Here is a 56919-nt window from a genome sequence, read left to right as displayed (position 1 = left end):
CACCCGGGCGCCGAGCCGCGCGAGTGACAGCGTGTCGGTGCCGATGTGGCACTGGAGGTGCACGGCGCGCTTCCCCGTGAGGTCGCCGAGCAGCGGCTGGTCGAACCGCACGACATCGCTGAGCGCGTCGCGGTCCTCCACGTAGCGCAGCACGCCGTAGCCGGATCCGTCGCGAGCGGCGTGCAGGGTGGCGCGCTCGTTCCAGTTGGCGCGGTTCGCATCGAGGTACTCGGTGGTCATGGCATCCCTTCCGGCGGCACAGCCTTGCGACGATACACACGTGGATGCCAGGGCACCAGGCTGCGCCTTCGGATCGAAAGGCCGCCGTGACCGTGCGTGACGCGGGCCTGTGCCGGTGTCGGAGGGCCGGGTTAGCCTGGCGGCATGTCGGGCAGCGTGTACGTGATCCATGAGAACCCCCAGTGGCTTCCGCCATTCCAGGCGGCCTTCGAGGCGGAAGGGGTGCCGCTGGAGGAATGGCTGCTGACCGACGGGTCCATCGACCTCTCCGTCGAGCCTCCGGAGGGCGTGTTCTGGTCGCGGCTGAGCGCCTCCGCGCACACGCGCGACCACGCCGCGAGCAAGGAGTACGGCCGTGCGGTGCTGCGGTGGCTCGCCTCGTGGGGTCGCACGGTCGTGAACGGCGCCGACGTCCTCGAGCTCGAGGTCAGCAAGGTGGCGCAGCACGCCGCGCTCCGGCACGCGGGCGTCGAGGTCCCGCGCACGACGGCCGTGTTCGGTACCGCGCAGCTCGCGGCGAAGGCCGAGGAGTTCGAGGCGCCCTTCATCAGCAAGCACAACCAGGGCGGCAAGGGCCTGGGCGTACGCCGGTGGGAGTCGCACGCCGAGTTCGCGGCGTGGGTCGACAGCGCCGACTTCGAGCCGTCGCCCGACGGCATCACGCTGCTGCAGGAGTTGCTGGTCGCTCGCGCGCCGTTCATCACGCGCGCCGAATTCGTGGGCGGCCAGTTCGTCTACGCCGTGCGGGTCGACACGAGCGCGGGCAGCTTCGAGCTGTGCCCGGCCGAGGCGTGCGCGATCCCCGGTGCCGACGGCGTGGAGCCTGAGCCGCTGTTCCGCCTCCGCGACGACGTCGACCCGGCCATCATCGACCGGTACCTCGCCTTCCTCGCGGCGGAGGGGATCGGCGTCGCCGGCATCGAGTTCATCGAGACGCGCGACGGCCGGGTCGTCACCTATGACGTGAACACGAACACGAACTACAACCCCGACGTCGAGGCATCCGCTCCCCGTTCCGGTCCGCGCGAGATCGCCCGCTGGCTCGGGGCGCTGCTTCCGCACGAGGCGGTGGGTGCGCGTGGCTGAGCCCGCTGAACCCCACCGCGACTGGGACGGCTTCGGGTTCTCGACCCGCCAGGTGCACGCCGGCGAGGTGGAAGACCTCACCCACGGCTCGCGCGTGACGCCCGTGCATCTATCGGCTGCGTACCGCTTCGCGTCGTTCCAGGAGGCGACAGATCGCTTCGCCGGCGCCGACCTGGGGCACCTGTACTCGCGCAACCTCAACCCCACGAACCAGGTCGCCGAGGCCCGGCTCGCGTCACTCGAGGGCGGAACGGGCGCGCTCGTCGTCGGGTCGGGGCAGGCCGCCATCACCGCGACGTTGCTCGGACTCGCGGGCGCGGGAGAGCACATCGTGTCGACGGCCAGCATCTACAGCGGTACGCGTGTGCTCTTCGACCGCACCTTCGCGCGCCTGGGAGTGACGGTCGAGTACGTCTGGGATCCCGACGACGACGCCGAATGGGATGCCCTGATCCGGCCCGAAACGAAGGCCATCTTCACCGAGACGCTGCCGAACCCCAAGAACGACGTCGTCGACATCGCTCGCGTGGCACGGATCGCCGAGCGCCACGGTCTGCCGGTCGTCGTGGACAACACGATCGCGACGCCGTTCCTCCTGCGACCGATCGAGCACGGCGCTCACATCGTCGTGCACTCCGCGACGAAGTTCCTCTCCGGCCACGGGGCCAACCTCGCGGGAGCGGTCGTCGACGGTGGGACGTTCGACTGGGCCGGCGCCTCCCGTCCGTATCCCGGGATCACCGACACCGCGATCGCCGGACACCCCTCGTACGTCGACGCCTTCGGCCCCCGCGCGTTCGAGCTGTACCTGCGCTTCGGGATCGCCAACGACACCGGCCCCGCGCTGTCGCCGCTGAACGGCTTCCTTCTGCAACAGGGCATGGAGACGCTCTCGGTGCGGATGCGTCAGCACTTGGCATCCGCTCGCGAGATCGCCGAGTGGCTCGACGGCCACGAGCTGGTCGAGAGCGTCGACTTCGCGGGACTCCCCTCCCACCCGCAGCACGCGCTCGCCGTGCGCGACTACGGCGGACTCACCGGCTCGGTGTTCTCGTTCACCGTGCGCGGCGGACGCGACGGAGCGGAGCGCTTCTTCGACGCGCTGCGCCTGTTCAGCCGCATGACCAACATCGGCGACACGCGCTCCATGGCGCTCCACCCCGCGACCACGACCCACCTCGGCTTCACGCAAGAGGTCCGCGACCGCCTCGGCATCCACGACGGGCTCATCCGCCTGTCGATCGGGCTCGAGGATGCCGCCGACCTCATCGCCGACCTCGACCAGGCGCTCCGCGCGGCGGCGTAGGGCGCGGGGTTCTCGCGCGTCGGCGTCGGCCGGCGGTGCGGGCGCGCGGCGTTTCGGCGTTGAGTGTCCAAGACACGCGGATGCCGCGGCGGTGCGTCCGTGTGTTCTGGACACTCAACCAACAGGCGCGGCGTCGAGAGCGGCGCCGGCGGTCGCTGTCTTCGCGGTGAGTGTCCAAGACACGCGGATGCCGCGGCGGCTTGTCCGCGTGTCTTGGACACTGAACTCGCGGCGCGCAGGCGTCGGACCGAACCCGCCGCGCGGGCGTCAGGCGTCGCGCAGCGCATCGAGCCGACGCACGCGCGGGATGACCTCGGCGGCGAAGCGCTGCAGCTCGGACAGGTGCGGCGAGAACTGCAGCAGCAGCGTCGAGACGCCGACGTTCGCGAACTCCACGATGCGCTCGGCCACCTGGTCGGGCGTGCCGACGAGGTTCGGGCGCAGGCCGCGGTTCGAGACCGAGTACTCCTTGAGGTCGACCTGGGTGTCGAGCTTCGACTTGCTCACGAAGTCCTGGTACGAGCCGTACGCCGCTCCCCCGCGCACGTCGGTGATGCGGTCGATCTCGGCCTGAGCCTCTTCCTCGGTGTCACGGACGATGCCGTACGCCGCCATCCCGAACGCCTCGAACGGGGTCGCGCCGGCCTCGGCGCGGCGACGCCGCATGTCGGCGACCTTCGCCTCGAGCTCGTCGAGCGTGCCGCCGTGCGTCAGGTACGCGTCGGCGAAACGCGTGATCGCGGTGCGTCCGGCCTCGCTCTCACCGCCGGCGTACAGACGCGGAATCACGCGGGGCTTCGGCTCGAGGAACGTGCCCTCGGTGCGGTAGTACTCCCCCTCGTACGCGAACGGCGTCTGCGTCCACAAGCCGCGGAGCACCTCGACCCACTCGATCGTGCGCGCGTAGCGGTCGTCGTGGGCGCTGAACAGCCCGTCGTACTGCTTCGCCTCCTCGGCCCACCACGCCGACACGACGTTCAGCGTGAAGCGTCCCCCGCTGATCTCGTCGATCGTCGCCGCCTGCTTCGCGGTGTGGAACGGGTTGTGGAACCCCGGCCGGACGGCCGCGAGCAGTTCGAGCTTCGACGTCACGGCCGCGAGTCCCGCGGTCACCGCCCACGCGTCGAGCGACGGCGCCTCGACGCCCTTGATGTCGTTGAGGTTCAGCTCCGGGATGAGCGTGAGGTCGAACCCGCCCTCCTCCGCCGCCCGCGCGATCTCCGCGATGTGGGCGAACGACACGGGCGTCTGCTCGTCGTCGACGTTGCGGAGCCAGCCGCCGAAGATCGGGGTCCAGTAGCCGAAACGCACGCGCTGGGGGGAGGTCATGGCATCCATCCTCACCCGGTCGAACGGCATGTGTCGTCATGCGAGGACACGGTCCGTCACATGTCGTTGACCGTCGGCGGGGGCAGTGCGACGGTAGCCGGGTTCCGATCCCCGAGGAGAACCCCATGACCGACAACGCCCCCACGCACGAGCCCCTGAAGTTCGCCTACTGGGTTCCCAACGTCAGCGGCGGGCTCGTGATCAGCTCCATCGAGCAGCGCACCGACTGGGGTCTCGACTACAACGTCGAGCTCGCGCGGACGGCGGAGCGCGTCGGGTTCGAGTACGCGCTGAGCCAGGTGCGGTACGCCTCGAGCTACGGCGCCGCTCAGCAGCACGAATCCACGTCCATCAGCCTCGCGTTGCTTCTGGCCACCGAGAAGCTGAAGGTCATCTCGGCCATCCACCCCGGGATCTGGCATCCGGCGGTCTTGGCGAAGTTCATCAACACCGCCGACCAGTTCTCGCACGGCCGTGCCGCCGTGAACGTCGTCAGCGGCTGGTTCAAGGACGAGTACACCGACCTCGGGCTCGAGTGGCTCGAACACGACGAGCGGTACGAGCGCGCGGCGGAGTTCATCCAGATCCTGCGCGGTCTGTGGACGCAGGAGAAGTTCTCGTTCCACGGGAAGTACTACGACATCACCGACTTCACGCTGCGCCCCTTCCCCTACGAGGTGCCGGGGCGCGCGCATCCCGACATCTTCCAGGGCGGCAACTCCACGGCGGCGCGGCTCAACGGCGGCGCCTACGCCGATTGGTACTTCTCCAATGGCAAGGACTTCGACGGCTTCACCGAGCAGTACGACGACGTGACCCGTATCGCGGCCGAACATGGCCGCCGCACGCGCTTCGGCCTCAACGGCTTCGTCATCCAGCGCGATAGCCGAGCCGAGGCGGAGGAGCAGCTGCGCGAGATCATCGCGCATGCCGACGGTGGCGCCGTCGAGGGCTTCCGCAAGAGCGTGCAACAGGCGGGCAACGCCACCGCCGACAAGAAGGGCATGTGGGCCGACTCGACGTTCGACGACCTCGTGCAGTACAACGACGGCTTCCGTACACAACTCTTCGGGGATGCCGAGCAGATCGCGGAGCGGATCATCGAGTACAAGAAGCGCGGCGTCGATCTCTTCCTCCTCGGGTTCCTGCACTTCCAGGAGGAGCTCGAGCGGTTCGGCGAGACGGTGATCCCGATCGTGCGCGAGCTCGAGACGGACCTCGCCCGTACCGGCGACCCGATCGGCGTCGCACGGGGCTGACGCCCACGTTGAGTGTCCAAGACACGCGGATGCCGCCGGCCTCGGTCCGCGTGTCTTGGACACCGAACGCCCGTAGTGCCGCCCCAGCCCGCTGAACGGCGCCGCGAATCCACCGAGTGTCCAAGACACGCCGTATCGGGCCCGCGTCATGCGGCGTGTCTTGGACACTCGACCGGGCGCGCGAGGCCGCCGCGAGCGTCTATGCCCCGTCGAGCATGTGTTGCGCGGCCGCGGTCTGCGCGCGGAGCGCCTCCGCCAGCGCCGCAACGGCGGGGATCCGCAGCGAATCGGGGCGCACGATCATCCAGTAGGGCAGGCGTTCCGCGACGACCGTCGGCAGCAGACGGACCAGATCCGGATGCCGATCGGCGGCGAAGCACGGAAGCATGCCGATTCCGGCACCTACGCGTGTCGCCTCCACGTGGACGAAGACGTTGGTCGACGTCACCCCGTCGCGCATGCGCGGCACCAGCCGCCGCGGGAGGTCGAGCGCCTCCACCTGCAGCATCGAGTCGACGAAGTACACCAGGCGATGGTGTTCGAGCTCGGCGAGGTCGCGGGGCGTCCCCTCGCGCTCGAGGTACTCCCGCGAGGCGTACATGCCGAGCGTGTAGGTGCCCAGGCGCGTCGCGGTCCCGCGGGAGGTCTGCGGCTCCCCCACCACGACCTCGAGGTCGAGGCCGGGCCGGTGCAGCGCCGCACGACGTTGCGTCGCCACAATCTCGACGGACAGCTCCGGATGCCGCTGCCGCAACGCCGCGATCGTGGGAGCCGCGACGTAGGCGCTGAAGCCGTCCGTCGCCGACATGCGGACGACGCCCGAGACGGGATCCGGCTCCTCCTCCCCACCGGACAGCCGCGACATCGCGGCCTCGATGCGCCCCGCCGTCTCGACGGCGTGCTTGCCGAGCGTCGTCAGTTCCCAGCCGCGGCCCGATGCGGCGACGACCCGTCCGCCGAGCGCATCCTCCAGGGCGGCGATGCGCCGCGCGACGGTGGTGTGGTCGACGCCCCGCACCTGCGCGGCCGCGGTGTAGCGGCCGGTGCGCGCCACCGCGAGCAGCATCAAGAGGTCGTCGGCGCGGACGTTCGTGGCATCCATGTGTGCAATTCTGCACACCCGACCCGCACGTCTGGGCATTGCCGCAAAATCAGCCGCACCGCAGACTCGTCTCCGGATGTCACCGTCGACACCAAAGGAGCAGCATGGAATCCCCCGCCGCCGCGCAACGCAGCGCCTCCCCTGAAATCTCGACCAGCAAGATCCGCCGCGTCGTCGCCGCCTCGATGGCCGGCACCGTCGTCGAGTGGTACGAGTTCTTCCTCTACGCCACGGCCGCAAGCCTGGTGTTCGGCACGTTCTTTTTCCCGTCGTCGGGCTCGCCGCTCGACGGGATCATCGCCGCCTTCGTCACGTACGCCGTCGGCTTCGTCGCCCGCCCCCTGGGCGGCATCGTCTTCGGGCAGATCGGCGACCGGTTCGGCCGCAAGCCGACGCTGCAGGCGACGATCATCATCGTCGGTGCCGCGACGTTCCTGATGGGATGCCTCCCCGGCTTCGCCTCCGTCGGGTACTGGGCGCCCGCGATGCTCGTGGCCCTGCGCTTCATCCAGGGCTTCGCGGTCGGCGGTGAGTGGGGCGGTGCCGTCCTGCTCGTCGCGGAGCAGAGCCCGAACCGCTCGCGCGCGTTCTGGGCGAGCTGGCCGCAGGCTGCGGTCCCGGTCGGCAACCTGCTGGCCACGACCGTGCTGCTGGTGATGTCGTTCATCCTCGCCCCCGCCGCGTTCCTCGACTGGGGCTGGCGCGTCGCCTTCTGGCTGTCGGCCGTGATCGTGCTGGTCGGGTTCTACATCCGCACCCACGTCGAGGAGGCGCCGATCTTCCTCGAGGCCAAGAAGCAGGTCGAGCAGGAGAAGGCGACCTCGTTCGGTGTCGTCGAGGTGCTGCGCCGGTACCCGAAGGGTGTCGTGCAGGCCATGGGCATCCGCTTCGCGGAGAACATCGTCTACTACATCGTCGTGAGCTTCTCGATCGTGTACCTGAAGTTCGTGCACTCGTACGACACGAGCCAGCTCCTCCTCGCGCTGCTGATCGCGCACGTCATCCATTTCGCCGTGATCCCCCCACTCGGCCGCCTCGCCGACCGCATCGGCCGCAAGCCCGTGTACCTCGCCGGCGCGATCCTCAGCGCGACCTGGGCGTTCTTCGCCTTCCCGATGTTCGACACGCTCAACCCAGTCGTCATCGTCGCCGCCGTGGCCCTCGGCCTGGTGTTCCACGCCGGCATGTACGCGCCGCAGCCGGCGGTCATGGCCGAGCTGTTCCCGACGCGCATGCGCTACTCGGGCGTTTCCCTCGGTGCGCAGGTGACCGCGATCCTCGCCGGGTCGCTCGCCCCGATCCTCGCGACGCAGTGGCTGCGCGACTTCGGGTCGTGGCTGCCGGTGGCGATCTACATCGTGGTGGCCTGCGTGGTCACGTCGGTCGCCGTACTGTCGCTGAAGGAGACGCGCGGAATCTCGCTCCGCGACATCGACGCCGCCGACGCCGCGCGGGGGAAGTAGGAATCATGACCATCGACCTCAGCGGACGCCGCGCCCTCGTCACCGGCGGTGCCAGCGGCATCGGTGCCGCGATCGCGCGGGCGTTCGCCGAGGCCGGAGCCACCGTGACGGTCGCCGATCTCAACGCCGAGGGCGCTCAGGCTCTCGCCGACGAGATCGGCGGCCGCGCCTGGGCGGTCGACCTCTCGGACACGGCGGCACTGGCCGACCTCAGCCTCGACGTCGACATCCTCGTCAACAACGCCGGCATCCAGCACGTGAGTCCGATCGAGGAGTTCGCTCCCGAGCGGTTCTCGTTCATGCTCCGGCTGATGCTCGAGGCGCCGTTCCTCCTCATCCGCGCGGCTCTCCCCGGGATGTACGAGCGGTCGTTCGGACGGGTGCTCAACGTCTCGAGCGTGCACGGTATACGCGCATCGGCATACAAGTCGGCGTATGTCACCGCGAAGCATGGACTCGAGGGCCTCTCCAAGACCACGGCGCTCGAGGGCGGTCCGCGCGGGGTCACGAGCGTCTGCATCGACCCCGGGTACGTGCGGTCGCCGCTCGTCGAGAAGCAGATCGCGGATCAGGCGCGGGCGCACGGCATCCCGGAGTCCGAGGTGCTCGAGACGGTGCTGCTAAAGGATGCCGCGATCAAGCGGCTCGTGGAGCCGTCCGAGGTGGCGTCGCTCGCGCTGTGGCTCGCGGGCCCGGATGCCGCGATGGTCACCGGCACGAGCTACGTGATGGACGGCGGCTGGTCGGCGCACTGACCGGCGGCCCGCGGCCCCCACCGCAGCAGCCCCCGCCCCCGGACCCCACACCCCCGCCGGGAGCGCTCCCGCCCGGAACATCTCCGCCGCCGAATGACGCAAACCGGAAGATATCCGAGGTTTCGTTATCGTAAAAAGACGGTCCAATAGTTGGTGTGTGGCCTGCTGGCGACCAAGATGTCCGAAGGACTGCGGCATCTGTCGCGATCGACACTTCACAGCAGAGGTAACTCAATGGCACTGCACACCAGTGGTCGAGCCCGTCTCGGTCTCGCACTCGGCGCCTTCGGCGTCTCGGCTCTCGTCCTGGCGGGCTGCTCCGCCGGCGGCGGAGACAACGGCTCCGACAGCGGCTCCACCGACCCGCTCGTGGTCGGCACCACCGACAAGATCAGCTCGATCGACCCGGCCGGCTCGTACGACAACGGCTCGTTCGCCGTGATGAACCAGGTCTACCCGTTCCTCCTCAACAGCCAGTACGGCACGTCGGACGTCACCCCCGACATCGCCGAGTCGGCCGAGTTCACCTCGCCGACCGAGTACACGGTCAAGCTGAAGTCGGGCCTGAAGTTCGCCAACGGCCACGACCTCACATCGTCCGACGTGAAGTTCTCGTTCGACCGCCAGGTCGCCATCGCCGACCCCAACGGCCCGTCGTCGTTGCTCGGCAACCTCGACAGCGTCGCGACGCCGGACGACACCACCGTCGTCTTCACGCTCAAGAACGGCAACGACCAGGTCTGGCCGCAGATCCTGTCGAGCCCCGCCGCGCCGATCGTCGACGAAGAGGTCTTCTCGGCCGATGCCGTGACGCCCGACGACACCATCGTCGAGGGCAAGGCCTTCGCGGGTCAGTACACGATCGAGTCGTACAAGCTGAACGAGCTCATCTCCTACGCGCCGTACGCCGACTACCAGGGCTCGCTGCCCAAGCCCGAGAACGGCGGCATCTCGGCGAAGTACTACGCCGACGCCTCGAACCTCAAGCTCGACGTGCAGTCGGGTGCGATCGACGTCGCGTTCCGCAGCCTCAGCGCGACCGACATCGCCGACCTGTCGTCCAACGACGCGGTGAAGGTCGTCGACGGCCCCGGCGGCGAGATCCGCTACATCGTCTTCAACTTCGACACGATGCCGTTCGGCGCCACGACGCCCGAGGCCGACGCGGCCAAGTCGCTCGCGGTGCGTCAGGCCGCGGCCGACCTGATCGATCGTCAGGCCATCGCGACCGACGTGTACAAGGACACCTACTCGCCGCTCTACTCGTACGTTCCGCAGGGTCTCGCCGGCGCCAACGAGGCGTTGAAGGGTCTCTACGGCGACGGCAGCGGCAACCCGGACGCGGCGAAGGCCAAGGCGACCCTCGAGGCCGCCGGCGTCCAGACGCCCGTCACGCTGAACCTGCAGTACAACGGCGACCACTACGGCCCCTCGTCGGGTGACGAGTACGCCGCCGTCAAGGCGCAGCTCGAGAAGGACGGCCTGTTCACCGTCAACCTCGCGCAGACGGAGTGGGTGCAGTACACCAAGGACCGCGTCGCCGACGTGTACCCCGCCTACCAGCTCGGCTGGTTCCCGGACTACTCGGATGCCGACAACTACCTGACCCCGTTCTTCTCGGCGGACAACTTCGTGGGCAACCACTACGACAACGCCGAGGTCCAGCAGCTGCTCACCGACCAGGCGACGCAGACCGACAAGACGACGCGCGAGCAGGAGATCGGCGACATCCAGGACAAGGTGGCGGCCGACCTGTCGACGCTGCCGCTGCTCCAGGGCAAGCAGGTCGCGATCGTCGGCGCGAGCGTGGAGGGTGCCGTCCTCGACGGATCCTTCAAGTTCCGCTACGCCCCGCTGCACAAGTAATCGACGGGCGGGTGCCCGGTCCCTCTCGGGGCCGGGCACCCGCCGCGTTCCTCCCCGTTAGGTACTCATGGCCACCGCCGTCGACGCCCCCGTCATCGCCGCGCCCGTCGCCCCCAAGGGCGGCGGTCTCTGGCGCTACATCCTCGTCCGCCTCCTTCTGATCATCCCGACGGTCTTCATCCTCGTGACCGTCGTCTTCCTGCTGATGCGAGTCACCGGCGACCCGATCACCGCCGCCCTCGGCGGACGCCTCCCCCCGGAGCAGTTGGCCGAGCGCATCGCCGCGGCCGGATACGACCGCCCCCTCTACATCCAGTACTTCGAGTACATCGGCGGCATCCTGCGCGGCGACTTCGGCACCACGCTGACCGACAACCGTCCGGTCCTCGGCATCCTGCTGCAGTACGGCTCGGCCACCCTCGAGCTGGCGATCTACGCGCTGATCGTGGCCCTGCTGATCGGCATCCCGTTCGGTCTCCTCGCCGCCTACCGCCGCGACCGCTGGCCCGACGCGGTGCTGCGCATCGGCGCGATCCTCGGCTACGCCACCCCGATCTTCTTCGTGGGCCTCCTGCTCAAGCTCGTGTTCTCGGTGTGGCTGAGCGTGCTGCCGGTCGCCGGCCGCGCGAGCACCCGCACCGAGTTGAAGCTCCAGGCCCTCGACAACCCCAGTGGCATCTACCTCCTGGATGCCATCCGCCTCGGCGATGCTGCCGCGGTGGGCGACGTGCTGACCCACGCGATCCTGCCGGGCCTGGCGCTCGGCATCCTGACCGCGGGCATCTTCCTGCGGCTCGTCCGGACCAACGTCATCGGCACGCTCGGCGCGCAGTACGTCACCTCGGCGCGGTCGCGCGGCGTGGGGGAGTACCGCCTCGTCACGAAGCACGCGTACCGTCCCGCGCTGATCCCGATCATCACGGTCATCGGCCTGCAGATCGCGCTGCTGCTCTCGGGCGCGGTGCTCACCGAGACCACGTTCGAGTGGAAGGGCCTCGGCTTCATGCTGAGCGAGTACCTGAAGGCGCGCGACTTCGTCGCCGTCCAGGGCATCGTCGTCATGATCGCCGTGCTCGTGGCCTTCACGAACTTCCTCGTCGACGTCATCGCGGCGATCATCGACCCGCGAGTGAGGTACTGACATGACGGATGCCACGACCCCCGCGGTTCTGACCGCACGCAAGGTCCCGCTGCGCGACCGCCTGCCGGTCGTCTCGCACCTGCGCCGCAGCGTCGGCCTCCAGCGCACCATGCTCGTGATCGGCCTGATCATCACCACCGTGTTCGTGCTGACGGCGGCGCTCGCGCCGATCCTCGCGCCCTACGGCTTCTCGCAGCAGGAGGCGGGCGGGACGAAGTTCGGCACGCAGCAGGCGCCGAGCGCGACGAACCTGCTCGGCACCACGGTAGGCGGGTACGACGTGCTGTCCCGCGTGATCTGGGGCGCGCAGACGGCGCTGCTGGTTATCCTGTGCGCGATCGCGTTCTCGATCTTCCTCGGCATCTTCCTGGGCCTGGTCAGCGGGTACTTCGGCGGCTGGATCGACCGCGTCCTGGTCGTGCTGTGCGACGCGATCTACGCGTTCCCGTCGTTGCTGCTGGCCATCGTCATGTCGATCGCGATCACGAAGGGGCAGTCGACCCTGTGGGGCGGCATCCTCGCCACCGCGATCTCGATCACCGTGGTGTTCGTGCCGCAGTACTTCCGCGTGATCCGCGCCGAGGTCGTGCGCGTGAAGGCGGAGCCGTTCGTCGAGTCGGCGCGCGTGATCGGCGTGCCGACGGCGCGCATCCTGCTGCGTCACGTGCTGCGCAACTCCACGCGCTCGCTGCCGGTCGTCGTGACGCTCAACGCCTCGGAGGCGCTCCTCACCCTCGCGGGCCTCGGCTTCCTCGGCTTCGGCATCGAGGCCACGGCCGCCGCGGAGTGGGGCTACGACCTCAACCGTTCGGTCAGCGACGTCACCAGCGGCATCTGGTGGACGGCGATCCCGCCGGGCGTGGCCATCGTGCTCGCGGTGCTCGGCATCACGCTGGTCGGCGAGAGCCTCAACGACCTCAGCGACCCGCGGCTGCGCACGCGCCGCCGGGCCGGACGCGCCCCCGCGCCCGTCACCGCGGTCGACCCCGCCCCGGCTCCGACCTCGGCGACCGCCGCTCCGGCCGGGCCCCCGGCATCCACTTCTCCCGGGGGGAGCCCCTCATGACCGCCACCACCGCGCCCGTCGCCCGCATCGACGACCTGCGGGTCACCTTCGCCACCGACGGCGAGCCCGTCGCGGCCATCAACGGCATCTCGCTCGAGGCGCACGCCGGTGAGGTGCTCGCGATCGTCGGCGAGTCCGGGTCGGGCAAGACCGTCACGGCGAACACGCTGCTGGGGCTCCTGCCCGAGACGGCGACGCTGTCGGGGGCCGTGATCGTCCGCGGGCGCGACGGCGACGAGACCGACATCGTCCACGCGACCCACGCGCAGCTGCGCGCGATGCGCGGACACGACGCGGCCATGGTGTTCCAGGAGCCGTCGACCGCGCTGAACCCCGTCTACACGGTGGGCTGGCAGATCGCCGAGGGCCTCCGCGCCCACGGCAAGCTGTCGAAGTCCGAGGCGAAGACGCAGGCCGTCGACATCCTGCGCCGCGTCGGCATCCCCGATCCCGAGAACCGAGTCGACGACTACCCGCACCAGTTCTCGGGCGGGCAGAAGCAGCGCGTCGTGATCGCCATGGCGCTCGTGCTCAACGCGGGCCTCATCATCGCCGACGAGCCGACCACGGCCCTCGACGTCACCGTGCAGGCCGAGATCCTCGATCTGCTCCGCACCTGCCGCGACGAGTTCGGCGCGACCATCGTGCTCATCACCCACAACATGGGCGTGGTCGCCGACCTCGCGGACCGCGTCGTCGTGATGTTCCGCGGCGACATCGTCGAGCAGGCCCCCGTGCGCGCGCTGTTCGCCGCTCCGCAGCAGCAGTACACCCGTGAGCTGCTCGCCGCCGTCCCGCACGTGGGTCGGGGCAAGAGCGCGCAGCAGAAGCTCGATGCCCCCGCCCCGACCGCGCCGCCCGCGGGCAGCCTCGTCGTCGCCGAGAAGGTCGAGATCGGGTACCCGGGACGCTTCGGCACGACGGGCGTGATCGCCGTGAAGGGCGTCGACTTCTGGATCGGCCCCGGTGAGGTGCTCGGTCTCGTGGGGGAGTCGGGCTCGGGCAAGACCACGATCGGCCGCGCGATGGTGGGCCTCACCTCCGTCGTCGGAGGGTCGCTGAAGGTGCTCGGCACCGAGATGCGCGGCGCGAAGCCCCGCACGCTCGCCAAGACGCGCCCCGACATCGGCTTCGTCTTCCAGGACCCGGCGACGAGCTTCAACCCGCTCCTCACGATCGCGGAGTGCATCGCCGAGCCGCTCCTCGTTCACGGGCGGGCGTCCGGCGCCCGCGCGGCGCGTGCGCGCGTCGACGAGCTCCTGGATGCCGTGCAGCTCCCGACCGCGTTCGGCGACCGGTATCCGCACGAGCTGTCGGGCGGCCAGCGTCAGCGCGCATCGCTGGCCCGGGCGCTCGCGCTCGACCCGAAGCTGCTCATCGCGGACGAGCCCACCTCCGCGCTCGACGTGTCGGTGCAGGCCCGCGTGCTGCAGCTCTTCGCGCAGCTGCAGAAGGAGTTCGGGTTCGCGTGCCTCTTCATCAGCCACGACCTCGCGGTCGTCGACGAGGTGGCCGACCGCGTCGTGGTGCTCCGCCAGGGCGTGATCCGCGAGCAGGGCACGACGGTGCAGGTGCTCACGGAACCTCGCGACGACTACACGAAGCGGCTCCTGGCATCCCTCCCGGTGCCCGACCCTGTCGCCCAGGAGCAGCGCCGCGCCCTCTGGCGCGCAACGCGCGGCTGACGCGCCCCGCGCGCGCCCCGCGCCGCGCGCGCATTCGCGTGAGTCGCCAACATTTGTCGCCTGCCGGGCCGCCGAGGCGACAAATTCTGGCGACTCACGCGGGGGGAGGGCTAGCGCAGGAACGTGTCGGAGATCACGGTGAACAGCCACCAGCCGATCGCCAGCACCGCGAGCACGCCGCCGACCCACGAGAAGCCGCGGCGCAGCCGGCGTCCCTCGCGCGCGACGCCGACGGGCGGGGGAGTGAGCAGCGGAACACCGGATGCCACGGGCGCAGCAGCCGCGGGCAGCCGTTCGTCGCGCCACCGCGCCCACTGGCCGAGCTTCTCGTCGATGGCATCCACTGTGCCGAAAATCCACTGCCACACCGCCGGGTCGAGGGTCGACAGCTCGCGACGCGCGTAGAGGAAGAGGCGGTCGTCGATGATCTCGACGTCGAGGGCCGCGGCGTTGTCGATGAACCGCGCCATGACGTCGGGGGTGAAGAGGTACAGCGCGTCGCGCTCGTACCCGGTCGGGCAGTACAGCGCGAAGTGCTGGTCGAAGTCGCCCTCGAGGCTCAGGCGCTGATCGCGCGAGAACGTCGTCGGCAGGTTCGACACCCCGAACAGGCCGTTGTTGCCCACGGCATCCAGGACGATGTGGGGGAGCGGGGTGTCCAGCCGCAGCATGACGTACGCCCAGCGGTGCGTCTGCTCGTTCTTGCCCGACCCGGTCTTGTACGTGTAGTTGCCGACCTCGACCCAGCGCGGACGCGGGCCGTGGATGACGTCGGTGGCCTCGCGGGAGTGGCCCTCGCTGAAGATCATGCCGGGCAGGTCGGGCTTCGGCACGGTCGGGAACCACGTCAGCCCGTTGGCTTCGGCGAAGTGCGCGAGCCGGTAACGGCGGGTCGCGCGGCCGCGGAAGAGCACGACCAGCGCGTACGCGATCAGCACGATCACCGCGACGAAGAACAGCAGGAAGGCGATGCCGATCGGATTCGGTCGCCCCTCGTCCGCGAACAGTCCGAAGCTGACGACCGTGGCCATGAGGGAGGCGGCGACGAGCAGGATGCCACCCACGACGACGAACCCGACCGTGGTGACCACCACGCTCGTGAGCTTCCCCTCGCGGCGGAGCTGCGCGGTGAACGCCCGCACCTCCGCGCGGGAGACCGGTTGCGTCAGGGCAGAGGTGTTCAGCGTCGAGCCGCTCATGGCCCCACGCTACCGAGAGCGGCGCGGAAGCTCGATTCCCGCTGCGGGGTGGCATCCGTTAGACTACGAAGGTTGTCTGGCGACGCCCATGCGCGTGTAAGCCCGAGACGACGTGCACCACACCCTCCTGCTGCCGGGAAATGCCCGTCAGCCGTTCTAGTCCGAAGGAGGTGGGTTAGTGACGCACCAGTACGAACTCATGGTCATCTTCGACCCCGAGATCGACGAGCGCCAGGTCGCTCCGAAGCTCGACGGGTTCCTCAAGGTCATCACCAACGATGGGGGAACCATCGAGAAGGTGGATGTCTGGGGACGCCGCCGTCTGGCCTACGAGATCAAGAAGAAGAACGAGGGCATCTATGCCGTCGTCGACTTCACCGCCACGAGCGAGGCCACGCAGGAGCTCGACCGCCAGCTGAAGCTGAGCGAGCAGATCATGCGTACCAAGGTCCTCCGTGCGGAAGAGGCCATCGCGCAGGTCGCCGCCGAGGCGAAGCGCTCCGAGGAGAAGGCTGCCCGCAAGGCCGCCGCTCCCCGCAAGGTCGAGTCCGCCGAGAAGGCTGCGAAGTAACGACGATGGCCGGCGAAACCGTCATCACCGTCGTGGGGAACCTCACGGCCGACCCTGAGCTGCGGTACACGCAGAACGGGCTGCCCGTGGCGAACTTCACCATCGCGTCGACCCCCCGCACGTTCGACCGTCAGGCGAACGAGTGGAAGGACGGCGAGGCGCTCTTCCTGCGCGCCTCGGTGTGGCGCGAATTCGCCGAGCACGTCGCCGGATCGCTGACGAAGGGGTCTCGCGTCATCGCGACCGGTCGCCTGAAGCAGCGCTCGTACCAGGACCGCGAGGGCAACAACCGAACCTCGATCGAGCTGGAGGTCGACGAGATCGGCCCCTCGCTCCGCTACGCGACCGCGCAGGTCACCCGTGCCGCCTCTTCGGGCGGCGGCGGTGGCGGCGGTCAGCGGGCACAGGTGCAGCAGGGCTCCGACGAGCCGTGGTCGACCCCCGGGTCGAACCAGGGCGGCGGCGCCGATGCGTGGAGCACTCCCGGTTCCTACGGAGACGACACCCCGTTCTGATCTCGCTACGCCTCAGGGCGTGACGACCCCCGAAATTCCGGATGCCGAGCCCGGACGCCGCAAGCGCCCCCGGCATCCGAATCCACACGAAAGAAGGAAGCATGGCTGGAAAGGCCACTGGCGACCGCCGCAAGCCGCGGAAGGGCGCGAAGAACGCAGCCCCCGCGAAGGCGATCCGCGTCGGCGTCATCGACTACAAGGACGTCCCCACCCTCCGCAAGTTCATCTCGGAGCGCGGCAAGATCCGCGCCCGTCGTATCACCGGTGTCTCCGTGCAGGAGCAGCGTCTGATCGCCCGCGCCATCAAGAACGCGCGCGAGATGGCTCTCCTGCCCTACGCCGGCGCCGGCCGCTAAGGAGCACCCGATGGCAAAGCTGATTCTCACGAATGAGGTCACCGGGCTCGGTAGCGCCGGTGATGTTGTCGAGGTCAAGAACGGGTACGCCCGTAACTACCTCATCCCGCAGGGCTTCGCCGTGTCCTGGAGCCGCGGTGGCGAGAAGCAGGTCGCGTCGATCCGCGCCGCTCGCGAGTCCCGCGCGATCCACGACCACGACGAGGCCGTGGCCCTGAAGAACACGCTCGAGTCGAACACCGTCAAGCTGGCCGTCAAGGCCGGTGCCGAGGGCCGCCTGTTCGGTTCCGTCAAGACGGGCGACGTCGCCGACGCGGTCAAGGCCGCCGGTCTCGGTGAGCTCGACAAGCGCAAGATCCAGATCACCTCGGCGATCAAGTCGGTGGGCGAGCACGAGGCGACCGTTCGCCTCCGCGACGACCTCACCGCTGTGATCACCCTCCAGGTGGTCGCCGCGAAGTAATTCGCGTCTGAGAACGGCCCCGGTCCCGCTTCGGCGGACCGGGGCCGTTCTGCGTTGGCGCGGTGCGGGTCGGCGGCTGCGGCTGCGTTGGCTGCGGTGGTCGCGGTGCTTCGGCGGGCGCTGCGGTTGCTGCGGTTTCGGGTTTGGGGCGTGATTCGTCGTTTGGGGCGTGAATTGCGCGCCCCAATGCGCGGAATCCGCCCCAAACGGGCTGTGCTTCGGCGTTGGGTGACGCGGCAGCGCGGGATCCTCGCGACACGCGGCCGTCACACCGCGTCCCTAGGCTGGGCAGCATGACCGTCGATCGCGCACCCGAGCGCCCGCGGGTCGTGCTGTATTCGGCATCCCTCGTCGTCCCGATCACCGCCCCGCCGATCGTCGAGGGGGCGATCGCCGTCGCGGGCGGGCGCATCCGGCACGTCGGCGACCGCGAGTGGGTGCGGCACGAGCTGCGCCAGCGCGGCGTCGACTTCGACGAGGTGCACTGGCCCGGCATCCTGACGCCCGGCCTCGTCAACGCGCACTCGCACCTCCAGTACACCGGCATGGCCGAGGTCGGGCGCGGCTCCTACACCGGGTTCGAGGACTGGGCCGCGGCCTTCCAGCCGGTCTACGAGTCGGGCCTGGATTGGGCGATGGATGCCAGGGCGGGCGCCGCGCAGATGATCGCCGCCGGCACGACCGCGGTGGCCGACATCGTGACCGACGTCGAGGCGGCATCCGCGCTGCACGATGCGCGGCTGCACGGCATCACCTACTGGGAGGTGATGAGCTGGACCAACGCCGCGTGGGCCGAGCGGGGGAGGGCCGAGGTCGAGGCGCGGCTGGACTCGCTGCCGTCGCCGCCCGGAACCGGCCTGTCGCCGCACGCTCCGTACTCGCTCGACGTCGAGCCGCTGCTGGAGATCCCCGACATCGTGCGCGAGCGGGGGAGCCGGTTGCACATCCACCTCGGCGAGGCCGCGTTCGAGCTCGAGCACGGCGAGGCGCTGCCGTGGCGGGAGCGGCGTCCGGCGAGCTTCCAGGCGCTGCGCGATGAGGGCTTCGGCACGGGGGCGACGGAGTTCGTCGACGAGCTCGGCGTGCTCGGACCCGACTGCCACATCGCCCACGGCGTCTACATGACGGCCCGCGACCGGTCGGTGCTGCGGCAGCGGGGGACGACCGTCGCGCTGTGTCCGCGGTCGAACGCCGTGATCGGGCTCGATGAGCCGCCCGTCGCGGCGTACCTCGTGGAGGGCAACGCGATCGCGGTCGGCACCGACTCGCTGTCGTCGTCTCCGTCGCTGGACCTGCTGGGCGACGTGGCCGCGCTGCACCGCCTCGCGCGGCACCAGGGCTACGCCCACCGCGACCTGTCGGCGCTGCTGCTGCGCGCCGCGACGCTCGGGGGAGCCCACGCCATGGGACTCGACACCGGGCCGCAGCGCACCGGCTACCTCGCGGTGGGTGCCGTCGCCGACCTCGCGTTCTTCGACGTCGACATGGCCGCCGCCGACGACATGATCGAGCACCTCGTGGTCGACGGCGCCGGGCGCGCGGCCGCGACGTTCATCGACGGCGAAGTGCGCGTCGCATCCCCCGCTTTCACCCGAGAGACCGGAGTGTCCCGTGACTGACGACCGCCCCACCACCGCCCGGCTGCTCGACCTCGAGCAGCACCCCGAGGGCGGATGGTTCCGCCGCATGTGGACCGGTACGTACGCGGTCGACACCTCCGCGGGTGCGCGTCCCGCGGCGACGCTGATCCACTACCTGCTGACCCCGGGCGAGCACAGCGCGTGGCACGTCGTCACCAGCGACGAGGTGTGGCTGTGGCACGGACCGGGCCGCCTCGAGCTGTCGTTCGGCGGCGACGGGGCTGCGCCTTCGGATGCTGTCCCGGTCGTCCTCGGTGCGGACCTCGCGGCGGGGGAGAGGCTGCAGGCGACCGTCCCCGCGGGCGTGTGGCAGTCGGCGCGTCTCGTCGACGATGCCGAAGCGGTCGTGAGCTGCCTCGTCTCGCCGGGGTTCAGCTTCGAGGACTGGCGCCTCGCCGACTGAGTCGTTGCGCGGCGCGTTCGGGTCGCGGCCTCGGAGTCGCGCGGGGGCCGTGCTGAGCCGCGCGAGCGGAGGGGATTCGGCGGAGGGAGGATGCCGCTGTGGGTTTCGCTCCTCCGCCGAATCCCCTCCGGCCGTGCGGGGCGCGATCCCGGTCGCGGCGTCGACCGGACCGCCGACGCCGGACATGCCGGACACCGGATGCCATGCCCCCAATGAGTCACGGCATCCGGTGCCCCGTCGGGAGAGGCCGAAGCCCCTCCTCAACGGGTGTCAGGCAGTGAGGCGGCGACGGATGACCAGCGCCCCTCCGATGGCCAGCAGGAGCAGAGCTGCGGTGAGCAGACCCCACACCATGCCGCCGCTGACTCCGGTGACGGCGAGCGAACCCTGAGCCGCGGCCGTCGACGACACCGCCGACGCCGACGACACTGAGGCGACCGAGCCGGTCACGCCGGACGTTCCGGGGGTTCCGGGCGTTCCGGGGGTGCCGGGCGTTCCGGGGGTGCCCGGGGTTCCGGGGGTGCCGGGGGTTCCGGGGGTGCCCGGGGTGCCGGGGGTGCCGGGGGTTCCGGGGGTGCCCGGGGTGCCGGGGGTGCCGGGGGTGCCCGGGGTTCCGGGCGTGCCGGGGGTTCCGGGGGTGCCCGGGGTGCCGGGGGTGCCGGGCGTTCCCGGCGTTCCCGGGGTTCCGGTCTCCGAACCCGTCGTGGTGCTGTCGCCGATGATCGACACCGCGTTGCCGCCGATGGTGACGGGGAGGCTGATCGGGAGGATCGCCTGGTTGCCGCCGAGGATGCTGTCGGTGCCGTCGGTGGTGACGTCGCCGATCAGGCCAGCGGAGCCGCCGCCGGTGGTGGTGGCGTTCTCGGTGTGGCTGTCTCCGATGCCGGAGACCGCGTTGCCGCCGATCGTGACGGGGAGGCTGATCGGGAGGATCGCCTGGTTGCCGCCGAGGATGCTGTCGGTGCCGTCGGTGGTGACGTCGCCGACGCCGCCCGTGGAGCCGCCGCCGGTGGTGGTGGCGTCCTCGGTGTGGCTGTCTCCGATGCCGGACACGGCGTTTCCGCCGATCGTTACGGGCAGGCTGATCGGGGCGATCAGCTGGTTGCCGCCACCGAGGCTGTCGGTGCCGTCGGTCTCGACGTCGCCGACGCCGCCGCCCGAGGTGGAGCCGCCGCCCGAGCCGCCGCCGGTGGTGGTGGCATCCTCGGTGTGGCTGTCTCCGATGACCGATACGGCGTTGCCGCCGATGGTGACGGGAACCGAGACGGGCAGGACGGCCTGGTTGCCGCCGAGCACGCTGTCGGTGCCGTCCGTCTCGATGTCGCCGGCGCCGCCACCCGTGGAGCCGCCGGTGGTGGTGGCATCCTCGGTGTGGCTGTCGCCGATGACCGAGACGGCGTTGCCGCCGACGGTGACGGGCGCCGAGACCGGAGCCTCGACCTGGTTGCCGCCGCCGAGGCTGTCGGTGCCGTCGGTGGTGACGTCGCCCGAGCCGCCAGAGGCCGAGCCGCCCGTGGTGTCCGCGTCCGACGAGTGGCTGTCGCCGATGACCGACACGGCGTTGCCGCCGACGGTCACGGGCACATCCACCGAGACGAGGCCCTGGTTGCCGCCGAGGATGCTGTCGCTTCCGTCGGTGCTGGCTTCCGGCGCGGGCTGTGACGCGGGCGCCGAGGTCTCGGCATCCGAGGAATGGCTGTCTCCGATGACGGACACGGCGTTGCCGCCGATGGTGACGGGCAGGTCGACCGAGATGATCGCCTGATCGCCCGAGAGGAGGCCGTCGGTGCCCGACGTCTCCGCGGCATTTGCCATGCCGGCTCCGACGACGGCCAAGCCGCCGCCGATCAGCGCGCCGAGGATGGCACGCGAGTAGATCTTGCGCATGAGAGTTCTCTCCTGAGTTGTGAATGAGGTGCGCGGAACGCGCGGGACCGTCTGTCGTGCCGGAGCACGACGCGGCCCGCCTCAGTCAGGGGAGACGTCGGTGGCGAAGGTGGGAGCGCCGGGGAGATCGTCGTCGACGAGTGCGCTGCGGAAGAGAAGAACGAAGGTCGGCGCGCCGGAACGGTCGTCGAGGCACGCGGCGGTGGGCCCGCCGGCGCCGGACGCGAAGGATGCCGAAGCCGAACCCGGGATGCCATCGCCCAGGCCGTAGCCGACGGGCGTCTCGGTGGGCGGCGTGGTGCCGTGGGCGGAGGTGTGGCCCGGGACGCTGCCCGTCGCGGTCGCGGCGAAGGCTTCCGTGGCGGCTTCGACGCGCGCGGCCGTGGCGTCGATGGCGCTCGGCACGGCCGCGGGAAGGGCTGCGGATGCCGTGGCGGGAGCCGGGACGAAGACCTCGGCGAGCGGATCGGCGTGCGTCGGCGTCGAAGGGTCGAGGCCGACGCCGGGGAGCGAGCCGCCGCCCGGGAGGGTGGGGAGGATCGGGTCGGTGGACGGCGCCGTTCCGACGACCACCGGGAGGGTCCCGTCGACGGTGTCGACCACGCCGGTGACGACGTCGTCGAGGCCGATACCGGAGACGATTCCGCCCACGACCGGGACCGCGACGACGGTGTCGACCACCGGGGTGACGATCGTTCCGACGACCTCCGACGAGGCGACGTCCGACACGGTGTCGGTGACCGTGTCGACGGCGCTCGCCGCGGTGTCGTTGACCGTGCCGACCACGGTGTTCACGGTGTCGACCGTGGTCTCGGTGACCGCGCGGACCGGCTCGCTCACGGGCGCGGGGACGACCTCTGCGACGGGGGCCGTCACGGGCTCGACCGTCTGGACCACGGATGCCACGGTGTCGTCGACCACGCCGCCGACCGCCCCGGTGGTGCTGTTCACGGTGTCGGAGACGAGACCGAGGAGACCGGAGCCGGAGTCGTCGTTCGCCGACGCGGAGGACGACGAGAAAGAGAGGGAGAGGAAGACCCAGGCCAGTGCCGCGACGAACGCCCACCCGAGCACGCGGAGCGCCGGGATCGCGCTTCGCCGGGTCACGGCATCCATGTCTGACTCCCCAAAGTCCATAGACACTCGCCTATGACGTGTCTATGGCGGGCGACTTTACGCCGGTCCCCCGGAGAAGGCCAGAGGCTCAGGGAACGCCCAGTTACCACGCGGTGTCGACCGGGGAACCGACCGACACGCCGCACGTGAACATAACTTGACAGCCGCCGCGGTTCTCACTAGCTGTTCCGCGAAGTTATCCCCCGTGTTGTCCACACACTTTTGTCAAGTCGAGCAACCTTCAACCCATGCTTCAACCAGGATTCCCACAGCTTTCCTGTGGAGAGATAAAGCCCAGGTCAGAAGCATCTTAGCAAGGCAGTTTCCACATCATCCACGGAGTTGTCCACAGGAGTTGTGCACAGCAATCGCGGCGTTTCTCTCAAGCTGTCCACAGAGTTATCCACAGGGCTGTTTGCGTGGAGGAGGGGTGGTCCTTAGCGTGGGTGCATCCCATCGGGCACACCCGCTCCACTCACGCGCGTCGATGTCGGAGGTCGGTGATTCGATGCTGCCCGAGGTCGTCATCCGATGCGTCGATTGCGCTTCACGTGCGCGAATCGGCCGGTGGGGGAGTGCGTCCGAAACTGAGAAGGAGTGCCTGTGTCGATCACCGACATCGCCAACGAGCGTCTCGGAGGGTCGTCGCCGCGGCCGGAGCGCACCCCGCCGCACGACATCCTGGCGGAGCAGAGCGCCCTGGGCGGCATGTTGCTGTCGAAGGACGCCGTGGCCGACGTCATCGAGACGCTCCGCGGGCCCGACTTCTACGTGCCGAAGCACGAGCTGATCTTCGAGGCAATCCTCACGCTGTACTCGCACGGTGAGCCGACCGACGTCGTCGCCGTCACCGACGAGCTCATCAAGACCGGCGAGCTGCAGCGGGCCGGTGGTGCTGATTACCTGCACACGCTCACCTCGATCGTGCCGACGGCCGCCAACGCCGGCTACTACGCCTCGATCGTCGCCGAGCGCGCGCTGCTGCGCCGCCTGGTCGAGGCGGGCACGCGCATCGTGCAGATGGGCTACGCGGGCGAGGGCGACCCGACCGAGCTCGTCAACAGCGCGCAGGCCGAGATCTACAACGTCTCGGGCGACGACAGCGCCGAGGACTACATCCCCCTGACGATGGCCGTGGATGCCGCGGTCGAAGAGATCGAGGCCGCTCGCGGTCGCGACGGATCGATGACCGGCATCCCGACCGGGTTCGCGGGCCTCGACCAGCTGACCAACGGTCTGCACCCGGGTCAGATGATCGTGCTCGCCGCGCGTCCCGCCATGGGTAAGTCGACGCTCGCGCTCGACTTCGCCCGCGCCGCCGCGATCAAGTCGAACGCGCCCTGCATCTTCTTCTCGCTCGAGATGGGGCGCAGCGAGATCGCGATGCGCCTGCTGAGCGCCGAGGGATCGATCCCGCTGCAGAGCATGCGCAAGGGAACGCTCGACTCGCGCGACTGGACGACCGTCGCGTCGACCCGCGGTCGCATCAACGACGCCCCCCTGTACATCGACGACAGCCCGAACATGACGCTGGTCGAGATCCGGGCGAAGTGCCGTCGCCTGAAGCAGCGCGAGGGTCTGAAGATGGTCGTCATCGACTACCTGCAGCTGCTCACGAGCGGTAAGCGCGTCGAGTCGCGTCAGCAAGAGGTCAGTGAGTTCTCGCGTGCGCTGAAGCTGATGGCGAAGGAGCTGCAGGTTCCGGTCATCGCGCTGTCGCAGCTGAACCGTGGTGCCGAGCAGCGCGCCGACAAGAAGCCGGCCCTGTCCGACCTGCGTGAGTCGGGGTCGATCGAGCAGGATGCCGACATGGTCGTGCTCCTCCACCGTGAGGCCGCGTACGAGAAGGACTCGCCGCGTGCCGGTGAGGCCGACCTAATCGTGGCGAAGCACCGTAACGGTCCGACCGACACGATCACCGTGGCGTTCCAGGGCCACTACTCACGGTTCGCTGACATGGCGCCGGGGATGTAGTCGGTTCTGTAGGTTCTCGGCGAAGATGGCGGATTCTCAGATGAAGTGGCGGACAAATGGCGGATCCGCCATGTTCCTGAGAACGCTGCATGTAGTCGGACGTGAGGGCGCCGAGTATGCGGGACGAGAGACGGCGACTCTTCCGCAAGATGTCCGAGGTCGGCCGTACGCTGAATCAGCGCCCGCACCCGGGCCGCTGGGGAGAGGTGCTCCATGACGGTTCTCGAGTCTTTCGCTACCCTGCAGTCGGTTGTCGACGCGGATGTGAAGGTCGTGCAGATTGCCCGTGACCGTCGCGACACCTTCACGTCCGCGTTGCTGACCGCGCCGGATGTGAAGGTGGTGTGGGGGTCGGGTTCGCTCGCCCGCAGCACCCAGCTGCAGCCGGTGCATGATGTGGATCTCGTGGTCGAGTTCGATCAGGACGAGCACCCGGACTGGGGCGAGGACGGGGGCTCTGCCGAAGAGGCGATCGAGCGTTGCCATGATCTGGTGAACGATCTCCTCTCCGTGTCCCACGGATCGCGCGCGCAGCTGGTGCGCCTGATCCGCACCGCCGACCGCAATCGCGCCGCGAAGTGTTTCGTCGATCCGCCGGAGCAGGACAACGCGTTCACTGTCGATGTGATGCCAGCGTTGCGACGTCCGGACGGGATCCTGATCCCGTTCAAGAAGGAGGAGCGCTGGTCGCTCGCAGACCCTGAGTACCTCATCAACGAGGTCGCACGGCGGCAGCAGGACTGGTCGTTGTTTCGCCCGCTGGTCCGGGTCCTCAAGTACTGGTCGCGTCAGCATGAAGATGTGACCGGCACGGTCAAGTCGCTCGTGATGGAGGTTCTCGCGTTGGACTGCCTGTCGGTGAGCAACAACCGACCCGAGGCGTTGAAGAACTTCTTCGTCAACGCCTCGACGCACTCCTTGCGCGTTGAAGATCCCGCGGAGCTCTCCGGGTTGATCCAGCCGAGTCTGGACGTGGCCGGTCTGCGCAGGTCCCTAGAGGATGCAGCAGCTGACGCCGTCGCGGCGCTTCGGGCCGTCGCCTCCAATGATCAGCCGGCCGCGACACGTCACTGGCAGTCCGTCTTCGGGACTGCGTTCCCGCTCGTACTGCCTCCCGGTGGAGCGGGAGAGACTGGGCCGCGTCCGGTTCGCGATTCCCCGCAGGGCTGACCTTGATCCTCCGCAGCTGGTGGGAGGATGACCCGGGTCGTCTCGCGCAGGAGATCGACGACATCGGTTCGGTGGCCCCCGCCCTCGAGTGGACGCCCGAAGGTGCCGGTCACTTCAGCGGCGCACTCCCGGTATGGCCATTCACACGACCCGAACCAGCCGGGCTGTCAAACCTCGTCGACCAGCCGCTGCGCGCGCGGGTCGCGTACGGGCACGGCTTCCCCGCGGTCCCACCAATCCTCTACCCTTTGGAACCGCAGCCCGACGTCACCCTGCGAAGCTTCACCCAGTACCACGTGCTCCCCAATGGCGGCCTCTGCCTGCTCCGTGATGCCGACCAGTGGGACCTCTTCTCGCGGACCAGCGATCTGATCCTGAAAGCGTCGGGATGGATGATCGAGTTCGCCCTGTTTCAGCGCGGCAAGATCCCGAACATGACAGTCAACGGCATCGTCACCGACGAGCAACTCGATCACTTGATCACCGCGACCGCGGAAGAGACAGCGTGACCGAGCACAGCGCATGAGTGGCGAGAACTGGCTGGTGCTGTTGCCCACCGAAGCGATGGAGGTCATCGACAAGTCGTACGCGTGGGGCAATCTCACCTGCCGTCTGTCCGCACCGGACAAGGCCGCCATAGTCGTCGCCCTCTCGAACGAAGACTCGGACCTCGTCCATCTCACGGAGGATCCCGACCACTTCCTCACGGTCGCCGACTTCAATCGCGTCGGCCACTGGTACCGAGTGCCGGCGGACGCCGCGTTTTGCGCGTACCTTCTCACCCACCAACACGCGACAATGCCCTTCGACGCCTTCCAGACCCTCGTCCCGCAGGCGATCGCACCGCTTCCCGGCCAATGGCACATCGCCGTGACCTTCTGTCCCGACCCTCCGGAGATCCGCGATGGGGAACGGCTTCCGGCCTGGTCGGCGTGGACGATCTCGAACGACACCGTCCGCCCCATTTCTTTGGACATCCAGGACGGAACCCAGCATGTGACCGCCCTTGGAAGCCTCTGGCCAACCAGCCTCCTCTCGACCTCGCGGGCGCTCCTGCTAGGCGCCGGCAGCATCGGAGGAGCCGCAGCCGAAGCACTCGCAAGCTACGGAGTTGGCCACATCGACCTGGTCGATCCTGACAAGATCCTCTTCCACAACGTTCCCCGGCACGTCCTCGCTGCCGCGAGCGTTGGAATGTCCAAAGTGGATGGATTAAAGGCATCCCTGAACAGGCAGTGGCCGGAAAGCAACATCAGCCCATGGCCCATCGACCTCACCGCCAACGCCAACATCACCCGACCCCTGATTGACGCCGCCGACATCATCATCTGCACCGTCGACGGAGTCGAACCCCGACGCGTCGCAAACTACCTTGCACGCCGTGCGGGCAAACCGATTGTGTTCGCCTGCGTCCTCGCCGACGGCAGATACGGAGAGATTCTGCGCATCCGTGCACTGCCCGAGGTCGGATGCCTCGACTGTCAGCGTCGATACATGCGCGACAACGGAATGATCGATCCCGAACCGAGCCTGGACCGAGGCTACGGGGACGGCACCCGACACAACCCGATGACCGCAATAGGTGGAGACCTTCACCTCGTTGGGAGCATCGCAGCGAAAGTCGCCGTCGCGACTCTCTTGCAAAACGCCGGTGAAGTCGATCAGACCCTCACCGATGACAACCTCGTCATCGCCCTCCGCCCATCACCCGGCTACGCCGCCCCCTTCGATGCGCGACGAGCACTCCACCCGCACTGGTCCTCCGCGACGCCCCCTTACCCGGACTGCCCCGCATGCCATCGCCACCCGTGAGCTGGACCGTCGGTATCACCCAGGGTGCGCTCACATCGATCAGAACGATCATCGCGAGAAGCGACCCCACGCTCGAAACCGGCGGTGCACTCTTCGGACACGAAAACGCCCTCGTCATTACATCCGCCTCCGCACCCGGTCCGAACGCCGTCCACCAACCCGGCTACTTCCTCCGTGACCTCGAATACACCCAACTCGCCGCGGACCGCGCCCACAAGGTCGACCGCTCACAATGGATCGGAGAATGGCACACCCATCCCAACGGTCCGCCAGAACCCAGCCCGCTGGATCTCAACACCTACATCTCCCACCTCGTCGACTTGGAACTTCGCTTCCATCGATTCATCGCGCTTATTGGGTCACCGAATCCCCGCCCGCACCTGAGCGTATGGGTGCTCGCGCAATCGCCAGACGGCATCGAACTCCACCGTGCCGCGCTCGCACTCACAGCAACCGATCAGGGCTCGCGGAACCAGATGCCACCCGGCGAAGCCACTGAAGTCCAACATCGAAGTTGAGGTTTCACCAGTACCGGCCGCTGCCCACATCATTGCTGACCGCTATGCGCGACGGGTAGAACTACGTCGTGGACCTACACAAAGCGCGTGGCGTCCGAACACGAACATTCGACACCATCCCCGCGGGCGATCTCCCAGCCGCGTCCATTGAAAGCGAGACCACCCATGTCCGAACCGTTCGACCTTGCCAAGGCATATACGGCGAAGCAGGACCACATGCTCACAGGGCTGGGGCTCATGCCGCAGTTCACAGATCATCCCGGCACCAAGGGTGACGCCACCGAGGAGCAATGGGTCAGCGTGCTCCGGGAGTTTCTTCCCCAGCGATACGGGGTCGGGCCAATCTTCGCAATCGACTCCCTCGGGCAACAGAGCGGACAGATCGACATTGCGATCTTCGATCGACAGTACTCGCCCCTTTTTTTCGAGCAGGGCGACGTCCGCTTCGTGCCGGTCGAGAGCTTGTACGCCGTTTGTGAGGTGAAGCCCAGAATGAACAAGGAGAACCTCGACTACGCCCGGGACAAGGTCGCCAGCGTTCGCCGACTTCACCGCACCTCAGCGGAGATCCGGCATGCAGGCGGTACGTATCCAGCTCAGGATCCGGAAGCCAAGCCGATCCTGGGTGTCTTTCTCAGCACGGATCTTGATTGGGGAGATATCCGCGGTGCTGCAGCTGTGGGCTCGATCACCGAGCCTCAGCCCACGGGGCTCGATCTCGGCATTGCTGTCCGAGGAGGCGCCTTCGATCAGACTGACGGGGTCGCGTACTCCCCAGGAGGACAGGAACTGATCTGGTTCGCGACGCGTCTGTATCGCGCACTTTCCCGGCTGGGAACAGCTCTAGCAATCGATCTGGATGCCTATTACGTTCCGCTGCAGTCCCCAGGCAGTTAGGAAGCCGTGCGCTCGGCCGATGCGGCTTCCCGGTCGGCGGCGTAGCGTCGCGCGGCTTCCCACCAGTAGTTGTCACGGATCCGGTAGAGCAGGGTCCGCTCTCCGGGCACGCGTCCGACGAACTCAAGGAAGTGTGCGTCGCGGAGCTTGTGGATCAGTGGGTGGACGATGCTCCCCAACAGTCCAGTCGCTTCGACGATCTGCTTGGGAGAGAAGGTGTCGCCTTCGAGGGCGGCGATCTCTATGACGACAGCGTTCATGTAGCTGTTGCCGAAGAACAGCCGCGACTCCGCTGGTGCGATCGGCTCCACTATCGTCATGCCCCGAGTTTCGCATACGTCACCGACGTCCGGCACGTGCGCGAGGTGATTCCGAGGCGACTTCCTTCCCGGTGTTGTCTATCTGACGTACACAACTTGATTCTGGTCGTTTCGAGAGTACAGTGAATGTGACATTCACTAGAACGTACGTCACGTAGTACGTAATTGACCGATTCGCAAGAGCAACTCGGTATGACGTGTGTTACGTATTCGTGGTGGTTTCGTGCATGGATGCACGCGTGTGTGGGCGCCCATGATGGCGACATGTTCACAAACCGCCGGACCGCAGGGGCTGGTTCGTTTCCGTTGTCGTACCAGGGAGCGTCGGGGCTGTGACCGGGCTGGCGTCGACGGTTCAGATTCGCAGGTCAGACGATCACGTCGATGTCATCGCCTTGAATGATGTTCGTCTTCGTCAGTTCGATACCGCGGTGCCGTGGCGGGAGTTTCGTTGGTACCGCAAGCAGCGACACTTCTCCGGCTCGTACTGGTCGGCGACGATGGAGGCCCCGGTGGGGTACGAGTCGCGGTTGGAGTATGTGAACCTGCTGCTGGCCGACTTCGACCCGCGGGTGGTGTGGATCCTCTCGCAGCCGTTTCTGCTCGACGGCGATGATCGCGGCACGCGCCGCAAGCACGTCCCGGATTACCTGTTCGTCCACGCCGATGAGTCGGGGTGCGTGGTTGATGTGAAGCCGGCTGAGAAGTTGTCACGCCCGAAAGTGCGCGATTCTCTGGGATGGTCGCGGCGCGTGATCGAGGGGCACGGCTGGGAGTACCGGGTGCAATCCGAGCCCGATCCTGTCGTGCTGGCGAACGTGCGGTTCCTCGCCGGGTATAGGCGGCGCTTCCAGTTCCTCGAGTCCGAAGTCGATGGCGCAGCAGAGTTGCTATCCACTCCGGTCACATTCGGCGAAGCGGTGCGAGCTGTCACGGCGATCACTGCCGATCCGCGATTGGCTCGGTCCGTTGTGTTGCACCTGATGTGGACGCGGCGCCTGCACACGGACCTCACCCGCGTGCTCGACATCACCAGCCTCCTGGAGACATGAGTGTCGAGCGCGACGATCCACACACCCGCAGATCAACGAGAAGGGAAACGCGTCCGATGAAGAACACCTGGAAGGTCAGCCCGGGGGCCCAGATTGCCTACGACGGAAAGATGTGCACGGTCGCGGAGATCGGTGATGGCGCCGTCATCGTCCGCACCGCGGATGGGCGCACTCGCCGTCTCCGCATGATCGATGTGCTGCAACCGGAGTCGGAAGGCGGCAGAGTGCACGTGCCAGGCAGGGTGGGCGACGACGAGCAGACGCAACCTTTGATGCTTGTCTGGTCGGACGCAACCCAGTCCGCTCAGGCGGGTGCTCACCATCGGGCGGATCACGTCCGTGAGGTGCTCACGGGATACCGGTCGGGCAGTCGTGAGGTCGCCCGAGAGGGCGAGCCACGACTGGAGTACCACCCGCAACGGCCGCTCCGAGAGCGACAGAAGGCCAAGGCCAAAGAGCTCGACATAGGCCTACGGACCCTGGAGCGATGGGTCTCCCGGTATCGAGACACCGGGGAAGCGGGTCTCATCGATACCCGGATGTCACGGACGGGTGCGGCACTGACAAACTTCGACCCGCGGTGGGTTGACGCCGCGCGAACGATACTCGATGAGCAGGACGATCAGTCCAAGGTGCAGAAGAAGATCATCCTCGCCCGGATCCGCGCACGCATCGAGAGACTTCACGGCCCCGACGTCGTCACATTCCCGTCCACCGCCAGCGCATACCGGGGCTTGGACGAGCTCACCCGCGGACGAGGCACTTTCGCGGGTTCCACGAAGGCAAAGAGATCGATCGCGAACCGGCCCGCCGCTCCCTACGGACGGTTGACCGCGTCACGTCCCGGTGAGTTCGTACTTCTTGACACCACCCCACTGAATGTGTTCGCCGTCGCTCCGGTGACGGGCAAGTGGGTCTGCGCGGACCTCACGGTCGCGATCGATCTCTACTCACGGTGCATTCTCGGGCTGCGCTTGACGCCAGGATCGACCAAGTCCATCGACGTGTCCGGTGTTCTCGTCGAAGCGATGCTGCCGTTCGACCTACCGGGCAGTTGGGATACCGCCGCTCGTGTCCCGTATCACGGCGTGCCTGACACGGTGCTCGTCGACCCCACCCGAACCGATGTCGCCCGTTTCACACGCGCCGGCATCTTGCCCGAGACGATCGTCGTGGACCACGGTCGCCCTTTCCTCTCCGAGCATGTCACCACCGCGTGCGCCCGACTGGGCATATCAATCCAGCCAGCCCGTATCTACCAGCCCACCGACAAGAGCCCGGTGGAGCGCTTCTTTCGCACTCTCGACTCTCTCCTGCAGGAGCTCCCCGGCTACAAGGGTGCGGACGTGTCGGGTCGTGGGGACGATGTTGAGGGTGAGGCGGTGTATACGGTTCCGCAGTTGGAGCAGATCATCCGCGAGTGGATCGCGACGGTCTATCACCTCCGCCCGCATGAGTCGCTCGCCGATCCCAGCCTCCCGGGTGTGAAGTTGAGTCCGGCGCAGAAGTATGACCAGGGGCTCGCTGTCGCGGGTTCGCTGCGGATGCCGACGGACCGGAATGTGCTGTTGGAGCTGCTGCCGGTGGTGAAGCGTCAGTTCAACCACTATGGGGTGGAGATTCACAATCTTCGCTACACGGGGGATTCGGTGGCGAAGTACCGCAACCGGGCCCGGTCGATCCACCGGGACACGGGCACGGAGTGGCCGTTCGTGGTGAACCCGGACGACCTGACGAAGATCTACTTCCACGACCCGGAGGATCACACCTGGCACACCCTGGAGTGGGAGCACAAGGACGCGTTCGACACCCCGTTCAGTTTGGACGCGTTGGAGTATGCGAAGAAGATTGCGATCCGGCAGGGCCGCCCCTCGCAGGTCGATGATGTTGCCGCGCAGTTGCTCGAGGACTGGGGCGCGGGCCGAGGGTTGACACCGTCGGAGCGGCGGATGAGCGCCCGGATGGCGGCCCGCCTGGATGAGAAGAACCCCGATCCGGAAGGGGTGTGGTCGTTGCGGACGGTGCAACGGATGCTGGACGCAGAACTCACGGCCGGGTCGGACCTGGCGACGGAGCTGACCGGCGGGGTGAGGGATCCGAGGACACGGGTCGATGTGCCGGAGACCGGAGATGATGACGACGAGGACGACATCGACGAGCCCACCATCCGTGGCGACTACCGCTTCGAGCCGATGGAGATGCTCCGATGACAACCACCCAGCCCCAGCCGCAGGCGGGAGCACGGCAGCGGAGCCTGTCCACCTACGAGGGGTGGAACGACTTCGCAGAACGCCCAGCCCGGACCCGTCCGGACACCCTCACGCTGAAGCGGCTGGCGGCGCTATCCACGCAGGAGCGTGTCGGGTATGACTTGGCGCGGCGTCAGTGGCACGCGAACATCCTGCTGCGCACCCGACAGGTGCAGGAGATCGAGTTGCAACTCGGCGACATCCTGGACTCGAACCTGCAAGACGCCGACCGGGTGAAGTCAGCGGCGGCGATCGACGCGCCGCCGGCGCTCGGGAAGTCCACGGTGGTGAACAACTTCGGTCGAGTGTTCCACCAGCAGCGGATCGCGGAGGCCGGGGAGTGGCTGGATCAGGACCGGGACGTGCGGCACCTGCCGGTGTGTCATGTGACGTTGACGGGCCGGCCGACGATCAAGGGTCTGCACATGATGATCCTCGGGTTCTACGCCCACCCCGCCACCGCCGGGATCCTGCACCGCTCGATGGCGGGTAGAGATCTTGCCCGGGCAGCCGCGGAGTGCATCGAACGCCACGACACGCGCCTGGTGATCGTTGATGATCTCCACTTCCTGCGGATGAATACCCGTGACGGGGTAGAGGTCGCGAACCAGTTGAAGTGGCTCTCGAATGAATACAACGCCACGTTCCTGTTCGCCGGTGTCGCCCTCCGCAAGCGGGGACTCGTCGGGGAGGGCCAGACCGGCGAAGGCGCAGCAATGGCGCAGACCTTCCGACGGTGGACAGTCCTCAGCCTGGAACCTTTCACCCTCGCCCACAAACGCGGCCGCGATGAATGGGACCGGCTGCTGTTCGGCATCGACCAGGCCCTCGTGCTGACCGACGGGAGAGACGGGATGCTCGTCGACCTCTCGCGGTACCTGTTCGCCCGCACGACCGGGAACATCGGGTCGCTGATGGACCTGATCCGCCGCGGCGCATCGCGCGCAATCCGCACCGGCAGGGAACGCATCGATCGGGAGCTGCTCGATGATATTCGCATCGACGAGGGCGCCGAGACGGAACGTCGTGAGCTGGAGGCGAAGCTGGAACGGCAGCTTCGAAGCCAGAGAGCGGGCCGCCGCCGAAAGACCCAGGGTGGCGAGGTGGCAGCCGCATGACCGGCAAGGCCGCGACGCGTTCCGACGAGGTGCGGGTGCTGCCGTTTCGGGTGCGGCCACTGCCGGATGAGCCGTTCGATTCCTGGCTGGAGAAGATGGCGGCCACCTATGGGGCGACGATGAACGAGATGGCATGCGCGCTCGGTCTCATCGAGCAGGAGAAGGGTTTGGCTGTATCGGCGACCGCGTGGATGGCGGACAAGTGGGCCACAACCCTCACCGAGGAGCAGGCTGCCCGGCTTGAGGCTTCCACGGGCATCCCTGCCGATCAGTTTCACGAGATGACGAGGATGCGCTTCGCCCGTCACGCGATCCGCTATACCCGGCAGGGTCGGATCAGCGCGCAATGCCCGGCTGCAGGGACCGCGGGACGATACTGCCCGGAATGCCTGGTCGATTCGGGTGGACGGTGGCGGATGTCGTGGCAGTTCCCGTTCGGGTTCGCCTGTGCCCGCCACCGCCGCCTTCTCGTGGATCGGTGCCAGACCTGTGATCTTCCTGCCCGACACCGCGCTCACCCGCTCGCACTTGTTCCCGTTCCCGGGCGTTGCCACAATCCCGTGCGGGGTCCGGGGAGGGGTCCGCAGGCCAACCGGTGTCGCGCGGACCTCACCGAGGACCGGACCCGCACGCCGGTGCCGCAGGCGGTGCTGGATGCGCAACGGGCGATGATGCGCATCGTCTCCACCGGTCAGGCGCAGTTCGGGATCTATGCTGATGCACCGCAGCCGGCCGTGCCTGTGTTGGAAGACATTCGGCTACTGTCCCGCACCGCGCGGGACGCAATCGTCGGCGGTCACAGCATCGACGCGAGCCCGCTGGGCCGGGAGCTCATTGGGCTGTTCGAGATGAGCGAGGACTGGACGAGGGCGATCCGGGCGCGACCAGACTCTGCCGTCGGGGCCGCTGTCGGCACCACCCTCGGTCACCGCGCACTGACCAATCCGGCCGCGATCATCTCCCTGCTGCAGGGGCGGCTGGCGCACAGCACGTCGTACACCGCGCACACACCACAACTACAGACCCTGATCGCGGCCGCGCTGGGTCGCCGCCGCCGCCCCACCGTGTTTCTGCAGTCCGCACCGCCGTCGGGCGTCAGCCCGGAAGAGCGAGCACGGAAAGTGCCGGCACAGTTGTGGGGGGACTGGATCGCCCAGTACGCCCCACTGCGGGTCGACAACGAGATCGCCGCGTCCGCGCTGGCAGCAGCGGTCGTGTTTACCGGCACGAGGCTCACACACTCCGCCGCGCTCGCGCTGCTCGATCCGCACGCACCGTCACGGCAGGTGACGCACGTGATGCGTGAGCTGGGCCGCAGCACTCACCACGTGACGACCCTGCACGCGGTCCTCCGCCTGGCAGCTCTATTGGACACGCAAGACGTGCCCATCGACTACGCCCGCCGCCGCCACCTCGACTACACCGATCTCCTGCCCGAATCACAGTGGGGGCAGCTCTGCCGGGACGCGGGCGTGTCCCCAGGGAGCGGACGACGCTGGGAGTTGGCGCGCGCAGCCCTGTACCAAGAACTCTCCGGGAACCCGCTGCGTGCGATGCCTACGGCGTGGCACACGACCAGGGCGAGCCCGCCCGCCGTAGCCCGCTTCGTAGAGGAGCTCCCGCCGGCGGTGCGGGCGGCGCTCGATCAGATCGCCGCAGAGTTCCTCGTCGCCAACGGCATTCAGGAGCCCGTCACCTGGACACCCGAACCCACCCCTCAGCTCCCGGAAGTCGGACCCCAGATCGCGCCGTCGTGGCCGCCCATCCGGCCGGCACGAGCGACAGCGACAGAAGCCATGCCACCAGACCGGCTGACGCAGGTGTACGCGGCGGGAGCTTCCACCTACACGATCGCCGCAGACACGAGGGTGTCTCGGCAGACAGTGGGTCGCATTCTCGCCGACGCGGGCACCCGGACTCGAAGGGGACGACCCCGCACCTTCGACCTCGACCCCCGTTGGCTCCGCGATCACTATGAAACGAAGCACTGGACCATCGCACAGATCGCGCAGCTCGCCGGCTGTAGCGAGATGACCATCAACCGGCATTTGCATAGCGCCGGCATCCCGGTCCGCCCACGCGGGGCGCGCATCAACGGGTCTACCTCGGACGCAGGCAGGCAACGATCTGACCCGCCCGCCCCGCGGGGCCCATCACAGGCTCACGGACTCCGTCGCAGCACTCCCGTCGAGCCATCGACGAATACTCGAATTCCAGACACGCGAAGGACGTCGGCATGACGCAGAAGAAACGAACTTCCAGTCGGCTGCGGCACGACGCGCGGGAACGCGTGAAGGTGACAGGAGAGAAGTACACCACGGCGCTGAAGGCAGTCATGGATGCGGGTTCATCCAGCAGCCGAGCTGGAGGACGAGATCAGGGCGAGGAGCCTGCGGGTCCCGCCGACACGCAACGCGCACCCGACGACACCCGTGACCGGAGCTGAGTCCGGGGTGGGATCTCTGCGATGACGGTCGAGGGCAAGGAATGCGTGGTGTCGGCCGACTCAGGCCGGGAGGACAAGCCGTGGTCGGCACCTCACCTCGCGCCGCTGTTCATTGAACTCACCGCTGACGAGACGGCGCCGGTGTGGGCGCGTCGCGCTGTGACATTCCTCCATCGCTACGCCCGCGAACACGGCCAATCCCCGACCTTCCGGGAAGTATTCCCGGAGCTCGCGTCGCACGATCTCAGCGCCGCGGAGCATCAGGCTGCCTGGACGTCGTCGTCGCCGCGGTACCTGACGATGGTGCACTGGCAGCGTTGTGGATGGATCCGCTTCCGACGAGAACCGCGGACCCTCCGATCCGGCCCCGCGGCAGGCGAACTGTTCATACCGTCGCCCGCGCCGAAAGCGCGTCCGAGGCAGTCCTAAGCCTTGGCGGTGTTCCCGGGGGAGTCGGGGTGGGAAGAGTAGAGCGCGCCGAGGAGTTCCTCCAGCGCGACGCGCAGTTCGTTGTAGCCCATCGTGTAGAACATCGCGTCGGAGTTCGAGGTTTCGGTGGCGTCGAGGTTGGCGAGGAGTTGACGGGCTTCACGGACCGCCACATCGAGCCACGGCTCGACATCCGGTAGGCCCCGGACCCACTCGTCGATGACGGTGAACGGGATGGGCGCGTATGCGTGGGCGTCGACGCCGACGTGGAACTGGTGCCCATTCGGGCCGTGGTCGCGTGCGTGCGTGTGACCGTGCAACAGCGGGATCCCATCGTCCCAGCGGGGCCGGTGCGACGTGTGTCGGTCCGACTCCTGCGAGTCGCCCTTGTACGGGTAGTGGGATGCGAGGATCCGGTAGCCGTGCCGGGTGCCTTCGATGACCTCCGGCAGAATCGTCCACCCGGCCGCCTCGTAGAGCGGCGCGAACCGTTCGATCGCCTTCCTGGACTGTGTCGCTGGTGAGACCCGGTCATGGTTCCCGGGGACGAGGTACCGGTGACCGTTCAGCTGCGCGGTGAGGGTGATCGATTCCTCGATCGGCCCGAGCGCGACATCCCCGAGATGTAGCACCACATCTGTCGGGGCGACCGTCTCGTTCCAGCGGCGGATGAGCTCGGTGTTCATCTCGTTGACGGTGGTGAATGGACGGTCCGCGAGTTCGCTGATCCGGGCGTGGCTGAAGTGGGTGTCCGCGGTGACGTAGTCGACTCGGTCGAAGTCGAACCACGGATACTCACTCACGGCTAACGCTCCTCGCATGTGACGGATGTCTAGCAGAATCTAGCGGTGTCTAGCGTTTCGGTAGACACCGCTAGATGTTCCTAGAGTTCGTCGAGATCGATCCCGAATTTCCGGGCGAGATCGGAGCGCGCCACCTCCGCACTGTCGGCGGGACGCTCCCGGGCGATACGGGCGATTTCCTCGTCTTCCGCCGCATCCTCCGTGGCGGCGACCGCTGCCAGCTCATCGATCAGGACAAGAACGGGTGTGCCGTCGGCGGTCGCGCGGCGGCGGATCTCGGCGGCGGCATGGCCGAGGGTGTACATCCGCTCCCACGGGTGCTCGCCGTGGCGAGCGATGGCCACGGTGTCGCGGGTGTAGCTGCGCTCATCGCCTGGGACGAGCCACCGTTCGGTGCCGTCCGAGGCGAGGAAGAAGTCGACGTAGCAGTTCCCACACGGCATCCGGTAGACCCCGGGCTCGGTGGGGGCAGAGTCGGTGCTACGCGCGATCATGTCGCGGATGATCCGCCCCCAGTCCGTGTTGCCGTCAGAGTGTGACATCGGCCAGACCCTTCGTTTGGCGAACGGAGTAGTCTCTCACACCGGTGAATTTGTGTCCACTGATTGGGTCAGAGCCTGTTCGAGTCGAGTGGTTGCTCTCGCTCAGGAAGTCTCGCCCGTCGTGAGATGCTCGCCTCATGGCATCGCACACTTCAAGCGGCTGAAAGCGGCCCCAGAAGACCTCATCGACATCCAGCGCTGCGTGACGTTCGTCGCGGGCATGGGCCTGGACCCCGTTTGGCCCGAGGCCCAGCAAGGCCTAGCAGCCGGTGGAAGGCCATTTCACTCGACGCGCTGGACCGATCACAACTCAATGGGTAGCCCACCCGAGGCACATGAACGTGCTGCTCAAGGCGCGCCGCCTCGGTGGGACGGCGGACGGCGACTGATATATCGAGCCGTGTCATCGCAGCCGGTGTCTGCAGCATGCAACAGACTGATCTGGCAACCCGGCTTCGCCGGTAATGCACAGCCCCTGGCAGACACAGCGGGCCAAGTGACCACGAGCGGAGAACAGATGGCGAAGATGCGAGTGCACGAGCTCGCCGCCGAACTGGGAGTCGACGCAAAGGCCGTCTTGGTCCGTCTGCGAGAACTTGGTGAGTTCGTCAAGAGCCCGTCTTCATCGATAGAAGCTCCAGTTGCTCGCAAGGTGAGGGCGTCGTTCGGTGCCCGACCCCCTCGACCCGGTTCGCCTCGGCCATCGCCGATGCGACGTGAGCACGTAGACCCGCATGTCGATCGGCCGGGATTCGATCCGACCGCACCATCCACTCGACAGTTCGGCTGGCGATCGGGCGCTGTGGCGGCGCCCCAGCACCCAGACCTGCTGGCAAACGTCGAGCGCGTTCGATACAAGTACCCGGTCCTGCGTGACCACATCGACGCTCTGCGAAGTCTTGGCTCCCAGGTGGTCTACGCGGGGTTCTGCCGTCAGGATGGCTTCAGGGACTGCGCGATCGTCCATGTGCGATTCAGTGGAGCGATCGAGGCCGGGTTTGGGTTTACCCGCGAGGTGATGATCTTCTACAGTCCGCATGAGGATCTCCAGGGCCGGACCTTCCAGGCTGCGGCCCGCGAGCTCGGTGGCGCCGATCGTTCCATCACTCCGGACATCTTCTTCATGTGGTCGCCCGATCGGCGTCTACAGATCAAACTGAACGACTGGTCGCGCCCCGCGAAACTAGCGATCCCGCTCTTGATTGACGACGAAGACGAACTCTCGCTAATTACCCTTCTTCGCGACTACATCTATGCCCGAGACCTCTTCTACATGACGACTCCCGTGTATGGCGCGAGCTTCTTCGGCCGCAGGACACTGCTGCAGTCGATGCGTGACGACGTGTTCAACCAGCGAGTCACAGGCGTCTTCGGACTGCGGAAGTCGGGCAAGACGAGCATCCTCATGCAGCTTAAGGAGGAGTTGCAAGAGGACAAAGTGGTGACCGTCCTCATGGACCTGGAGGCCTTCCCCTCTCCGCCGGAAGACCCCACCGACGACATCGTCAGCGATCTGCGTCGACGACTGATTGCTGAACTCAAAGCTCACAAGCTGCGCACCCAAGAGCTTTCGCAGCTGCAGGAACGCCCGAGCATCCTCGACCTGAAGAACGCTCTCCAGGCGATACTCAAGCATCTCCACAAAGACGGGCATAGGATCCTGCTCCTCCTGGACGAGATCGAGTACTTGACCCCAGCGGATCGCATCGATATCGCTGAAGGCGACATGCCACGCATTGCGCAGCTGCTATCGGCCCTCAGGAGCATCGTGCAGGAGTCTGAGAACTTCACCTTCGTGCTGTCCGGCCTTACAAGCGCCATCGTTGAAGGTGGACGACTGTATGGTCGACCGAATCCCCTCTTCTCTTGGGCGAAGGCCGTGTACGTGAAGCCGCTGGAGCGAGAAGAGGCGGACGATCTCGCGAGCACCGTCGGCGGCAAGATGGGCATCCAGATCGAACCTGGTGCGCTCGAGGCACTCCACGAGGCGTCCGGTGGTCACGCCTATCTGTATCGAAATCTGAGCTCAGCCGTCGTGCAGCACCTTCCGACCGACGTCTTCCAACGTACGATGACTCGCGCTTCCGTGCTCACAGAACTTGATGATTGGAAGAGTCGCGTCCAAGGCAACATTGAGGAGATGGTCCAACACGTCAAGCGCTACTACGCGAACGAGGCCGTCATGCTGGACGTGCTGATGGACAGTGCAGCCGACTTCAAGGAACTCGCATCCAGCGAGCACGTCGCAGTTCGTCGACTGAAGGACCTGGGTCTGATTCACGAACAGGACGGCGAGTTCGAAGTCAGCGTGATCCTGGAGCTCGTATGAGCGCGACCGACTACTCCGACTGGATACTGGGCGTTCACCGAAAAGCGGAGCAACTCCGCGTCGTGTTCCTGCAGCTGGGCTCGAGCAACGAGCCAGCCCGCCGCGCTCTGGGGGCTTCGCAGGTGAACGTGACGCGCGTCCGGGACTACTTGCAGCCAGATGGCCCACTTACCACCGGAACAGTCGTGATCGACGGGATGGAGTCGCTCACGATGCAGAGTGAGGCCACTCAGATGGGTGCGCTACGCGAGCGCGTCTTCAGCGACGTCGAGGCCGGCGGCAGGGTCATCCTCCTCTCCCGGGCGCCTCGGATTGCTTTCCCTCCAGTGGTCGGGAGTTCGCTCCTTGACGACGCCAGCCTGGCGCATGCTCCGGTCGTCAAGAGCACAGGCGCTCACGAGTGGCCAACGTGCGTTGAAGACGGCGCCTCCCCGGCCGACGTACTGTGCCGGGCGCTGACAGAACTCGGTATGGACCTGGCTGCGTCTCTCGATCGTGTCGTGTACGAGAGCCTGCTGATTGGCCAGAGCGCGCTGGGCCTGCTCAACGCGAGGGAGCTTGAGGCGCTGGATGGTTCCAGCCTTACAGCGCCCGACGGTGCGACTCGGACATGGAATTTTCCGAAGCATCTCGGACCGCTCAAGAAGGCGCTCGACGAGGTTCTCGCGGATGCCCTCGATCCTCAGCAGCAGCTTGCCGAGGTGAGTTCGGGACTCTGGAAGATCGAGCGGATCATCCGACGCGAAGTGCGTCGGCGCGCAATCGCCGCATGGGCGGAGAACTGGCGCACGCAGTGCCTGAACGGCGACCTTCCGGAAAAAGTGCTCGAGCGAGCGAGCGAATCGGCATACATGGGCGCCACGTCGGTCAAGCAATTGCGCGACCCTCTCGAATGGCTCTCACTCGGGGAGTTGCTCCAACTAAAGGACCGTTCCCAGATCGGCGACTTGGGGTTGAGCGCCGCTCACTGGCGACAGTTCAGCGCGCAGATCATGCCGATTCGGAATCGTCTGGCACACATGCGCAGTCTTCGGCCCGAGGACGCCGCCGACGTCGTCAAATGGCAGCGAGTGCTCGAAATGCGATTCCCCACAAATTGAGACGAGCGCACTGCGAGGAGCGTACGCCCGATCAGTAGGCTCATCTCGGTAGCGGGTGAGGAGATTCGAATGGCGGAGAGCACCACTGCCGATCTGGACGTCAACAGGTCCGACCGGCGACTCGGGCGCGCTGTGACGCGGGTTCATCAAGCCTCGCGCACAATCGACCCGGCTCTGAGACCCAGACTCGAGTCACTACTTCACGCAGGCGAAGCGATGGACTTCGTCGCCCGCATCCATGGATTCTCCGACCCCTTGAGTGCATCCGCCCTCGAGTCTTTCGCCGTCCAGGCAGGAATTGGAAGGCAATCACTTCACTCGACCGTGCTGCCGGCGCTGAAGGCTGCCAATGTTGCAGACTTCGCGCTGGACACACAAGGCGTTGTAATCGAGGTGCAGGAGTTTCTGGGCGTAACCGGGAACCTCATCGAACAGTCCTACCGCGTTCTACAGCAGCTCAACCCGACCATCGATGAGATCGTAACGCTGCACTCGATCGAAGTCGCATCGTTCGCCCCGTTGACGACCACCCAACATCTCGACCAACTCCACCGACGAGGATTCAACGACCAAGTCAGCGAAACCGGTCTGAACCTTGCACTGGCGACAGGCCTTACAAAGCGCGTCAACTCCGTCGATCTCGCCGAGGACGTAATTTATAGCCCTTACGTGTGGGAGTCAGGACAGATTGAGATCGCGTCGTTCCTCCGTGGCCTTCCCCCGGGCGAGCGCGACGCGCTTCTCGGCATATGTGAACAGGCAGCGCAACACCCCGGCCTCGCACTTCCACTCCTCGCGCAACCGACCCCCGGCGTGTTCGGCGCAGCACAGAAGGTCGGACTCGTCCAGGCCGCCACCGTCAAGTCGACGGGAGGATCCGGAGCGCAGACATATGTCTTTTCACCTACTCTCGAGTCGGAGGACGACCGGCTCACAACCACCGAGGCGCTGAATCAGCGCAAGCTTTTTGTCGCCCACATGCTCTTCGGGCATGAACGAGCGGAACGTAGCGGCGGTCGAATACACGATCCTGTGGTCCTCGTGCGGGCGCTCCTAAACCGCGGGAGCGTTGGGCCTGCGAGCAACATCAGCACCGACTACCACCTGCTTGAGGCGCACGGCATCGTTCGCGTCCGTGAAACGGACCACGGCCGGGCATACCTCGAACTTGTGAAGGAGGAGATCGTCGAAGGCGGGCTCGCGTGGCTTCAGAACTCATCAACGTCCGCAGGAACGACGGACCCGACGGTGAACCTCCTCCGAGCTCCAGGCGAGTTCACCAACCCAGAGCAAACACGTGCGGGCGCGGGCGACCTCGGAGCCGCTGACGAGATCGCGAGATCAGCGATCCTCGAGCTGAGAAAGGAACTGCAACGTGCCACCCGTCAAGACCGACCCGCTAACCCCCGGTGATCGACTCGAATGCCGCGTAGGCCAAGTGTGGTTCTGGGAGGGGTACTTCACTCGGGTAGGCATCGACCTCATCAGCTACTACGGCGCGGAACTCATCCAAGTCACCGACCTGGATCTACTCGCCATCGGGCTTGGTCCCGGGCTCGAGAGTCACCGGACCATTGGCGAGTCCAAGAGCGGGACGGGGAAGAGCGCGCCGAAACCACTCGACCGTATTGTGTGGCTACGCGGACTGCAAGAGTTGGTAGGCGCAGAGCGAGCGGAACTGACTGTTGCCTCGAGCGTGACGCCCAGAACCCGGGAGCTGGGCCGCCATTCCCGCGTCAGCGTCGAATCGATCAACGACCTCCAGGCGCGAGAGGCCGCACTTAATCTCTCGAAACTCACAGATCTTGGGGCCCACGGACCCAACGCCCTGCTTCTGCGGCGCACAGTCAAAGTAGTCAGCAAGGACGATCCCACGCTCGGACCTGCGTTCAAGTTCCTCACTTCCACCGTGTGGTTTCTAGATCCGTTCGCTGCACTGAAGCAGAGCCTGGGTCTACTTGAGACGCTTTGCCAGCGCTGGACGCCCGGCGTCAAGGATGACGAACAGCTCGCGGTACGGTGGCTCATTTCAGAGACCCTCAGTATCTGGGTACTCAACCTCGTAACGATCGTGGGATTTGTCCGCCCGATGGATCCGAGTGCATTCACAAGTTTTCTTCGCGAACGCCTCGCAGACGGAGTTGTGCCCGCTCAGCGCATGCGCCAGTTGTCGCGCGACTTCGACAAGTTCATCAGTGGACTGCTCGCGGCGGCGAAGGCCTCGCCCGAGGTGCGGACTGAGGCCATGGGCGCGTTTGAGCCCTCACCGCCGGAGTGGGCTGACTCTGCTGCAGAACTCGCAATCCGGCTAGGCCGTCAGCCCGCGCTCCGAGACTTGCCTCGACAGTTTGATCTCGTCGTTCACGAGCGGCTAGCTCGTGGGCGAGACATCTCAGAAGCTGCGGGGGCTCAGCTTCGACTCAATGATCCGGCGGCAAGATCAAGCGTGAGCCTCATTGCAGCGTTCCTGCGAAGCTTTGGCTCTCTGAAGGACGACATCAGCGAGCTTCTAATCGCAGGGTTCGGTAAGCCGGCGCAGGCGCCGCCCGAGCCTGCACCCCAGCAAGAGATCGAAGCGACTGCTCTCACACTGCCCGGCCTCGACGCCGCTGACAGCGTTGCCGAGGACTGACTGGCGTGGGGCTGTAGGGATTCGCCATTCCCCACGGAATCCTGAGCCTTCGGCCACTGCCAACTACCGGGGATTCCCGGCATCCTCGGCCATTTCCAACGGGAACCTACACGTCGTCGAGGTCGTCGTTGCAGTGAGCTTCCGATGGTCGGCGACATGCGCGGGTTCGTCGCGGGGGCCTTCGATCTCGAACCCGCAGACACCGCAGCTATGCAGCCCGATGCCGTCGACGTCGTCCGAGGGGATGTACATCGTGGTGGGCTCTTCGCACATCAAGCAGCGCATGGTGTCTCCGTTCGTGATTGTCAGGTGATCGGTTGGACGGTGGCGGAGTATCCGCGGTGGGAGCCCCAGGCCGCGGCGATGCGGTCGGCAATGTCGCGGTCCTCGCCGAGGTATGGCCGGTATCTCTTGCCGCGAGGGTCGGTGATCACGACCTGGACGACGCCGGCGGGCTCGCGCACGGTGACCCTGGCGGCGGGGATCGGATATGCCTGGACGCGACCGGCGATGATGAAAGTCGGGTACAGGTCGCGTGCGAGCTCCGGGGCACGGAACACGTCGTGAACCCACGCCGTGATGGCGAGCGCGCCGGCGGGGCTGAACCCGATGAGGCGGGCGGGGAGTTGCTCGAGCCCGGCGCGGACGAAGTAGTGCTCGTCGACGAGGATCGGCGTCGGCGGGAGCAGGGTTTGCTCGTCGTGGGCGGGGTAGATGGTGAGGCTGGTGCGGCTGTTCATGAGGCGCTCGTTCATGCGGTGCGGCGGATGCCGGCGGCGATGATGTGGGCCTTGGTGGGCCGGGAGTAGAAGCCGAAGCTGTCGTCGTCGTCGGAAGCGGAGACGGTGGCGGTGAGTAGATCTTCGCCGTCCGGCGTGTGCTGCCGTCGCTCTCCGTGGAGATGGAATCCCGGCTGTCGGTCTCGTCCTGGCGACGGTCTTCACGCAGAGCGGCTGGGTCGGAGCAATGGCGGTGACCGCCGCGACTCTCGTCGTGGCGGCGCTGATCGTCTGGCACCGTGCCCGATCCGGTCTCGTTCGTGCGCTGGATCCTGATCATGCCGTGCGCCGGAGCCGATCTCTGTCGTGGTCACCGGGCAACCCGGGTGAGCTGTTCCAAATCGGCACAGCGCTGTGGCGGAATCCTCCCTGAGAGTAGAGCTCATCCACCGAGTGGTCGCCTAGTTCCTGCAGGCGCCGAGCATCAACGAAGGAGTTATGCGATGTCCTCGTCATCCACCGCGACCGCAGTCGTCCCGAGCGCCCTGCGTGATCTGTATCTGGGCTGGTCCGAGCTCATGGCCACCCACGAGCTGGACATGCGGCTGTTCCGCAGCATCTTCGATGAATGGCACCAGCCGACCATCGAACCGGAAAATGTCACCTACAAGGAGGAGACGGTCGGCGGCGTGCCCGGCATCTGGGCGTTCCCGGCCGGAGCCGATCGCTCCAAGGTCCTCCTCTACACGCACGGCGGCGGGTTCGCCGTCGGCTCTGCGGCCAGCCACCGGAAGCTCGCCGCGCACGTCGCGAAGGCGGCCGGGGTAACAGCGTTCGTGCTGGACTACCGTCGCGCGCCCGAGCACCCGCACCCCGCCCAGGTAGACGACGGGGTCGCGGCGTTCGAGGCCCTGCTGGAGCGGGGGGTCCACCCCGAGGACGTCACCACCATCGGCGACTCGGCGGGAGGCAATCTCGCCATCGCCATCCCGTTGGCGTTGAAGGCGAAGGGACGGCCGCTGCCCGGGCACGTCATCGCGTTCTCCCCGTGGCTGGACATGGAGAACCGCGGCGCGACGCTGGTCACCAACGATGCGACCGACGCGCTGATCTCCGTGCCGCTCCTGGAGGGCATGATCGCCGGCGTGCTGGGGGAGACCACCAGCCCGTCGGCGCCGCTCGCGAACCCGCTCTACGCGGATTTCACCGGGTTCCCCCCGCTGTACGTCAACGCCGGTTCGGTCGAGTCGTTGGTCGACAATGCCATCCGCGTGGCAGAGCGCGCCAAGGGCGCCGGCGTTGACGTCACCCTGCATGTCGCCGAAGGACAGCAGCACGTCTACCCGTTCCTGGCTGGCCGCGACGCGGACGTCGACGCGGAGCTTGCGGCGATCGGCCAGTGGCTTCGCCACTGACCTGCAGCACCCCACCCACCTCATTCACCGAAGGAGTTGCACCATGACATCCACACAGACCACGGACTTCGACGCGATCGTCGTCGGCGCCGGTTTCGGCGGCATCTACCAGCTACACACCCTGCGCGACAAGCTCGGCCTGCGCGTCCGCGGGTTCGAGAAGGGCGCCGGCATCGGAGGAACCTGGTACTGGAACCGGTACCCCGGCGCCATGTCCGACACGGAGAGCCCTTTCTACCGATACTCGTTCGATGACGAACTGCTGCAGGAGTGGGACTGGGCCCGCAAGTACATTGACCAGCCCGACATCCTCCGCTACCTTGAGACCGTCGTCGACCGGTACGACCTCCGCAAGGACTTCCGGCTGAACACCGAAGTCACGTCGATCGTCTTCGACGAAGCCACCAACACCTGGACGGTCGGCACCTCCGCCGGAGAATCCTTCACGGCCCGATACGTGGTGGCGGCGCTGGGACTGCTCGCAGCAACCAACATCCCCGACATCCCCGGGATCGACTCGTTCGAAGGCCGCCTCGTGCACACCGCGGAGTGGCCGGAGGACCTGTCGATCGAGGGCAAGCGGGTGGGGGTCATCGGCACTGGCTCGACCGGAACACAGTTCATCGTCGCCGCGGCCAAGCAGGTGTCGCACCTGACCGTGTTCCAGCGCTCGGCGCAGTACAGCGTCCCCTCCGGCAACGGACCGGTCGGCCCGGGGGAGGTGGACGGATACAAGTCCCGGTTCCCGGAGATCTGGGAGCAGGTCCGAAACTCCGGCGTCGCCTTCGGGTTCGAGGAGTCCACCGTCGCGGCCACCGATGTCGACGAGGCCGAGCGGGAGCGCGTGTTCCAGGCGGCATGGGACCGAGGCAACGGATTCTATTTCATGTTCGGCACGTTCAACGACATCGCTATCAACCCGGAGTCGAACGAGGCAGCCGCTGCGTTCATCCGCCGCAAGATCGCTGAGACGGTCAAGGACCCGGAGACGGCGCGATTGCTCACCCCGACCCAGCCGTATGCGAAGCGGCCCCTGTGCAACCAGGGCTACTACGACGTGTACAACCAGGACAACGTGAAGCTGGTGTCGATCAAGGAGAACCCAATCGTTGAGATCACCCCACGAGGGGTGAAGACCGCGGACGGTGTTGAGCACGAGCTGGATGTGCTCGTGCTGGCTACCGGGTTCGACGCGGTCGACGGCAACTACCGCCGCATCGACATCCGCGGGCGCGGAGGGGTGAGCGTCGACGAGCACTGGGCCGACGCCCCGACCAGCTTCCTCGGCATCATGACGGCCGGATTCCCGAACATGTTCATGATCCTCGGCCCCAACGGGCCGTTCACCAACCTGGTGCCCAGCATCGAGGCGCAGGTCGAGTTCATCACGACTCTGGTGACCGAGGCGGAGCGGAGAGGCGGGCTCATCGAGGTGTCGCAGCAGGTCGAGGACGAATGGACCGAGACCTGCACGACGATCGCAAACTACACGCTGTTCCCCAAGACCGACTCGTGGATCTTCGGGGCGAACATCCCCGGCAAGAAGCACGCCGTGATGTTCTACCTCGGCGGCCTAGGCGCCTACCGCGGCCTCCTCTCGGAGATCCAGGCGAAGGACTTCGAAGGATTCAGCATCGGACAGCCCATCCCGGCCTGATCGACGGTAACCGTAGGCCGGGAGTGTGCTTCCCGGCCTACGGTCGTCCTATGAGCGACAACATGTCAGAAGACGTCACCTTCCGATCACGCCGCTGGGTCCGTCCCGAGGACCTGAACGCGTACGGCACCCTGTTCGGCGGCAGCCTGCTGCGCTGGATCGATGAAGAGGCCGCGATTTACGCCATCATCCAGCTCGGAAACCCTCGGGCGGTCACCAAGTACATATCCGAGATCGACTTCGTCAGCTCCGCACGACAAGGTGACCTGATCGAGATGGGACTGCGCGCCACCGCGTTCGGGCGCACCTCCCTCACGATGCGCGCCGAGGTGCGCAACATGATCACCCGTGACCGCATTCTGACGATCGAGAAGATCGTCTTCGTCGGCCTCGACGACCACGGCCAGCCCATTCCTCACGGCTACACCGACATCACCTACGAACGCGACCGGCTTCCCCACCACCATGGACTCATGCGCACAGAGGATGGATCCACAGCGGACTAGGTATTGGCGGGTCCTAATAGGGAGGCGGATACTGGGTGGGACCACTTGCAGTGACGCGAGGTCCCAGCTATGTCCACCGATACCTATTCCGCCGCGAGCGCGCGGCAGGCTCGTGAACGCCTTCTCGAAGCTGGCGTCGGCGCGCACGGTCTCACTCCCCGAACACTGAACGTCCCCCCGGTGATCGAGCGCAGTTGGCGTCGCTCGTTCACCACCGGTGGCGGCTACGATCCGACGGCGACTCCTGCCTACCACCCGTTCTCCGAACCGGCGGGACGCTTTCAGGACACCGCTGAGATCGTCCTGGCGCGATGGGCGGAATCACTCGCGGACATGCGTGTCGCGCTGCTGGTCAGCGACCGATCCGGACGGATCCTCGCCCGAAAGGTGGGCGACCCGAGCCACGCGAGACGGCTCGACAAGGTGTCCGCGGCCGAAGGATTCGAATTCTCGGAGTCCGCGCTGGGCACGAACGGACTCGGAACGGCGATCGAGGAAAGATCCGCAGTGTTCGTGCGCGGCGCCGAGCACGTCAACGACCGGCTGCAGACCCTCGCCTGCGCTGGCGCCCCCATCCACGACCCTCTTTCGCGGCGGGTCATCGGCTCGCTCGCCCTCGCCTCTCCCGTCGGGGCGTCCCACCCCGCGATGCTCGCGATCGCGAAGCAGGCCGCTCGTGACCTCCAGGACGCGCTGCTTAACACCGCACCGCTGGAGCTGCAGGCGCTGCTGGCCCGGTTCGCGGACGGTACCGCCCGCCACCGTGTGCTGGCCATCGGCCGTGGCGGCGTGCTCGCCTCGACGGGCGCGTTGCCGATGCTCTCGGCCGAGCGGCACGTGACCCTGTGGGACGAGCTCCAGGCCCACCACTGGCAGGGGGATGTCGCATCCGTCTTGCTCGCGGATCGGCCGAGCACTGCCCGCCGCATCGTGAATCGGGCAGGGGAGAGCATCTACCTCGTGGAACTTGCCGAGTCCGAGCCGGCCGCAGCGCCGGAACCCACCCGGCTTTCCCGCCTTGCCGCGCACCTCGACGTGCTCGGCCGCAGCAGCGGGTGCATCGCGATCCACGGTCCGCGCGACAGTGGGAAGACGCTTCTCGCCCAGCTCTGGCTGCGCGAACGCGATCGCCACGACCCGGTCGTCATCGGCGCCCCGGCATTTCGGGAACCGGGGGCCGTGGCCACGGCGGTGCAGGCGCTGAGCACAGGTACATCGGTGGTCGTCTGCAGCGTCGAGTCTTTGACCGACGTTGACTTCCCGGTCCTGCAGCAATTGGCTGGCGCGGCAGATCCCGTCCGGTCCGCCCGGGTGGTGTTCTGTGTCGCAGACGACCTGACTGGCGTCGTCGTCGATTTCCTGGGCCGCCAAGGGCCGCGGCTCGATCTCCCTGCGCTGCGCGATGACCCAGACCGTGTCATCGGCCTGGCTGTGAGACTCGCTCAGGAGTACTCGGTGACACTGAGTCCTGCTGTGCTGCAGGCGCTTTCCCGGTGGGATTGGCGTGGTGGCGCCTCGGAGCTGCGGGTTCTGATTGCCGCGATGGTGGTGCAGCGTCCCGGCGGCACCGTCCTGGACGTCGACCTTCTGCCCGCCGAGATGCGCACACGTGCCCGCCAGCTGCGCGGCATCGCCGCATCCGAGTACCGGGCGATCGATGCGGCGCTGCGGGAGGCGGACGGAAACCGTTCGCGTGCAGCGGAGATCCTCGGTATCGGGCGCACGACGCTGTACCGGAAACTGCGCGCGTACGGTTTCGACGGGCAGAACACCCTGATCTCCTGAAAACAGCGCCCCCGCCTGCCGACCAGGGAGGCCTGGATTCGCAGTTGCGTACTCGGCGCGGCGGAGGCGTTACACGGGGATATCAGGCGGGGGTTCGGATGAGCTTCTTGTTCGCGAACTCGTCCATGCCGTACCGGGCGAGTTCGCGTCCGACGCCGGAGCGCTTCACGCCGCCGAAGGGGAGGTCCGGTGCGCTGCGGCTGGTGCTGTTGATCCACACCATCCCGACCTCCAGTTCGCGGGCGATCTGCGCGGCTGCCAGAGGATCCTGCGTGAAGACGCTGCTGGACAGCCCGAAGGGCGACTCGTTGGCCAGGGCGACCGCGGCCTGCGGGGAGGGCACCCGGTACACGACCGCGGTCGGTCCGAACAGCTCCTCCTCGTAGGCTCGCATCAGCGGGGTGACCCCGGTGAGCACGCTGGGCGGGTAGAAGGCGCCCTCTCGGCGTGCACCGGGGGCGATGTGCAGGGTGGCGCCCTTGGCGACCGCGTCCTCGACGAGCTCCTCGAGCTCATCTCCGGCATCCGCGGACGCCAACGGGCCGAGGAACGTGTCGGGGTCCGTGGGGTCGTCGGGGATGATCTTCGTGATCGCGTCGATGAACTTCCGAGAGAACTCGTCGTAGACGGCATCCACGACAATGAACCGCTTGGATGCCGTGCACGCCTGGCCGCCGTTGGCGATGCGGCCGCGTACGCCGGCTGCCACGGCCGCGTCGACGTCAGCATCCTCTAGGACGATGAACGGGTCCGAGCCGCCCAGCTCGAGGACGACCTTTTTCATGTGCCTGCCGGCCACCTCGCCGACAGCCGAGCCCGCCTTCTCGGAGCCGGTCAGCGACACCCCTTGCACGCGCGGGTCGGCGATGATGCCGGCAATCTGGCGGCTGTCTACGAACGCGTTGATGTACGCGTCGGCTGGAAGCGCGGCGTCGTGGAGCACGCGTTCGATGGCGAGGGCGGACTGCGGGCAGTTGCGGGCGTGTTTGAGGATGATCGTGTTGCCCAGTGCGAGGTTGGGGGCGACAAACCGGGCCACCTGGTAGTAGGGGAAGTTCCACGGCATGATCCCCAACAGCGGCCCGATCGGCTCGGTGCGGACGAGCGCTTCCCCTCCGCCGACGATGTCGAGGGTCTCGTCGGCGAGGAACGCTTCGGCGTGGTCGGCGTAGTACTGGTAGATCGAGGCGACCAGCTCGACTTCCCCGCGGGCCTGCGTGACGGGTTTGCCGACCTCGAGTGTCAGCAGCGCGCTCAGTTCATCAATGCGGTCCCGGTGCAGCTGCGCCGCGCGTGCCAGGATCCCCGTCCGTTCGGCGAGCGGCAGCTCCCGGTACTTGCGGTAGGCCGTGTGCGAGCGGGCGACGATGTCGGCCACGTCCGCATCGCCGATCACGGCGTACTCGGCGACCGTCTGACCGGTGGCTGGGTTGATGGTCCGGTATGCACCCATCGTGGTCTCCTCGCTTCATTGCTGTCGTGCGTCTCACGGGCCACGCCCGCCCAGATCGGCGGTCGTCTGGCGCGGTACTGCCCTCTCAGCCTGTCGCGCCGTGGCCGAGTTCGTCCAATACTGATCCCGGTCCAGATTGATGACGATGGCGCATCAGATGTACGTGGATCGGGTATTGGACGCGCATTGATCGGTGATGGGAGGCTGGGACGGTGACCACTCTGATACTCCGCGAGGGCGCGGACCGGCTTCACGTCGAACTGAACCGTCCTGACGTGCGAAACGCGATCAACGACGACATGGTCGACGAACTTCACGCGGTATGCACGAGCCTGGAGCGAGAGCCCCGCATCCTGATTCTCACCGGAACCTCTACGCCCGAACGGGGTGTGTTCGCGGCTGGCGCAGACATCCGGCAGCTGCTCGAGCGCGGCCGCGACGAAGCGCTGGCCGGCATCAACTCCGGGCTGTTCATCCGTATCGCGCGGCTGCCGATGCCGGTGATCGCTGCGGTCGACGGGTTCGCGATCGGGGGCGGTGCGGAACTCGCGTACGCGGCCGACATCCGGATCGCGTCCACCCGCGCCGTGTTCGGCAACCCCGAGACGGCGATCGGAATCCTGGCCGCGGCCGGGGCGACCTGGCGGCTCGCCGAGCTGGTGGGGGAGCCGCTGGCCAAGGAGATCCTGTTCACGGGGCGCCGGCTGGACGCCGAGGAGGCGCTGCGGTGTGGGTTGGTGGCCTCGGTGCATGAACCCGACCAGTTAGCGGCGGCGGCGGATACCGTCGCCGATCGGATCGCTGGCCAGGATCCGCTCGCCCTCCGCGTCTCGAAGCGCGTGCTCGCTGCGCCGCGGGACGCCCACCCCCTTGTCGACGAACTCGCGCAGGCGATCCTGTTCGAGTCGGACGCCAAGACGCAGCTGATGACCCGATTCCTCAACCGTTCTCAGGAGACCCGATGATCACTGTTCCCTCCACCGTCGGCGTGATCGGGGGCGGCCGCATGGGCGCCGGTATCGCGCAGGTATTCGCTCAGGCGGGCGCGCAGGTCACCGTGATCGAACGCGACCCGGCAGCGGCGGGCGCGGCCGCCGCGCGGTTGGCCGATGGGATCCGCAAGGCCGCGGAGCGGGATGCCTCGGTCGACGTCGACGCAATCGCCGGCCGCGTCGCGGCCAGCGCCGACTACGAGGCGCTGCGGAATGCCGAGCTCGTGATCGAAGCGGTCCCAGAGACATTCGCACTCAAGGTCGAGGCGATGCAGAGAGCAGAGGGGATCGTGGAGGAGTCGGCGTGGCTGGCCACGAATACCTCATCGTTGTCGGTGACAAGGCTCGCGGCGCAGCTCGCGAGGCCGGAGCGCGTGTGCGGACTGCACTTCTTCAATCCGGTGCCGCCCTCGTCACTCGTCGAGATCGTGCTGACGCCGTCGACCGACCCGGACCTGCGGCAACGGGCGGAGCAGTGGGTGACATCGCTGGGGAAGACCCCGATCGTCGTCAACGACGCGCCCGGCTTCGCGAGCTCCCGCCTGGGCGCGGCAATCGCGCTGGAAGCGATGCGGATGCTCGAAGAGGGGGTGGCCAGCGCTGAGGACATCGACACGGCGATGGTGCTGGGATACCGTCACGCGACAGGTCCGTTGCGCACCTCCGATCTTGTCGGGCTGGACGTGCGTCTCGGGATCGCCGAATACCTCTATGAGACGCTCGGCGAGCGGTTCGCCCCGCCGCAGATCCTCCGCGACAAGGTCGCGGCCGGGGAGCTGGGACGCAAGACGGGACGCGGCTTCTTCGACTACGCGTGAGTCGTGGCCGGCTGGACGCCCGGCGCGGTCACGCGCTGAGCACGATCCGGCCGGGCACGCCGCCCGCGGCGAGCCGGTCCAGCGCATCCTGCACCGCCGTCGCAGACAACTCCCCGTCGATGATCGGGAGATGCGGGAGCGCGCCGCGCCGCGCGAGCCCGACGAGCTCCTCGAGCTCGCCGAGGGACCCGACGAAGCTTCCGCGGATGGTGATGATCTTCAGAGTGAGCAACGCGGTGGGGATGACCAGCTCTCCGCCGAACAGCCCGACCTGAACCATCGTTCCGCCCTTGCGGAGCGCGGCGAACGCAGCGGGAGCTGTTGTGGAGTTGTTGACGAAGTCCACGATCGCCGCGACCGGCCCACCGGCGCCGGCGACGATGGCGGCGGCAAGGTCTTCCTGGCGGGCGGAGATCGTCGTGGTCGCTCCGAGCTGCCGCGCCAGTTCCAGATTGCGCTCCTGCAGGTCCACCGCGAGGACTGCTTCGTGGCCGAGCGCGCGCAGCGTGGCGATCGCCATCAACCCGACACCGCCGGCGCCTATCACCACGACCGGATCGGACGCGGTGGCCGGAAGGGCCTTGCGCGCGGCACTGTAGGCGGTCAGGCCGGAGCAGGCGAGAGTTGCGGCCCACCGCTCTTCGATCCCGGTGACGTCGAGGAGGTAACGGGGGTGCGGGACGAGGATAAACTCGGCATACCCGCCGTGGCGGGCGACGCCGAGGTTACGGGGCGAGGGGCACAGGTTCTCGTGACCTGCCTGGCATGCGTCGCAGGAGCCGTCGCCGATCCATGGGTAGACAAGGCGATGCTCACCCGGCGAGACCCCGTCGGCGTCGGGGCCGGCCGCTTCGACGACGCCGACGACCTCATGGCCGAGGACAAGCGGGTAGGTGACGCCCCGGTCGATCAGATTCAGACGCCCCCGGCTGCCGAGATCGTAGTACCCCTCACGCAGGTGCATGTCGGTGTGGCACACCCCGGAGCGAACAACGCGGAGGAGCACTTCGGTGCCCTCGGGCGTTGGTGTCGGCAGTTCCACATCGGTCACGGTGTGGTCGTCTTGGAAGATCGCGAACGCGTGCATGGTTGTCCTCGCCGTTGATATACGCACAGTGGACTCCACGCTTCCACTTCGTTCTGATTCTCTCCAATACCAAATGGCAGGCGGATTGATACCTGGCGACCCTTAGTCCTGCGGCGTCGGGAGGACGGATTCGGACAACCGGAGCACGGCGTGCAAGGCACGGTCGTCGCTGTCGCGCAGCCACGCCATCCGCAGCTCGACAGGTGCGACGTCGTCGGTCAGGCGCAGGAAGCGCAAGTGCGGGTCGGCGATGCTGTCGATCACCGAGGACAGGGTCAATGAGCAGCCGATCTCGGCGGAGACGAGGGACATCAGCGTCCACGAGTCCGGTGCGTGCTGGACGACATCGGCGTTGAACCCGGCGGCTCTACTCATCTGTCGCAGCCGCTCCAGCAGCAACGTGCCGGTCTGCGGTTGGAGCGACACGAACGGCTCACCCTCGAACTGCGCGATCGACACGGCACCGGCGTCGGCTAGACGGTGGGTCTCCGGGACGGCGATGACGAGTTCCTCGACAGCGATCACGCGGGTGCGCACGGCGGCGGGAATGTGGTCCCACCTGCCGAGGGCGATGTCGATGTCGCCGCGGGTGAGCAGCTGCATCGCCGGTTGGGCGAAGTGCTGGCTGAGCAGCTCGAGGTGGATGCCCGGGTGGTTCTGGTTGACCGCTCGGGCGAGCAATCCGACCATCACGTTGGAGGACGCACCCGCGTACGCCAGACGGACGTGACCGATCTCGCCCGTTCCGGCTGCGCGGGCGACCCTGCTCACCCTGTCCAGCGCGTCCAGGACCTCCTGGGCGGGGGCGACGAGGGCCTCGCCCACCGAGGTCAGCGTTACCTTGCGGGTGCTCCGCTCGAACAGCCGCGCACCCAACTCCCGCTCCAGCTGCTGGATGCCGCGGCTGATCGGCGGCTGCGCCATATGCAGGCGCTCGGCTGCCCGCCCGAAGTGCAGTTCCTCGGCGACGGCGAGGAAGGCGCGCAGCTGCTGCAGATCCATCCAGGGATTATTGCATAATCCGTACCGATGGAAGGTGGATTGGCATACAAGTCTGGATGAGTCGGCCGGGGTCGCGCAGACCCCGGCCGACCGAGATCACTGCGCGGTATAGCCGCCATCCACGACATACTCGGCGCCGGTGACGAAGGAAGCCTCGTCCGAGGCGAGGAAGAGCACGACGTTCGAGACCTCCTCGGGCTGGCCGGGCCGGTCGAGGATCGTCGTGGACAGCACGGCCTTCGTCGACTCCGGCGTCGCCAGCAGCCCCGTGGTCATGGGGGTGGCGATGACACCGGGATGCACAGAGTTCACCCGGATGCCGTACTTGGCCAGGTCCACCGCGCTGGCCTTGGTCAGCAGCCGGACGGCGCCCTTTGACGCCTCATACGCGGCGGCGCTCGGTGCGCCGACGATGCCGTAGATGGACGAGATGTTCACGATCGATCCGCCGCCTGAGCGGACCAGAGCAGGCGCCGCGGCCTTGGTGCCGAGGAAGACGCCCTTGGCATTGATGCGGAAGATGAGGTCCCACTCCTCCTCTGTGGTCTCCTCGACGGGCTTGAGGATGAGCACCCCCGCGTTGTTGACCAGGATGTCGAGCCGACCGAAACGCTGCTCGGCTTCTACCACGATCTCGTCCCACCTCGCCGCGATCGCGACGTCCTGCTCCAGCCCCACGGCCGTCCCGCCGTCACTGTTCGCTTCGGCGACGGTCTGCTCGAGCCCGGCGGAGTCGACGTCGGTGGCGAGGACGCTCGCCCCTTCCTGGGCGAGGCGGCGCACATGCGCGCGCCCCATCCCGTTCGCCGCGCCGGTGACGATCGCGACCTTGCCTGCAAGCCTGCTACCCATGGGTTCTCCTTAGCCTCATTGCTGATCACGCCCAGGCGCAGGCCGCTGTCGGCACCGTCGCCTCGACGCTCCCCAGGGTGATGTCCAAACGGGAGTCTCGAGTGTGCCGTTCTGGAACAGCCCCTCGTTTCATGAGATCACAGCATCAATACGTGTCCGATCAGGTATTGGACGGACATAAACGGCTGCTGGGAGTCTGGATGGACATGACGACGACTGAGGTGTTCCCGATGATGAAGAGCTCGCTCCCGGATGACCGGACGGTGCAGGACGTTCCCGGCGGCCCTTTCGACGGCCTCCTAGTCGCCGATTTCGGCCGGGTACTTGCCGGCCCTTACTGCACGATGCTGCTCGCGGACCTCGGCGCGACGGTCATCAAGGTGGAGAGCCCGCTGGGGGATGAGACACGCAGCTACCGGCCACCGGAGTACCGAGGCGAGTCGACCTACTTCCTCTCCATCAACAGGAACAAGCAGTCTGTGGTGCTGGACTTCCGCAACCCCGATGACCTTGTCCTCGCACAGCGTCTCGCGGCCAGAGCCGATGTGGTCACAGAGAACTTCAAACCCAGCGGGCTCCGGCGATTCGGCCTGGACTACGAGTCCGTCAAGCGGGAGAACCCCAATGTGATCTACGCGTCGATCACCGGCTTCGGCACCGCGGGAGGCGCAGGGCTCGCCGGCTACGACCTGCTCGCACAGGCACTGTCCGGACTGATGAGCGTGACCGGCGCGCCGGACGCGGAAGGATTCCGCGCGGGCGTTGCGGTGTTCGATGTGATCACCGGATTGCAC

General features: G+C 67.2%; 52 protein-coding genes and 1 pseudogene (2 of these 53 only partly in view). 39 read left to right on the top strand and 14 right to left on the bottom strand.

All coding sequences use genetic code 11. The features are described 5' to 3' along the window. A protein-coding gene (locus P8R59_RS06105) for a class I SAM-dependent methyltransferase (protein WP_278103174.1) crosses the window boundary here: on the bottom strand, nt 1-240 show its 5' end (the start). The gene continues 591 nt to the left of window position 1, outside the view; only the first 240 of its 831 coding nucleotides appear in the window; it begins with the start codon at nt 238-240; its stop codon lies off the left edge, out of view. 144 nt (nt 241-384) lie between these two features. On the opposite strand from P8R59_RS06105, the gene P8R59_RS06100 reads away from it, so the two are divergent. Together P8R59_RS06100 and P8R59_RS06095 are read left to right on the top strand one after the other, a co-directional pair. Continuing rightward, a complete protein-coding gene (locus tag P8R59_RS06100) occupies nt 385-1326 on the top strand; it encodes an ATP-grasp domain-containing protein (RefSeq protein WP_278103173.1) in 942 nt (313 codons plus the stop codon). Next, nucleotides 1319-2632, top strand: coding sequence for an O-acetylhomoserine aminocarboxypropyltransferase/cysteine synthase family protein (locus tag P8R59_RS06095; protein ID WP_278103172.1), 1314 nt, complete (start codon nt 1319-1321; stop codon nt 2630-2632). The genes P8R59_RS06100 and P8R59_RS06095 overlap by 8 nt, the downstream gene beginning before the upstream one ends. A 267-nt stretch (nt 2633-2899) precedes the next feature. Here P8R59_RS06095 and P8R59_RS06090 read toward each other — a convergent pair whose 3' ends face one another. Beyond that, nucleotides 2900-3961 carry an LLM class flavin-dependent oxidoreductase gene (locus P8R59_RS06090; RefSeq protein ID WP_278103171.1) on the bottom strand — a complete coding sequence of 354 codons (1062 nt, stop codon included), beginning with the start codon at nt 3959-3961 and terminating at the stop codon, nt 2900-2902. Nucleotides 3962-4086: 125 nt separating this feature from the next. On the opposite strand from P8R59_RS06090, the gene sfnG reads away from it, so the two are divergent. Beyond that, nucleotides 4087-5220 (top strand): dimethylsulfone monooxygenase SfnG, encoded by a 1134-nt coding sequence (gene sfnG / locus P8R59_RS06085; RefSeq protein ID WP_278103170.1) that lies wholly within the window; start codon nt 4087-4089, stop codon nt 5218-5220. A 199-nt stretch (nt 5221-5419) separates the two neighbouring features. Here the strand turns inward: sfnG and P8R59_RS06080 are convergent, their stop codons facing one another. Continuing rightward, nucleotides 5420-6322 carry a LysR family transcriptional regulator gene (locus tag P8R59_RS06080; protein WP_278103169.1) on the bottom strand — a complete coding sequence of 301 codons (903 nt, stop codon included), beginning with the start codon at nt 6320-6322 and terminating at the stop codon, nt 5420-5422. Nucleotides 6323-6426: 104 nt separating this feature from the next. On the opposite strand from P8R59_RS06080, the gene P8R59_RS06075 reads away from it, so the two are divergent. From P8R59_RS06075 to P8R59_RS06050, 6 genes are all read left to right on the top strand, one after another. Next, complete coding sequence (locus P8R59_RS06075) at nt 6427-7785, top strand: MFS transporter (RefSeq protein WP_077051092.1); 1359 nt, start codon at nt 6427-6429, stop codon at nt 7783-7785. Between the two features lie 5 nt (nt 7786-7790). Next, the gene (locus P8R59_RS06070; RefSeq protein ID WP_278103168.1) at nt 7791-8540 is read left to right on the top strand and encodes a 3-hydroxybutyrate dehydrogenase; all 750 of its coding nucleotides are present in this window, start codon (nt 7791-7793) and stop codon (nt 8538-8540) included. Nucleotides 8541-8774: 234 nt separating this feature from the next. After that, nucleotides 8775-10406: an ABC transporter substrate-binding protein gene (locus P8R59_RS06065; RefSeq protein WP_278103167.1), complete on the top strand. Its 1632-nt coding sequence runs from the start codon at nt 8775-8777 to the stop codon at nt 10404-10406. Between the two features lie 67 nt (nt 10407-10473). Continuing rightward, entirely contained in the window at nt 10474-11547 is a 1074-nt protein-coding gene (locus P8R59_RS06060) for an ABC transporter permease (RefSeq protein WP_278103166.1), read from the top strand. A gap of 1 nt (nt 11548) precedes the next feature. After that, nucleotides 11549-12613, top strand: coding sequence for an ABC transporter permease (locus P8R59_RS06055; RefSeq protein WP_278103165.1), 1065 nt, complete (start codon nt 11549-11551; stop codon nt 12611-12613). Then, nucleotides 12610-14298, top strand: coding sequence for a dipeptide ABC transporter ATP-binding protein (locus P8R59_RS06050; RefSeq protein ID WP_278103164.1), 1689 nt, complete (start codon nt 12610-12612; stop codon nt 14296-14298). Before P8R59_RS06055 ends, P8R59_RS06050 begins: the two co-directional genes overlap by 4 nt. A 110-nt stretch (nt 14299-14408) precedes the next feature. On the opposite strand, the gene P8R59_RS06045 is transcribed toward P8R59_RS06050, so the two are convergent. Beyond that, nucleotides 14409-15497, bottom strand: a complete 1089-nt coding sequence (locus P8R59_RS06045; RefSeq protein WP_278103163.1) for a hypothetical protein — start codon at nt 15495-15497, stop codon at nt 14409-14411. Nucleotides 15498-15675: 178 nt separating this feature from the next. Between P8R59_RS06045 and rpsF the strand changes: the two genes are divergently transcribed. The 6 genes from rpsF (at nt 15676) to P8R59_RS06015 (ending at nt 19445) form a co-directional block, all read left to right on the top strand. Beyond that, complete coding sequence (gene rpsF / locus P8R59_RS06040) at nt 15676-16068, top strand: 30S ribosomal protein S6 (RefSeq protein ID WP_022879872.1); 393 nt, start codon at nt 15676-15678, stop codon at nt 16066-16068. A 5-nt stretch (nt 16069-16073) separates the two neighbouring features. Then, a complete protein-coding gene (locus tag P8R59_RS06035; protein WP_077051099.1) occupies nt 16074-16583 on the top strand; it encodes a single-stranded DNA-binding protein in 510 nt (169 codons plus the stop codon). A 101-nt stretch (nt 16584-16684) separates the two neighbouring features. Further along, nucleotides 16685-16939 carry a 30S ribosomal protein S18 gene (gene rpsR / locus P8R59_RS06030; RefSeq protein ID WP_055832386.1) on the top strand — a complete coding sequence of 85 codons (255 nt, stop codon included), beginning with the start codon at nt 16685-16687 and terminating at the stop codon, nt 16937-16939. A gap of 10 nt (nt 16940-16949) precedes the next feature. Further along, nucleotides 16950-17402 (top strand): 50S ribosomal protein L9, encoded by a 453-nt coding sequence (gene rplI, locus P8R59_RS06025; protein WP_278103162.1) that lies wholly within the window; start codon nt 16950-16952, stop codon nt 17400-17402. Nucleotides 17403-17695: 293 nt separating this feature from the next. Then, nucleotides 17696-19021: an amidohydrolase family protein gene (locus tag P8R59_RS06020; protein WP_278103161.1), complete on the top strand. Its 1326-nt coding sequence runs from the start codon at nt 17696-17698 to the stop codon at nt 19019-19021. After that, nucleotides 19014-19445 (top strand): cupin domain-containing protein, encoded by a 432-nt coding sequence (locus P8R59_RS06015; protein ID WP_278103160.1) that lies wholly within the window; start codon nt 19014-19016, stop codon nt 19443-19445. Before P8R59_RS06020 ends, P8R59_RS06015 begins: the two co-directional genes overlap by 8 nt. A 270-nt stretch (nt 19446-19715) precedes the next feature. Here the strand turns inward: P8R59_RS06015 and P8R59_RS06010 are convergent, their stop codons facing one another. Together P8R59_RS06010 and P8R59_RS06005 are read right to left on the bottom strand one after the other, a co-directional pair. Continuing rightward, a complete protein-coding gene (locus tag P8R59_RS06010) occupies nt 19716-21332 on the bottom strand; it encodes a chaplin family protein (RefSeq protein ID WP_278103159.1) in 1617 nt (538 codons plus the stop codon). Nucleotides 21333-21413: 81 nt separating this feature from the next. Continuing rightward, nucleotides 21414-22448, bottom strand: a complete 1035-nt coding sequence (locus P8R59_RS06005) for a hypothetical protein (RefSeq protein ID WP_278103158.1) — start codon at nt 22446-22448, stop codon at nt 21414-21416. 603 nt (nt 22449-23051) lie between these two features. On the opposite strand from P8R59_RS06005, the gene dnaB reads away from it, so the two are divergent. The 6 genes from dnaB (at nt 23052) to P8R59_RS05975 (ending at nt 28819) form a co-directional block, all read left to right on the top strand. Continuing rightward, nucleotides 23052-24422, top strand: a complete 1371-nt coding sequence (dnaB, locus tag P8R59_RS06000; protein ID WP_083735083.1) for a replicative DNA helicase — start codon at nt 23052-23054, stop codon at nt 24420-24422. Between the two features lie 213 nt (nt 24423-24635). After that, entirely contained in the window at nt 24636-25592 is a 957-nt protein-coding gene (locus P8R59_RS05995) for a hypothetical protein (protein ID WP_005054599.1), read from the top strand. Nucleotides 25593-25594: 2 nt separating this feature from the next. Then, nucleotides 25595-26101: a hypothetical protein gene (locus P8R59_RS05990; protein ID WP_005054597.1), complete on the top strand. Its 507-nt coding sequence runs from the start codon at nt 25595-25597 to the stop codon at nt 26099-26101. A 13-nt stretch (nt 26102-26114) separates the two neighbouring features. Further along, nucleotides 26115-27404 (top strand): ThiF family adenylyltransferase, encoded by a 1290-nt coding sequence (locus P8R59_RS05985; protein WP_005054595.1) that lies wholly within the window; start codon nt 26115-26117, stop codon nt 27402-27404. Continuing rightward, nucleotides 27401-27922, top strand: coding sequence for a Mov34/MPN/PAD-1 family protein (locus tag P8R59_RS05980; protein ID WP_052323164.1), 522 nt, complete (start codon nt 27401-27403; stop codon nt 27920-27922). Before P8R59_RS05985 ends, P8R59_RS05980 begins: the two co-directional genes overlap by 4 nt. Nucleotides 27923-28087: 165 nt before the next feature. Then, nucleotides 28088-28819: a DUF6602 domain-containing protein gene (locus tag P8R59_RS05975; RefSeq protein WP_005054591.1), complete on the top strand. Its 732-nt coding sequence runs from the start codon at nt 28088-28090 to the stop codon at nt 28817-28819. Here the strand turns inward: P8R59_RS05975 and P8R59_RS05970 are convergent. Then, a complete protein-coding gene (locus tag P8R59_RS05970) occupies nt 28816-29139 on the bottom strand; it encodes a hypothetical protein (protein WP_005054589.1) in 324 nt (107 codons plus the stop codon). The two genes, P8R59_RS05975 and P8R59_RS05970, sit on opposite strands and share 4 nt — an antisense overlap. 332 nt (nt 29140-29471) lie before the next feature. Here P8R59_RS05970 and P8R59_RS05965 point away from each other — a divergent pair, with 332 nt between their 5' ends. Genes P8R59_RS05965 through P8R59_RS05940 form a run of 6 tightly spaced genes read left to right on the top strand, consistent with a single transcriptional unit; the run spans nt 29472 to nt 36433 of the window. Continuing rightward, the gene (locus P8R59_RS05965; RefSeq protein WP_005055286.1) at nt 29472-30191 is read left to right on the top strand and encodes a TnsA-like heteromeric transposase endonuclease subunit; all 720 of its coding nucleotides are present in this window, start codon (nt 29472-29474) and stop codon (nt 30189-30191) included. Nucleotides 30192-30247: 56 nt separating this feature from the next. Continuing rightward, nucleotides 30248-32401: a DDE-type integrase/transposase/recombinase gene (locus P8R59_RS05960; protein WP_005055284.1), complete on the top strand. Its 2154-nt coding sequence runs from the start codon at nt 30248-30250 to the stop codon at nt 32399-32401. Beyond that, nucleotides 32398-33558 (top strand): TniB family NTP-binding protein, encoded by a 1161-nt coding sequence (locus P8R59_RS05955; protein ID WP_005055282.1) that lies wholly within the window; start codon nt 32398-32400, stop codon nt 33556-33558. Before P8R59_RS05960 ends, P8R59_RS05955 begins: the two co-directional genes overlap by 4 nt. Beyond that, nucleotides 33555-35798 carry a TniQ family protein gene (locus P8R59_RS05950; protein WP_101305218.1) on the top strand — a complete coding sequence of 748 codons (2244 nt, stop codon included), beginning with the start codon at nt 33555-33557 and terminating at the stop codon, nt 35796-35798. The genes P8R59_RS05955 and P8R59_RS05950 overlap by 4 nt, the downstream gene beginning before the upstream one ends. Continuing rightward, entirely contained in the window at nt 35795-36004 is a 210-nt protein-coding gene (locus tag P8R59_RS05945; RefSeq protein ID WP_133177970.1) for a hypothetical protein, read from the top strand. Before P8R59_RS05950 ends, P8R59_RS05945 begins: the two co-directional genes overlap by 4 nt. Nucleotides 36005-36025: 21 nt before the next feature. Further along, nucleotides 36026-36433 carry a hypothetical protein gene (locus tag P8R59_RS05940; protein WP_043341843.1) on the top strand — a complete coding sequence of 136 codons (408 nt, stop codon included), beginning with the start codon at nt 36026-36028 and terminating at the stop codon, nt 36431-36433. Here P8R59_RS05940 and P8R59_RS05935 read toward each other — a convergent pair. Beyond that, the gene (locus P8R59_RS05935; protein WP_005054963.1) at nt 36430-37236 is read right to left on the bottom strand and encodes a metallophosphoesterase; all 807 of its coding nucleotides are present in this window, start codon (nt 37234-37236) and stop codon (nt 36430-36432) included. The two genes, P8R59_RS05940 and P8R59_RS05935, sit on opposite strands and share 4 nt — an antisense overlap. 80 nt (nt 37237-37316) lie before the next feature. Further along, nucleotides 37317-37778, bottom strand: coding sequence for a hypothetical protein (locus tag P8R59_RS05930; protein ID WP_005054965.1), 462 nt, complete (start codon nt 37776-37778; stop codon nt 37317-37319). A gap of 517 nt (nt 37779-38295) precedes the next feature. Here P8R59_RS05930 and P8R59_RS05925 point away from each other — a divergent pair. The 5 genes and pseudogenes from P8R59_RS05925 to P8R59_RS05905 all read left to right on the top strand — a co-directional run. Beyond that, a pseudogene (locus P8R59_RS05925) lies at nt 38296-38440 on the top strand (translation initiation factor IF-2 N-terminal domain-containing protein); the annotation flags it as partial. Between the two features lie 47 nt (nt 38441-38487). After that, nucleotides 38488-40107, top strand: coding sequence for an AAA family ATPase (locus P8R59_RS05920; protein ID WP_230007221.1), 1620 nt, complete (start codon nt 38488-38490; stop codon nt 40105-40107). Beyond that, complete coding sequence (locus P8R59_RS05915) at nt 40104-41207, top strand: hypothetical protein (protein WP_005054969.1); 1104 nt, start codon at nt 40104-40106, stop codon at nt 41205-41207. Before P8R59_RS05920 ends, P8R59_RS05915 begins: the two co-directional genes overlap by 4 nt. A gap of 216 nt (nt 41208-41423) precedes the next feature. Beyond that, on the top strand, nt 41424-42620 hold the full coding sequence (locus P8R59_RS05910; RefSeq protein ID WP_165801300.1) for a hypothetical protein: 1197 nt from the start codon (nt 41424-41426) through the stop codon (nt 42618-42620). Beyond that, nucleotides 42583-43839 (top strand): hypothetical protein, encoded by a 1257-nt coding sequence (locus P8R59_RS05905; protein WP_005054973.1) that lies wholly within the window; start codon nt 42583-42585, stop codon nt 43837-43839. The genes P8R59_RS05910 and P8R59_RS05905 overlap by 38 nt, the downstream gene beginning before the upstream one ends. Before the next feature lie 305 nt (nt 43840-44144). Here P8R59_RS05905 and P8R59_RS05900 read toward each other — a convergent pair whose 3' ends face one another. Beyond that, nucleotides 44145-44579: a hypothetical protein gene (locus tag P8R59_RS05900; RefSeq protein WP_101305219.1), complete on the bottom strand. Its 435-nt coding sequence runs from the start codon at nt 44577-44579 to the stop codon at nt 44145-44147. Between the two features lie 557 nt (nt 44580-45136). Here P8R59_RS05900 and P8R59_RS05895 point away from each other — a divergent pair. The 4 genes from P8R59_RS05895 to P8R59_RS05880 all read left to right on the top strand — a co-directional run bounded on the left by P8R59_RS05895 (nt 45137) and on the right by P8R59_RS05880 (nt 49921). Beyond that, a complete protein-coding gene (locus tag P8R59_RS05895; RefSeq protein WP_229382190.1) occupies nt 45137-45973 on the top strand; it encodes an alpha/beta hydrolase in 837 nt (278 codons plus the stop codon). Between the two features lie 43 nt (nt 45974-46016). After that, complete coding sequence (locus tag P8R59_RS05890; RefSeq protein WP_005054981.1) at nt 46017-47630, top strand: flavin-containing monooxygenase; 1614 nt, start codon at nt 46017-46019, stop codon at nt 47628-47630. A 50-nt stretch (nt 47631-47680) separates the two neighbouring features. Further along, the gene (locus tag P8R59_RS05885) at nt 47681-48136 is read left to right on the top strand and encodes an acyl-CoA thioesterase (protein ID WP_230005328.1); all 456 of its coding nucleotides are present in this window, start codon (nt 47681-47683) and stop codon (nt 48134-48136) included. A gap of 69 nt (nt 48137-48205) precedes the next feature. After that, a complete protein-coding gene (locus P8R59_RS05880; protein WP_101305220.1) occupies nt 48206-49921 on the top strand; it encodes a helix-turn-helix domain-containing protein in 1716 nt (571 codons plus the stop codon). Nucleotides 49922-50003: 82 nt separating this feature from the next. On the opposite strand, the gene P8R59_RS05875 is transcribed toward P8R59_RS05880, so the two are convergent. Then, on the bottom strand, nt 50004-51374 hold the full coding sequence (locus P8R59_RS05875; RefSeq protein ID WP_005054987.1) for an NAD-dependent succinate-semialdehyde dehydrogenase: 1371 nt from the start codon (nt 51372-51374) through the stop codon (nt 50004-50006). A 212-nt stretch (nt 51375-51586) separates the two neighbouring features. Here P8R59_RS05875 and P8R59_RS05870 point away from each other — a divergent pair, with 212 nt between their 5' ends. Beyond that, nucleotides 51587-52339: an enoyl-CoA hydratase/isomerase family protein gene (locus tag P8R59_RS05870; RefSeq protein ID WP_005054989.1), complete on the top strand. Its 753-nt coding sequence runs from the start codon at nt 51587-51589 to the stop codon at nt 52337-52339. Continuing rightward, entirely contained in the window at nt 52336-53184 is an 849-nt protein-coding gene (locus P8R59_RS05865) for a 3-hydroxyacyl-CoA dehydrogenase family protein (RefSeq protein ID WP_005054991.1), read from the top strand. Before P8R59_RS05870 ends, P8R59_RS05865 begins: the two co-directional genes overlap by 4 nt. Before the next feature lie 28 nt (nt 53185-53212). Here P8R59_RS05865 and P8R59_RS05860 read toward each other — a convergent pair whose 3' ends face one another. From P8R59_RS05860 to P8R59_RS05850, 3 genes are all read right to left on the bottom strand, one after another. Further along, the gene (locus P8R59_RS05860; protein WP_005054993.1) at nt 53213-54271 is read right to left on the bottom strand and encodes an alcohol dehydrogenase; all 1059 of its coding nucleotides are present in this window, start codon (nt 54269-54271) and stop codon (nt 53213-53215) included. Between the two features lie 102 nt (nt 54272-54373). Next, on the bottom strand, nt 54374-55273 hold the full coding sequence (locus tag P8R59_RS05855; RefSeq protein ID WP_005054995.1) for a LysR family transcriptional regulator: 900 nt from the start codon (nt 55271-55273) through the stop codon (nt 54374-54376). Between the two features lie 96 nt (nt 55274-55369). Then, entirely contained in the window at nt 55370-56125 is a 756-nt protein-coding gene (locus tag P8R59_RS05850; RefSeq protein WP_005054998.1) for an SDR family NAD(P)-dependent oxidoreductase, read from the bottom strand. A 152-nt stretch (nt 56126-56277) separates the two neighbouring features. Between P8R59_RS05850 and P8R59_RS05845 the strand changes: the two genes are divergently transcribed. Then, nucleotides 56278-56919: the beginning of a CaiB/BaiF CoA transferase family protein gene (locus tag P8R59_RS05845; RefSeq protein ID WP_232783957.1), read on the top strand. Its footprint extends 684 nt past the window's final position; only the first 642 of its 1326 coding nucleotides appear in the window; its start codon is at nt 56278-56280; its stop codon lies beyond the right edge, outside the window.

Origin of the sequence: Microbacterium proteolyticum (assembly GCF_029639405.1) — a bacterium.
In the GTDB taxonomy this organism is placed as follows: Bacteria; Actinomycetota; Actinomycetes; order Actinomycetales; family Microbacteriaceae; genus Microbacterium.
This window is presented reverse-complemented; position numbering and strand designations above follow the sequence as displayed.

What these genes read in the sequence shown, in the direction of transcription:
- P8R59_RS06100 (WP_278103173.1), top strand. Translation starts at nt 385, where the DNA reads ATGTCGGGCAGCGTGTACGTGATCCATGAGAACCCCCAGTGGCTTCCG.
- P8R59_RS06090 (WP_278103171.1), bottom strand. Translation starts at nt 3,961, where the DNA reads ATGACCTCCCCCCAGCGCGTGCGTTTCGGCTACTGGACCCCGATCTTC.
- sfnG (WP_278103170.1), top strand. Translation starts at nt 4,087, where the DNA reads ATGACCGACAACGCCCCCACGCACGAGCCCCTGAAGTTCGCCTACTGG.
- P8R59_RS06080 (WP_278103169.1), bottom strand. Translation starts at nt 6,322, where the DNA reads ATGGATGCCACGAACGTCCGCGCCGACGACCTCTTGATGCTGCTCGCG.
- P8R59_RS06075 (WP_077051092.1), top strand. Translation starts at nt 6,427, where the DNA reads ATGGAATCCCCCGCCGCCGCGCAACGCAGCGCCTCCCCTGAAATCTCG.
- P8R59_RS06070 (WP_278103168.1), top strand. Translation starts at nt 7,791, where the DNA reads ATGACCATCGACCTCAGCGGACGCCGCGCCCTCGTCACCGGCGGTGCC.
- P8R59_RS06065 (WP_278103167.1), top strand. Translation starts at nt 8,775, where the DNA reads ATGGCACTGCACACCAGTGGTCGAGCCCGTCTCGGTCTCGCACTCGGC.
- P8R59_RS06060 (WP_278103166.1), top strand. Translation starts at nt 10,474, where the DNA reads ATGGCCACCGCCGTCGACGCCCCCGTCATCGCCGCGCCCGTCGCCCCC.
- P8R59_RS06055 (WP_278103165.1), top strand. Translation starts at nt 11,549, where the DNA reads ATGACGGATGCCACGACCCCCGCGGTTCTGACCGCACGCAAGGTCCCG.
- P8R59_RS06050 (WP_278103164.1), top strand. Translation starts at nt 12,610, where the DNA reads ATGACCGCCACCACCGCGCCCGTCGCCCGCATCGACGACCTGCGGGTC.
- P8R59_RS06045 (WP_278103163.1), bottom strand. Translation starts at nt 15,497, where the DNA reads ATGAGCGGCTCGACGCTGAACACCTCTGCCCTGACGCAACCGGTCTCC.
- P8R59_RS06035 (WP_077051099.1), top strand. Translation starts at nt 16,074, where the DNA reads ATGGCCGGCGAAACCGTCATCACCGTCGTGGGGAACCTCACGGCCGAC.
- rpsR (WP_055832386.1), top strand. Translation starts at nt 16,685, where the DNA reads ATGGCTGGAAAGGCCACTGGCGACCGCCGCAAGCCGCGGAAGGGCGCG.
- rplI (WP_278103162.1), top strand. Translation starts at nt 16,950, where the DNA reads ATGGCAAAGCTGATTCTCACGAATGAGGTCACCGGGCTCGGTAGCGCC.
- P8R59_RS06020 (WP_278103161.1), top strand. Translation starts at nt 17,696, where the DNA reads ATGACCGTCGATCGCGCACCCGAGCGCCCGCGGGTCGTGCTGTATTCG.
- P8R59_RS06010 (WP_278103159.1), bottom strand. Translation starts at nt 21,332, where the DNA reads ATGCGCAAGATCTACTCGCGTGCCATCCTCGGCGCGCTGATCGGCGGC.
- P8R59_RS06005 (WP_278103158.1), bottom strand. Translation starts at nt 22,448, where the DNA reads ATGGATGCCGTGACCCGGCGAAGCGCGATCCCGGCGCTCCGCGTGCTC.
- P8R59_RS05995 (WP_005054599.1), top strand. Translation starts at nt 24,636, where the DNA reads ATGACGGTTCTCGAGTCTTTCGCTACCCTGCAGTCGGTTGTCGACGCG.
- P8R59_RS05985 (WP_005054595.1), top strand. Translation starts at nt 26,115, where the DNA reads ATGAGTGGCGAGAACTGGCTGGTGCTGTTGCCCACCGAAGCGATGGAG.
- P8R59_RS05975 (WP_005054591.1), top strand. Translation starts at nt 28,088, where the DNA reads ATGTCCGAACCGTTCGACCTTGCCAAGGCATATACGGCGAAGCAGGAC.
- P8R59_RS05970 (WP_005054589.1), bottom strand. Translation starts at nt 29,139, where the DNA reads ATGACGATAGTGGAGCCGATCGCACCAGCGGAGTCGCGGCTGTTCTTC.
- P8R59_RS05960 (WP_005055284.1), top strand. Translation starts at nt 30,248, where the DNA reads ATGAAGAACACCTGGAAGGTCAGCCCGGGGGCCCAGATTGCCTACGAC.
- P8R59_RS05955 (WP_005055282.1), top strand. Translation starts at nt 32,398, where the DNA reads ATGACAACCACCCAGCCCCAGCCGCAGGCGGGAGCACGGCAGCGGAGC.
- P8R59_RS05950 (WP_101305218.1), top strand. Translation starts at nt 33,555, where the DNA reads ATGACCGGCAAGGCCGCGACGCGTTCCGACGAGGTGCGGGTGCTGCCG.
- P8R59_RS05945 (WP_133177970.1), top strand. Translation starts at nt 35,795, where the DNA reads ATGACGCAGAAGAAACGAACTTCCAGTCGGCTGCGGCACGACGCGCGG.
- P8R59_RS05940 (WP_043341843.1), top strand. Translation starts at nt 36,026, where the DNA reads ATGACGGTCGAGGGCAAGGAATGCGTGGTGTCGGCCGACTCAGGCCGG.
- P8R59_RS05930 (WP_005054965.1), bottom strand. Translation starts at nt 37,778, where the DNA reads ATGTCACACTCTGACGGCAACACGGACTGGGGGCGGATCATCCGCGAC.
- P8R59_RS05920 (WP_230007221.1), top strand. Translation starts at nt 38,488, where the DNA reads ATGCGACGTGAGCACGTAGACCCGCATGTCGATCGGCCGGGATTCGAT.
- P8R59_RS05915 (WP_005054969.1), top strand. Translation starts at nt 40,104, where the DNA reads ATGAGCGCGACCGACTACTCCGACTGGATACTGGGCGTTCACCGAAAA.
- P8R59_RS05910 (WP_165801300.1), top strand. Translation starts at nt 41,424, where the DNA reads ATGGACTTCGTCGCCCGCATCCATGGATTCTCCGACCCCTTGAGTGCA.
- P8R59_RS05900 (WP_101305219.1), bottom strand. Translation starts at nt 44,579, where the DNA reads ATGAACAGCCGCACCAGCCTCACCATCTACCCCGCCCACGACGAGCAA.
- P8R59_RS05895 (WP_229382190.1), top strand. Translation starts at nt 45,137, where the DNA reads ATGGCCACCCACGAGCTGGACATGCGGCTGTTCCGCAGCATCTTCGAT.
- P8R59_RS05890 (WP_005054981.1), top strand. Translation starts at nt 46,017, where the DNA reads ATGACATCCACACAGACCACGGACTTCGACGCGATCGTCGTCGGCGCC.
- P8R59_RS05885 (WP_230005328.1), top strand. Translation starts at nt 47,681, where the DNA reads ATGAGCGACAACATGTCAGAAGACGTCACCTTCCGATCACGCCGCTGG.
- P8R59_RS05880 (WP_101305220.1), top strand. Translation starts at nt 48,206, where the DNA reads ATGTCCACCGATACCTATTCCGCCGCGAGCGCGCGGCAGGCTCGTGAA.
- P8R59_RS05875 (WP_005054987.1), bottom strand. Translation starts at nt 51,374, where the DNA reads ATGGGTGCATACCGGACCATCAACCCAGCCACCGGTCAGACGGTCGCC.
- P8R59_RS05865 (WP_005054991.1), top strand. Translation starts at nt 52,336, where the DNA reads ATGATCACTGTTCCCTCCACCGTCGGCGTGATCGGGGGCGGCCGCATG.
- P8R59_RS05860 (WP_005054993.1), bottom strand. Translation starts at nt 54,271, where the DNA reads ATGCACGCGTTCGCGATCTTCCAAGACGACCACACCGTGACCGATGTG.
- P8R59_RS05855 (WP_005054995.1), bottom strand. Translation starts at nt 55,273, where the DNA reads ATGGATCTGCAGCAGCTGCGCGCCTTCCTCGCCGTCGCCGAGGAACTG.
- P8R59_RS05850 (WP_005054998.1), bottom strand. Translation starts at nt 56,125, where the DNA reads ATGGGTAGCAGGCTTGCAGGCAAGGTCGCGATCGTCACCGGCGCGGCG.